A 55956-nucleotide genomic window follows, 5' to 3' on the forward strand; every position below is an offset into this window, starting at 1 on the left:
TGTGACTACGTCAACTAAAAGTGTACTATTTTGATAATAAATCAAGAGACACTTTTGACATGGAAAAGACAAGAGAAATTGAGCAATACTTAAGATGGAAGTTCAAACTAAGAGTACTTGAATTTGCAAAAGATTATGGAAAGGTCAAGGAGACCTGTGAAATGTTCAATGTTAGCAGGAGCAGCTATTTTAATTGGAAAAGAAAGTTTGACAAACATGGAGCAAAGGGTCTTTTAAGGAAAAAGAGGGAAGCTGATACCTACCCCAATAGAATCAATCAGAAAACGGTTGATCTGATATTGGACCTTAGAAAGGAATACAAACTTGGCACATGGCGCATCAAATGGTATTTGGAAAGATATCACAGTATCAATGTCTCTGAATCAAGTGTCTACAGAACCCTGAAAAGGAATGGTATCAAGCCGCTCGAACGAGCCGTTACCAGAAAAGCGATGGGACCTAAACGCTATGCCAAGAAAACCCCGGGCCACCATGTTCAAGTAGACGTCAAGTTCTTGGTTTTCCACACCAAAGAAGGAAAAAAGATAAAAAGGTATCAGTACACGGCGATTGATGATTGCACACGTATCAGAGCGTTGAAAGTATATGAAAGGCACAACCAATCAAGTTCCATTGACTTTATGGATTATGTGGTCGGTATGTTCCCGTTCCGAATCCATACCGTCCAAACCGACAATGGGCATGAATTCCAATCCAAGTTCAATTGGCATGTGAAGGACCTTGGCATGGAGCACCGTTATATAAAGCCCGGAAGACCCCAGCTCAATGGAAAGGTGGAACGGTCGCACCTCACGGACAAAAAGGAGTTCTATCAACTATTGGACTACTCCGACGACGTGGATTTGAACAAAAAAATAAAGCAATGGGAAGACTTTTATAACTTTGATAGACCACATGGTGCATTTAAGGGAAAGACACCCTATGAAATTTTAATGTATCACTTGAAAAAATAAGAATTCAGTGCCATTTTAGCTGAAGTAGCACACAAATAACCAAAGGGAATGATTTCGTAACGCAGCTATGGCTCGCAGGAAAATCGCACTGGTTCGCGCCGTCGCTCACCAGCCGCCAGCCACAACGAAATCATAGCCGAGACCGTTATAGGTCATCCTGATACATCAACTCCCCCTGAATAAGCTATAAAACAAGATGTCCATTCTACAAGGGACTATTAATTTCTTTCACTAGTGATAAAATTTCAAGATACTGATAAATAGAGCTTTATGGTTTTGTACTTTTACTGTAAGTCAGAATTTCTAACCAAAAACATGCAGTTATGAAGAACATTATCACATTTACTTTCCTAGTGATCTTGGCAATTTCAGGATTGGCTCAAACAAAATCAATCAAATCATCCCCTTTACTCTCCGAAGCATCTCCGCAAAGTGTAGGAATGTCTGATGAAAGATTGGCACGAATTGATGAAATGTTAATCAACTCCATTGAAAACAATCAAATCCCTGGAGCAGTAGCACTAATTGCCAGAAACGGAAAAATTGTTTATCACAAAAGTTTTGGATTAGCTGAGAACAAAACCAAAAGAAGTTTCAAACCCGATGATATTTTTCGAATAGCGTCACAAACCAAGGCGATCACATCTACGGCCGTGATGATGCTGTGGGAAGAGGGCAGATTTAGTTTGGATGATTCAATTTCAAAATATATTCCCCAGTTTCAGAATGCCCAGGTTCTTGAATCGTTCAATGACAGCGACACTACTTATACCACAAGACCTGCAAACAAGCCTATAACCATTCGTCATTTATTGACCCATACATCAGGAATAGGATACGGCGTTATTGATGATGATCAGTTCAGAAAAATTTATCAGAAAGCAGGAATTGTAGATGCGTTTACGGCAAATCCTGTAACAATTGAAGGAAATATTAAAAAGCTGGCAAAACTCCCTCTTCATCATGATCCTGGAGAAAAATTCACATACAGTGAGGGTCTTGATGTTTTGGGCTACCTCATAGAGATTTTGTCAGGTAAACCATTGGATGAGTTTTTTAGGGAAAGAATTTTTAGTCCTCTTGGCATGGATGATACATATTTTTATTTACCAGACTCAAAAATTGATCGATTGGTACCTGTTCAAACCAAAAATGATGATAAATGGGTCAGATATACAGATACAACTTACTATGATCCAGATTACCCGATAAAAGGTGCTAAAAAATTCTTTTCAGGAGGAGGAGGACTTTCAAGTACAGCGAAAGATTATGCCACTTTCTTACAAATGTATTTGAATAATGGTGAGCTCAATGGAGTGCGTCTTCTAAGTAGAACTACCGTACAGTTCATCATGGCAAATCAAATTGGAGATTTATGGGGGGATTCCGGGGCATACTACGGTTTGGCCTTTGGCGTACTTGATCAAAAAGGCCAAAATATGGGCGGAAGAGGCAGTATTGGTACATTTGATTGGGGAGGTTATTTTAATACCCAATATTTTGCTGATCCCAAGGAAAACATTATTGGAATTCTAATGAAACAAACAGTAGATATTAATATGGATGAAACTGGTTGGAAATTCCGTCAACTAGTGGGACAGGCAATAGATGATTAAGAATTTAAAAGACCTACAACAACGGCTATAATTCATTGTGGCTTTTTGCTTTACCAAAATAAAAAATGCCCCTCATTTAGGGGCATTTTTACGTTTTTTGATTGGTGCTAAACTCCTGATCAGCCTTTGGATATATCTCCTGAACCAGAGGATTTGGTATTGATTTTCTTTGGATTTCCACGATAATGGATGTCGCCCGAACCGGATACCCTGGCATCGATGGATTCGTTTGCGGTAACCCTGATATCCGCAGAACCGGAAATGTTCGCCTTTACGTAATCGGCTTCCAGTTCATAGGCCTTGATGTCTCCCGAACCTGAAACGGATACTTCAAAATCCCTGGCATGACCCGCCAGATTGATGTCTCCCGAACCGGCAAGTGATGCATCCACACTCTCCGCTTCCACGGTTAGGCTAACATCACCGGACCCCGCAACACTGGTACTGAAGTCGCTGGATTTAATAGTGGTCTTGCCCACAATGTCTCCCGATCCAGAAAGGCTTACAGAACTGATGGATTCCACAGGAACGGTGATCTTAATACCCTTGTTCCAAGAGGAGGGTCTTAGGTTGACATTGTTTTCGGTCTTGATCACCAGTTTGCCGTTTTTCACTTCGGTTTCGATGTAGTCCAACAGATTGGACTCACCTTCCAAGGTAATTTCACCTTCCTTGCCGGCCACCAGGTCCACATCGAACCAACCAGCTAGGGAAACACCATCGTAATCCCCAACGGAACGTTCTATAGTGACATAATTTCCGTCTCCTTTGACTTTTTTCCACCATTGTGCATGGGAGATGGTAACCGCGCTCATGGCAAGTGCCAGTGTGATGAATTTTTTCATGATCTTGTGTTTAAATTGTTTTTTGATTTGATATTAATTTTGATAAAATGTGATGCCTCCATAGTCACTGGTAATGCTTACCCTTTTTCCTGAGTTTTCACTACCATAGAAGCCTTTGTAATATTTTTCAGTTGATTTTTCCTTGCTGATGTTGATTTCGAAATCATCTTTGCCACTGACACCGGCATACTCCGTTGAAATTTCAAAGTTGAAGTGATAATCAGGGTGATACCCTATTTTGATCCCGGTGTAATCGGTTCGTATCTCAACATTCCCGGCATCAGGTGCCAATCGGTCAATTTTCAAGGAACCGTAATCGCTTACGATGGACACATTACCGTGTACCGTACCCAATTTGACCCCGATATAGTCCCCGTTGCCTTCCACATTTTTCACTTCTTTCGCCTCCAAGGAACCATAGTCACTGGAGTAGGACAGATTGCCCATTTCCTCGATTACGGCGTTGGTATAATCAGCCTTTATGGTCAGGTCGCCCGCTTTTTCAATGGTGAATCCTGAGTAATCGGCCACAATTTCGGCACTGTTGATATAATCAAAAGTAGATCGGGAAGTATAATCGAACCGAAGTTCGTTGTTGCGGCCACGTAGTTCGCCAATTTCCATCTTACCATAATCGCAGCTGATCTTGGCATGGCCATCGATTCGGTCCAAGAAAATGCTGCCATAATCGTTGTTGAGGTTCACGCTGTTCTTCACAGGAAGTTTAATGGTATAATTGACCTGTACACTCACACTGTTGCGTCTACCCCAGTTCCATCCCCAGCCGTTGTTACGGTCACCAAAGAGGGTCCTTGCGGAAACCATGCTGTTGCTGTTCTCAAAATCCACATCGATTTCGTTGAGGCGATCCTGTACACGTTCTTCGTTGTTGCCATTGGTCTTGATATGCACCTCGATCTCTACACGGTTTTCGTTCCAAGAGGTAATGTTAAGGTTGCCATAACTGTTGGTCACTTTAAAAAGTGCATCGGCATTAACGTTGAATTCCCTTTTAATGGTCTTTTCCTTAGTGTATTTGCCGTCCATGTTGCCATGGTCAACATTTGCTTGTAGGGCAATGGGGAACAAAGCCAAAGCGAAAAGGATATTTTTAAATAGTAAAGCTTTCATCATTTTGTGATTTTAAATTCTTGATATTTTCTATTTGGCTCAAAACTTCTTTCAATAAATCAATGCGGGTCTGAAAATTGATGATCATGGCATTCATGATGATCTTGCTGTCCCCACCGTTGACCAAATCCTGTTCAAGAGACTTGTAATCTTTCTGTAATCTTTGGAGTTGTGCCAAGGTGTCGTCTACCAACTGTGCCGTTTCCGGGGATTTCTCATCCTTTAATTGCTGAACTTGTTGCTCAATCACGTTCGCAAAATAGAATTCGGTCTTGGACACTTCCGGTGCAATTTCCACAACTTGCTCCCTAAGGGAAGGCTGTGGACCGAACGCTTGGTATCCCAACAGGGCCACCAACGCAATCGATGCGGCTATGGAAAGTGGTTTCCACCAGGTTGGTTTCGGTTTTTGGATGGAAACGACACCAGTGGCCTGGTTCAATTTTTCCAAAAAACGATCCTGGTGCCCGCTTTGTGGCTCCTCCACATCAAACTCCCCTCGGAGTCTTCCAAACAGATGATCTATATTATCCTTGTTCATAACTAAACATTTAAGGTCAACTTTTTTCTCAGGCTTTCCTTGGCCCTCGAAATTGTGGTTCTACAATTAGCATAGCTAATGTTCATGATTTCACCGATCTCTTCGTAATCGTACCCTTCAATTAAATGTAAGGTCAAAGAAACTCTGTAATTGTCTTTCAAACTTTTCATGGCTTCCATCACTTTTTGAGCCTTCAGTTCTGTATAACCATTTTGATCCGAAGCAACTCCATCATTATCTTCGACCTTGTACATTACATCATCCAAATCAACAGCCCTGTTTTTTTGCTGTTTTTTGTAATGATAGATGCTGTTGTTGATTACGATCCGCTTTAACCATGCCCCGAAGGTGACGTCCCCTTTGAAGGTTTCCAATTTGGTGAATGCGCTCAGGAACGATTCCTGCATCACATCCTCGGCCTCGGCAGAATCTTTTACAATCCTATAGGCAGTATTGTACATGGCCCTATAGTAGCGATTGTAAATCTCCAATTGTGCACTTTGCTTTCCCTGCATGCACAACTTGAGCAGTGCATCAATATGTTCATTTTGGTGGCTCAAAAAATGAATGGTTTGTCTTATAGATTAGGGAATTTACCAATTGTTACACTTTTTTCTAAAAAATTGCTTTTTAATGGCACAGGAATTGCCTTTTAAGAGGGGACCAAAAGCCTTTAATCCACTATATTTATTGATAATGAGGATGTTGTAAGGGTTTTTATGTAGAATAAAAATGATGTTTTTTTGTCGATTATGACAAAATGACCGAAAAGAAGATACAGGAGAGATGAAAATATCAAAATTTGACAATATTGACTTTCAGGGACTGGACGAGGATGCGGAATTGATCCCATTGCTCACCCCTGAAGACGAGGAACAGATGAATAATGAGGAATTGCCGGATACCTTACCGGTGCTTCCCCTCCGAAATACGGTCTTGTTTCCAGGTGTTGTGATTCCTATTACCGCCGGAAGGGACAAATCCATCAACTTGATCAAGGATGCCAATAATGGCAGCAAGACCATCGGGGTGGTTTCCCAAAAGGATGAACTAACCGAAAATCCAGGGGTGGAGGATATCAATACCTTGGGGACAGTGGCCCGTATCCTTAGGGTATTACAGATGCCCGATGGCAATACCACGGTCATCATTCAAGGTAAAAAGAGGTTCCAGATTGAGAGCATCATATCCGAGAAGCCATACCTCACCGCCAAGATCAAGGAAGCGAAGGAAGAAAGACCGCTTAAGGATAGCAAGGAGTTTGAGGCCATCATCGATTCCATCAAGGATTTGGCCTTTAAGATCATTAAAGACAACCCGAATATTCCCAGTGAGGCCACGTTTGCCATCAAGAACATCCAAAGCAATTCGTTCTTGATTAATTTTGTGTCCTCTAACCTCAATTTGTCCGTTGCCGAAAAACAGCAACTATTGGAGATTCCAAATCTTCAAGAAAGGGCCTTGGCCACTTTGAGGTATATGAACATGGAACTCCAAAAACTGGAATTGCGTAACGATATCCAGAGCAAGGTCCGAAGTGATATGGATCAGCAGCAACGCGAGTATTTCCTTCACCAACAGATGAAGACCATCCAAGAAGAGTTGGGGGGTATCTCTTATGAAGAAGAGGTGGACGAAATGCGCGAAAAGGCCAAAGGCAAGAAATGGAGCAAGAAGGTGCAGGAACATTTCGAAAAAGAACTGGGCAAAATGCAGCGTATGAATCCCCAGGTTGCCGAATATTCCATCCAACGCAATTATTTGGACCTCATTTTGGATTTGCCTTGGGATAACTATTCCAAGGACAAGTTCGACCTAAAAAGGGCACAGCAGATCTTGGATCGTGACCATTATGGTTTGGAAGATGTAAAACGAAGGATCATTGAATATTTAGCTGTCCTTAAATTGAGGAACGATATGAAATCGCCCATTCTTTGTCTGTACGGACCTCCCGGGGTGGGTAAGACCTCTTTGGGGAAATCTGTTGCGGAAGCCTTGGGAAGGGAATATGTACGGATGTCCTTGGGTGGCTTACGTGATGAAGCAGAGATCAGAGGGCACAGGAAAACCTATATCGGTGCCATGCCCGGTAGGATTATCCAAAGCTTGAAAAAGGCGGGAACCTCCAACCCTGTCTTTATTTTGGATGAGATCGATAAGCTTTCCAACAGCCATCAGGGCGATCCCTCTTCGGCTATGTTGGAGGTGTTAGATCCTGAGCAGAACAGTGAGTTCCATGACAATTTCTTGGAAATGGGCTATGATCTTTCCAAGGTCATGTTCATTGCTACGGCCAACAGTTTGTCCACCATTCAGCCTGCGTTGTTGGACCGTATGGAAATCATCAACGTGACGGGGTATACCATTGAAGAGAAAGTAGAGATTGCCAAACGTCATTTGTTGCCCAAACAATTAAAGGAGCACGGACTTTCTACCAATGATTTGAAGATAGGCAAACCACAATTGGAGAAAATTGTGGAAGGCTATACCAGGGAATCCGGTGTTCGGAACTTGGAAAAGCAGTTGGCCAAAATGGTGCGGTATGCCGCAAAATCCATCGCCATAGAAGAGGAGTACAACATAAAAGTCTCCAATGAAGATGTGGAAAAAATATTGGGTCCAGCCCGATTGGAACGCGACAAGTACGAGAACAATGAAGTGGCCGGTGTGGTCACTGGGTTAGCTTGGACCAGCGTTGGGGGCGATATCCTTTTTATCGAGTCCATTCTTTCCAAAGGAAAGGGACAGCTCAACATTACTGGTAATTTGGGCCAGGTGATGAAGGAATCCGCTACCATTGCCATGGAGTATATCAAATCCAATGCGGATACCTTTGGAATTGACCCCGACGTGTTTGACAAATACAATGTGCACATCCACGTGCCCGAAGGAGCCACTCCAAAAGACGGCCCCAGTGCAGGTATCACCATGCTTACCTCATTGGTCTCCCTGTTTACCCAACGCAAGGTAAAAAAGAGCTTGGCCATGACGGGCGAGATTACCCTTAGGGGTAAGGTGTTGCCGGTGGGAGGTATCAAGGAAAAGATCTTGGCCGCAAAAAGGGCTAGGATCAAAGAGATTATCCTGTGCGAGGAAAACAAGAAGGACATTGAGGAAATCAAAGCTGATTATCTTAAGGGACTTACTTTCCATTATGTGACCGACATGAGTGAGGTAATCGATATTGCCGTGACCGATAAAAAGGTGAAAAACGCCAAAACACTGTAATGGGATGATAGGTGTCATAAAATTATAATGACATTTCTGCCTATTTTTGGCGCATGGGAAAAATTACAATAGCAATAGACGGGTATTCATCAACGGGAAAAAGCACGATTGCCAAACGTTTGGCCAAATCCCTCCATTATATTTATGTGGACACAGGGGCTATGTACAGGGCGGTGACGCTTTATGCTTTGGACCACGATTTGATCAATGACAAAGGGGAGATCAATGCACCCAAATTGGTCGAGGCTTTGCCTGATATTGCCCTAAAATTTGTCCCCAATCCCGAAACGGGTCGTTCCGATATGCACATGAACGGTCAAAATGTGGAGGAAGAGATTCGCTCCATGAGGGTATCGGGAAAGGTAAGCAAGGTTTCCGCCATAAAGGAAGTTCGGGAAAAGCTGGTGAAAATGCAGCAGCAAATGGGCAAGGACAAGGGTATTGTGATGGACGGAAGGGATATTGGTACCGTTGTTTTTCCAGATGCGGAACTCAAATTGTTCATGACGGCCTCGCCTGAAACCCGTGCCGCTCGAAGGTACAAGGAGCTGCTGGAAAATGGGGAAGAGGTAAGCTATGCCGAAGTCCTTAAAAATGTACAGGAAAGGGATTTGATCGATTCTACCCGAAGCATTTCACCACTTAAAAAAGCCAAGGACGCCATTGAATTTGATAACAGTGATATGGGCCTGGAAGAACAATTTGAACGCGTACACGACTTTGCGCAACGGGTGATTGCGAAGAAGGGGTAAATTGCATAGAATTTTAGATTGCACTTATCGGCCCCGTATAACCGCCAGTTACGGGTTAATATGCGTTAATTTTCGATTTAGCACAGATGTTAGCAATTCCGAGTGGATTCGGACGTAGTCGAATCCGCCGTAATTGCGGTTATACATTGTTGTACACCGTTTTTATTGTTTTATATATTCTTTTGTTTTAAAGAAAGTTCTTGTGTCATTAAATTCTTTGTCGGTTTTAAAATCAGTCAGCCACATATTGACTTTAAGTTCATTTAGTAATTCGTATTCCAATCTTACAAATCCGTATTTTTCTGAAAAATAGCTTGTCAGTTTTGTTGTTCCAATTTCTGATTTAGCAGAACTTTCGATAACAAAACAGTCAATTTCCCCAATTTCAGTTTTGATAGTTTTCTTTTCGGTTATTTTGTAGTTGTAGGCTAAAAGTAATTGTCCTTCCCATTTTCCCCACAATTCATTTCCCCAGCCTTGTCCGATTTGCATTTGGTCAGTCCATTCCGAACCAATTTTCAGTGGTTTTTTTATAAATGGAAAAGGTGCTGTCTCTAAAGAGTTGAAAAATCCTTTTCGAATTGGGTGAATCCATACATTTTTATCGTTTTCAACCGCTCCTGTTGATGATAATGAAGCAAATATAGGTTCTTGTAAGTATGAAATTTGAGTTTGGTTCTCATTTGTTCTATCGGAATCTGAAACGGGCTGTACTATTAGATGAATTTTTTGAACTCCAATACTGTCAGATTCAGTTGGTACAAGTTCAAATTCAGAACGAGCAAACATTCCATTGTTTGTTTTGAGCTTGCATTTTTGTCCGTCTTTAATTATTTCGTAATCATAAACAAAAACACTTCCTATTTTGTAAATCTCATTATTTGAGTCAATATTTTCACTCTCGATTATTACAGAATTGTATTGTTGAGAAAATCCGATTTGAGCTAAAATCAGAAAGAAAATGGTCAATTTTAAGTTCATAAATTTCTTTTTTTTCAAATGGTGTACAACGTTATTAGATATGAATCGTTTTAATGATTTATATCGACCGATAAGTGAAGTTAGTTTTTTTCTGGTTTTAATTCAAGTGTAAATGTACTGGTGAGTTTTTTGAATTGACCCAACCACGCTTTTGATTGCTTTGAATTCATAATGAAACAAAAAAGACGCTCATAGGCGTCTTATGTTTTTAGAATTGTCACATCGAGCGCAGTCGAGATGTAAACAAGTTCTTGACTGCACATGAATAAACAAAATTTACTACAAATTCGGGATTACCAACACCTGATCAGGATGAATCAAATCTGGGTTCTTCAAAATGTTGGTGTTGGCTTCAAAGATTTGCTTGTACTTCATGGCATCGCCATAATAGTGCTTGGCAATCTTGCTCAATGATTCGCCGCTTTTTACAGTATGTCGTGCATAAACGGAATCATCCTCTACCGTAATATTGGCTTTGATATCGCTGGGATGCTCACCGCCAATTTCCTTGATCTTGTCCCACAACAGGTTTTTTTCATAGGGGGTAGACGTCATTCCTTTTATCTTCAAAACGCCGTTTTCTTCAGAAACATCACCGTCCTTAACGTTCAACTTTAGACCTAGGTCCAATACGGGTTGATATTTTGCTTTTACACTCATAATGGTAAATTTTACAGTTAACAATTAGAGGTTTCAATATAACCAATATGTCTCATTTTTACTATTAAAAAATGAATTTACTTTTTTTGTCTTTTTGAGTGCAATTAAGCTTTGTGAATCAAGAATTTAATTGTATTTTTGCACTCCTTTTTAACAAAGCAGCAAGAGGAAAAAGGAATTTGAAAATCTATGTAAAAACCACTTCCACGGTAATTGTTCAACTCTTGTAAAACGTGGAATACAAATTTAAATCAGCACATGGCTGAAGAAAAAGCAACCGTTGAGGCAACCGAAACTGCCGCAACAACAGAAGTAAAAGTAGAAACTCAGGCCCAGCAAGATCCAAAGGAATTTCTTGACAATTTTGATTGGGAGAAGTATGAAGAAGGAATTGAGCGTGTAGACGATAGCAAACTTAAGGAATTCGAAAATCTTGTTGAGGAAAATTTTGTGGACACTGCCGATGAGGAAGTAGTGGAAGGAACAGTGGTTCACATGACAGACCGTGAGGCCATCATCGATATCAACGCCAAGTCCGAAGGGGTTATCTCCTTGAACGAGTTCCGTTACAACCCAGACCTTAAAGTAGGGGACAAAGTAGAGGTACTTATAGACATTCGCGAAGATAAGACCGGTCAATTGGTACTTTCACACAGAAAAGCCAGGACCATCAAGGCTTGGGATCGTGTGAACAATGCCCACGACAAGGAAGAAATTGTACAAGGTTACGTTAAATGTCGTACCAAAGGTGGTATGATCGTGGATGTATTCGGAATCGAGGCGTTCTTGCCAGGTTCCCAAATCGACGTGAAGCCTATCCGTGATTACGATCAGTATGTAGGTAAAACCATGGAGTTCAAAGTAGTGAAGATCAACCACGAGTTCAAAAACGTAGTGGTATCACACAAAGCTTTGATCGAAGCGGATATCGAAGAACAGAAAAAAGAGATCATCGGTCAATTGGAAAAAGGCCAAGTATTGGAAGGTGTTGTGAAGAACATCACTTCTTACGGAGTCTTTATCGACCTTGGAGGTGTGGATGGTTTGATCCACATTACCGACCTTTCTTGGAGCCGTATCAACCACCCCAACGAGGTTGTTGAATTGGATCAGAAATTGAACGTGGTAATCCTTGATTTCGATGATAACAAATCTAGGATCCAATTGGGTCTTAAGCAGTTGGAGAAACACCCATGGGATGCCCTTGGGGATGAGATCAAAGTAGGAGACAAGGTAAAAGGTAAAGTAGTGGTTATTGCCGATTACGGTGCCTTTATCGAAGTAGCTGACGGTGTTGAAGGTTTGATCCACGTTTCTGAAATGTCTTGGTCTACCCACTTGAGATCCGCTCAGGATTTCGTGAACGTAGGTGACGAGGTTGAGGCTGTTGTTTTGACTTTGGATAGGGAAGAGCGCAAAATGTCTTTGGGCATCAAGCAATTGACTCCAGATCCATGGACCGACATCACTTCCAAATACCCTGTAGGTTCCAAGCACAAAGGAATCGTAAGGAACTTCACCAACTTTGGTGTATTTGTAGAGTTGGAAGAAGGTATCGACGGTTTGATCTACATCTCTGACCTTTCTTGGACCAAGAAAATCAAGCACCCATCCGAATTTGTTGCCGTAGGCGATACTTTGGAGGTAGAGGTGTTGGAATTGGACGTTGAAGGACGTAAGTTGAGCTTGGGTCACAAACAGACCACGGCCAACCCATGGGATAAATATTCCGAAGATTTCGGTGAAGGTACCGTTCACACCGCTTCTATCGCTGAGGTGGTTGATAAAGGTGCTACCATCAACTTTAATGAGGATATCGTTGGATTCGTTCCATCAAGACACATGGAAAAAGAAGACGGTAAGAAGCTTGTAAAAGGTGAAACGGCCGAGTTCAAGATCATCGAGTTCAACAAAGATTTCAAACGAGTTGTGGCCAGCCACACCGCTATCTTTAGAGAGCAAGAAGAGAAGAACGTGAAAGCTGCAAAAAGCAGGTCTACAAGTTCTGATGAAGCTGCACCAACATTAGGTGATGCCAATGCCCAATTGCAGGCGTTGAAAGACAAAATGGAGGCAGCTGCCAAAAAGAAATAATCACATTTCTTATATAAAGGAAGCCCCGCTGGAAACAGTCGGGGCTTTTTTATGCCTTCAACATTTTAAAGAATTGTTTACTTTTGCATTCAACTGAGTCGGTTGCAATTCCTATGAGTCAAAAAGTACTGCTTACTTCCAAAGAGATCAACATCATACTGCACCGGCTGGCCTGTCAGCTCTTGGAAAACCATCTCGATTTTAAGGATACCGCACTGGTGGGCATTCAGCCACGGGGCGTTTTTTTGGCCGAAAGATTGGCCAAGATCCTGAAAACGGAGTACAAGGTGAAGGACATTGCCCTAGGTTTTCTGGACATTACCTTTTTTAGGGATGATTTTGGACGTGGAGAAATCCTCAAGGCAAATACCACCAAAATGGATTTTCTGGTTGAGGACAAAAAAGTGGTCTTCATTGATGATGTACTCTACACGGGAAGAAGTATTCGGGCGGCCCTTACGGCCATCCAATCCTTCGGAAGGCCCAAGAGCATTGAATTGTTGACCTTGATCGATAGAAGATTTAGCAGACACTTGCCCATTCAGCCCAATTATCGCGGCAGACAGGTAGATGCCATCAATAAGGAGAAAGTTAAGGTGATGTGGGAAGAAAATGATGGGGAGGATATTGTTTATTTAGTTAGCAAATAGAAGAAAATGAGCGAATTGAGCGTAAACCACTTGTTGGGAATCAAGTATCTGAACAAAAAGGATATACAGCTCATTTTTGAAACCGCCGACCATTTTAAGGAGGTCATCAATAGATCTATTAAAAAGGTTCCAACCCTTCGGGACATTACCATAGCCAACATCTTTTTTGAGAACAGTACCCGTACAAGGCTTTCGTTCGAGCTGGCCGAAAAACGCTTGTCGGCCGATGTGGTGAACTTTTCCGCAGCACAATCTTCCGTGAAAAAGGGCGAAACCTTGATCGATACCGTGAACAATATCCTTTCCATGAAGGTGGATATGGTGGTGATGCGGCATCCCAATCCGGGAGCGGGTATTTTCTTATCCAAACACGTAAAGGCTTCCATCGTGAATGCCGGTGATGGGGCACATGAACATCCTACCCAAGCTTTACTGGATTCTTTTTCCATCCGGGAAAAGTTAGGTGATGTAGGGGGGAAGAACATCGTGATCGTTGGGGACATTTTACACTCAAGGGTGGCACTTTCCAATATCTTTGCCCTAAAATTGCAAGGGGCAAATGTTAAAGTTTGTGGACCCAAAACGCTCATTCCAAAGCATATAACATCTTTGGGGGTGGAAGTGGAAACTGACTTGCGCAAAGCATTGGAATGGTGTGATGTGGCGAACATGCTTCGCGTTCAGAACGAGCGTATGGACATTAGTTATTTTCCTTCAACAAGGGAATATACCCAACAATTTGGGGTAAATAAGCAGCTGTTGGACAGCTTGGACAAACAGATTGTGATTATGCACCCAGGACCCATTAACCGTGGCGTGGAAATCACAAGTGATGTGGCGGATTCCGATCAATCCATAATTCTGCACCAAGTGGAAAATGGGGTGGCGATCCGTATGGCAGTACTCTATTTATTGGCATCCAAAATTAAGTAAGATGATTTTCGACAAAGATGGAACCACGACCATTGTTTTCCAGGAGAAGACTTCGCTCTCGACCTTTATGGAAAACTTGAACAATACTTACCCTAAATTGAAGCACGACAATATTGTCATTAACCTGTTTTCTTTCAGCAAGCTCGCGGCAAATGATGTTTTGGAATTCCTCGATATTTCAAATACCCATAAGAGCACTGGAAAATCGTTTGTTTTGGTTACCGACAAGGTTTCCTATGATGAGATTCCGGATGAGATAAGTCTGGTCCCTACTTTGCAAGAAGCCATGGACCTTATCGAAATGGAAGAAATAGAACGCGATTTGGACATATGAGGTTAACTATTCTTGGCTGCTATTCGGCAACACCCAGAACGTTTACCAACCCTACATCCCAGGTACTCGAAATCCAGAACCATCTTTTTTTGATCGATTGTGGAGAAGGCACGCAGGTGCAGTTGAGAAAGTACAAAGTGAAATTTTCACGCATCAACCACATTTTCATTTCACATTTACACGGAGATCATTTCTTCGGATTGCCCGGTCTCATTTCTACGTTTAGATTGCTGGGAAGGGAAAAGGAACTGCATATCTATGGCCCAAAAGGCATTAAGGAAGCCATTACCTTGTTTTTGAAATTAGGGGATTCCTGGACCAATTATCCCCTTATCTTCCATGAACTGGAGTCGAAGGAATCCGAACTGATATTGGAAGATAGTAAGGTTTCTGTCCGGACTATACCTCTGGAACATAGGGTCTACACCAACGGATTCTTGTTCAACGAAAAGGAAGCGCCCCGAACGCTTGATGCGGAGGCGGCCCACCGATATGGAGTGGATAGGAGCCAATTCAATAATATTAAAAAAGGGTTCGATGCAATGGATAAAAATGGCAAGTTGATTCCTAACAAAAAACTCACCCATGACCCGCCTAAACCCAAAAGCTATGCTTTTTGTAGTGATACCGTTTATAACGAAACCGTTGTTCCTTTGGTGCAAGAAGTAGACGCCCTTTACCATGAATCTACTTTTTTGGAATCGGAAGCCCATCTTTGCGACCGGACTAAGCATTCCACGGCCAAGCAGTCAGCACAGATTGCCAAGTTGGCCCATGTCAAGAAATTGATTTTGGGACATTATTCCACGCGGTACAAATCCATAGATTTTTTTAAAGAAGAAGCACAAGGTGTCTTTTCAAACGTGGAACTCGCCGATGACGGCAAAGTTTTTGACCTGTAATCCTATCATTTATTTATTGAACTTTTAGGTCTTGCATGCTTTGAAGAGATTCGAATTTTAACGAACTTCACATCATGCAAAAAGACCTGAGCAACTACCGAAAATCCTACGAGAAAAGTGAATTGACCGAGGATTCCATCAAGGAGAATCCTTTGGAGCAATTCCAAAAATGGTTCTATGAAGTAGAAGGTTCCGACGGGGTGGATGAAGCCAATGCCATGACCGTATCCACCATAGGATTGGATGGTTTTCCCAAGAACAGGGTAGTATTGATGAAAAAGTACACCCATGAGGGTTTTATCTTTTACACCAACTATAACAGCGAAAAAGGAAGGGCCATTGCTAAGAATCCTTCGGTGTGCTTATCCTTTTTCTGGCCCAATATGGAACGTCAGGTCATCATAAAGGGTACAGCGGAAAAGATTGCGGAAAACCTGTCGGATGGTTATTTTGAATCAAGGCCCGTGGGGAGTCAGTTGGGGGCCGTGGTCTCCAATCAGAGTGAGGTGGTACCTTCCAGGGAGGTGCTGGAAAAAGCATTGAAAGATTTGGAAAAGGCTTATGAAGGGAAGGAAGTAGAACGTCCAGCGCATTGGGGGGGGTATTTGGTTCGCCCCATTTCCATGGAATTTTGGCAAGGACGCCCCAACAGGCTCCATGATAGGATCAGGTATACCCTTCAAGAGGATTATGACTGGAAAATAGAACGATTGGCACCATAATCAAAACGTATGAAACAGATCATATTGATGCGGCACGGGAAATCTTCATGGGACTACGATGTTTCAGATAAGGATAGACCGCTACAGGAAAAGGGTGTCAAAGATGCCCATTTGGTGTCAAATACCTTTAAATTACATGCCCCCAATTTGGATTTTGCTTTTTCAAGCCCGGCCAATAGGGCTTTGCACACCAGCATGATTTTTGTGAGGAACCTGGGTTTGGATTTTTCCAAGTTTAGGGTAGAAAAATCCCTTTATGATTTCTCAGGGGATGGTGTTCAGCATTTTGTATCCAATCTGGACAACAATTTGCACACCGTGGCCCTTTTTGGGCACAATTATGCCTTTACATCACTTGCAAATACTTGGGGAGATCAGTATATTGAAAACGTTCCCACGGCAGGGCTGGTCCACATTACATTTGGTGTGGATGATTGGTCCCGTATTTCAAAGGGCACCACGAAACAAATGGTCTTTCCAAAACACTTGAAAAAATAAATGGTCAAAACAAAGAATGAATATATAAATAGGGAAATCAGTTGGTTACAATTCAATGCCCGGGTACTTCAAGAAAGTAACGACAAAAGGGTTCCACTGATTGACCGCCTTCGATTTTTAGGGATTTTCAGTAACAATCTGGACGAGTTTTTCAAGGTGCGCTATGCTACGGTGAAACGCATCGTGGAAGCGGGAAAAACCGGGAAGAGTGTATTGGGGGGTGAAAGGGCGAAGGACCTGTTGGAGGAAATTACCAAGATTGTGATAGCACAACAGGCACGAAGCTTGGAAATTTTTAAGGCCATAGAGAAGGAATTGCGCCAGGAAAATATCTTCATCATCAATGAAACGGAGGTGACCGAAAGTCAGGCAGAGTTCATCAGGGACTACTTTTTCAAAAAAGTGAACCAGGAGTTGATGACCATCATTCTGAACGACCTTAATGAGTTTCCACTTTTGAAAGATACTGCCGCTTATTTGGCCGTGAAAATTGTGATGAAGAATGGTTCGGGAGTTGGTAAACACAACCGCTATGCCCTTATTGAAATTCCCAAGGGGATCGACCGATTCATTGTGCTTCCAAAGAAGGGAGACAAGGACTATATCATCATGCTCGATGATTTGATTCGTTTTTGTTTGGACAGTGTCTTTACCATGTTCGAGTTCGAATCTATTTCGGCCCATATGATTAAGATTACCCGGGATGCGGAACTGGACATCGATAACGACTTGAGCAAGAGCTTTATCGAGAAGATTTCCACCAGTGTAGAACATCGAAAGATCAGTGACCCGGTCCGTTTTGTGTACGATAAGAAAATAGATAAGGATACCCTACAGTTCCTAAAGGAAAAGATGGATATTATGGGTACTGATAGTGTCATTCCTGGAGGTCGATACCATAACAGAAGGGATTACATGGGATTCCCGAGCTTGGGAAGACATGATCTCATGTATGAAAAAATTGATCCGCTACCCGTGAAGGGATTGAGCATGAAGGGAAGCCTTTTGGATATGATCGCCCATAAGGATTACATGATCTATGCGCCGTACCATACGTTTAGTTATGTGACCAAATTTTTGAGGGAAGTGGCCCTAGATCCACAGGTCCGTTCCATTAAAATCACCATATACCGATTGGCAAGCGATAGCCAGATTGCCTCTGCCCTTATCAATGCAGTAAAGAACGGCAAACAGGTAACGGTTCAGATTGAACTTCAGGCAAGGTTCGACGAGCAGAACAATATCGAATACGCCAACTATCTGCAGGCGGAAGGTGTCAATTTAATTTTTGGCGTTCCCGGATTAAAGGTCCACAGTAAAATCTGTATGGTGGAACGGGAGGAAGCTGGCGAACTAAAAAGATATGGTTTTATCAGTACGGGTAATTTTAACGAGTCCACTGCCAAAATTTATACGGATTATACGCTCTTTACGGCCCATGAAGGTATTTTGAAGGATATGAGCAAGGTCTTTGAGTTCTTTGAAACCAACTACAAGATCAACAAGTACAAACATTTGATTGTGTCTCCACACTACACTAAATCTACCTTCATTAAGTTGATAGATAGGGAAATAGTCAATGCCAAGCATGGTAAAGAGGCCTATATCAAAATAAAGATGAACAGCCTTACTTCCTATCAAATGGTGGATAAGCTTTATGAGGCCAGTAGGGCAGGAGTGAAGATCCAAATGATTGTTCGTGGTATCTGCTGTCTTATCCCAGGGGTTGAAGGGATGAGTGAAAATATTGAGGCCATCAGCATTGTGGATAAGTTCTTGGAGCATCCCCGATTGTTCGTTTTTGGAAACGGCGGCGACCCGAAAATCTATATTTCCTCTGCGGATTGGATGACCCGTAACCTTGATTTCAGGGTAGAAGTAGGATGCCCAATCTATGACCCGGATATCCGTCAAGAACTCTTGGATACCTTCGATATTTCTTGGAGGGACAATCTCAAGGCACGTGTCTTTTCGGCCAAACAAGACAATGCCTATAGAAAACGTGCTGTAGGAGAACCAGAATTAAGGTCTCAGTTTGAGATGTATTATTATTATCAAAGGAAATTGGAATCCTAATACCGTACTATTTGGTAATACGCAAATTTGCCGCCATTGATATTGGTTCGAACGCCATCAGGCTGCTCATCAACAACGTAATTGAACAAAAGGGTAAACCTACCATCTTCAAAAAGAGCGAGTTGGTACGGGTACCCGTACGTTTGGGGGAAGATGCCTTTATCCGTGGTGAAATTTCCCCGAAAAGTGAGTCGCGGTTGGCCAAGACCATGAAATCATTCGACTATTTGATGCAGGTGTATGGCATTGAAAAGTTTATGATCTGTGCCACATCTGCCTTACGTGAGGCCAAAAATGGGGACGAAGTGGTACAAAGGGTCATTAAGGAAACCGGAATGCCCATCGAGGTCATCGATGGGAAAAAAGAGGCCATGATCATTGCCTCGACCGATCTTAAGGACATTATCAAAATAGATGGGCATTATCTCTATGTAGATGTGGGAGGCGGTAGTACCGAGTTCACCATTTTTGAAAAAGGCATGCCAAAGATTTCCCGTTCCTTTAAAATTGGTACGGTCAGATTGTTGAATAACTTGGTGGAAGATTCGGTTTGGGAAGAGGTTAAAACTTGGGTTAAGTCAAATATCCCATTGGATGGAACAGTAGAGATCATCGGTTCAGGGGGAAACATCAACAAATTGCATAAAATGTCCGGTCGAAAATTGGGTCAACCCCTTTCATACATATGGTTGCACGGGCAATACCAATTTTTGAACAATATGGCCTATGAGGATAGGGTGGCGGTGTTAGGTTTGAATCAAGATAGGGCGGATGTGATTATCCCGGCCATCAAAATATTCTTGAACGCGGCCAAATGGAGCAAGGCCAAGAAGATTCATGTTCCCAAAATCGGGTTGGTAGACGGTATGATCAAAATGTTATACTACCAGAAGGATTAACCGTGCATGGTTTCCCTTTTGCCCAAGTCTTTCATTAAGCTCGCCTCATAATCCAACAAATCTTGCCATTTTTGGTCTACTTCGTCTTTATTTCCATATTTGCGGGCAAATTTTAGGAACATGGTGTAATGGTTCGCTTCGCTCACCATTAGGTTTCGGTAGAATTCAGATAACTCTTCGTCCTGGATTTCTTCGGACAGTAATCGGAAGCGTTCACAACTTCTGGCCTCAATCAAAGCAGCATATAGTAGTTTGTGTACCAAGTGGGTTTCCCTACTTCCACCTTTGGGGAAGAATTTCATCAATTCGATAACGTATTCGTCCTTACGTTCCCGGCCCAAAACCCACCCACGTTTGAGTAGCTTGTCATGCACCATGTTAAAATGGCCCATTTCTTCGCGGGCCAAAGCAGTCATTTCTTTTACCAATTCTGATTTTTCAGGAAAACCAATGATGAGGGAAATGGCCGTACTAGCTGCTTTTTGCTCGCAATAGGCATGATCGGTGAGGATTTCCTCGATATTTTTCTCCACTATGTTCACCCATCTTGGGTCTGTTGGTAACTTAAGGCCTAACATGTATTGTCTTTTGAAATGTCAAGGTACAAAGATACGGGTATTGGGTATGAAGCTAAAAATCAAGGTCAAACTCTTTACGCAATAAATCGATGGCTGGGTTTTTCTCCTTTAATTTTTCGTATTTCTCTGCGGGAGTGAAGGCGAACTTTTTGGCAACTTCCTCGTTCACCGTAATCTGAAGGGTGATGGAGTAGTTGTTGAGCTTTTGCTTAAGGTAATCCAACATCAGGTTTTGCTCCCGCTCTATTTCCTTTTTCATGGTCCCGTTCGGTAACTCGATCCAAATAGTATCATCACTTTTGAGTTTGGGAACATCGGTCTGAAGGTTACTGGCCAAAATTTTCCTTCCTTGACTTTCCAGTTGATGTACAAAATCGTCCCAATGCTTTTGCATATCCTCTTCGGAAAAAGAGTCTTTGGGAAGATCTTCATGGGCTATTTCAGGAGATTTGGTGTTCTCGTGCTCCTTTTTGATTTTGATACTGGAGAGGGAGAGCCCGGAAACCCGTTTTTCCAAGTTGCCGATCTGTATTTTGGGAGGTTGGTATTCCTCCTTCGGTTCATTTATGACTGCTTCGGGTTCACTAACCGTTTCCACAGGTTCGCTGACCAATTCTTCCTCTAAAACTTCTACATTGGATTGATTTTGAGTAGGTTTCGGTGACTCCTTTTGTGTTGAGCCATTGGTCTGGACCGTTTTGGCGCCATTGGTGACTGGTTCTCTTTTTGCGAAAAAAGAGGCGGGAATTATGAAATTAGAGTTTTTTTTTTCTCCATCAAAAGTGATGGACGCCAATTTCATGAGAGTAAGTTCTACCAGTAACCGCTGATTTTTACTCGACTTGTATTGCAGATCGCAGTCATTGGCCATATCAATGGCCTTTAAAAGGAATTCTTTGGGAGCCTTTTTGGCCTGCTCCTGATATTGGGATTTTACATCATCGCCGACTTCCAATAGGTTTAGGGTATCAGGGTGTTGGCACACCATTAAATCCCTGAAATGAGACGCCAATCCCGATATAAAATGATGTCCGTCAAAACCTAGCGATAAGGTTTTGTTGAAGAGTACCAAAAGTTCGGGTATGTTGTTTTCCAAGATCAGATCCGTGGCGGAAAAATAAATGTCATAATCCAGAACATTTAGGTTTTCCGTTACGGCCTTTCGGGTCAATTGTTTCCCTGAAAAACTGACCACACGGTCAAAAATCGATAGGGCATCGCGCATGGCACCATCCGCTTTTTGAGCAATGATGTGCAGGGCACTTTCCTCTGCTTCAACCCCTTGTTGCTCGGCGATGTATTTGAGGTATTCTGAAGCATCCTTCACCGTGATCCGTTTAAAATCAAAGATTTGACAACGGGACAATATAGTGGGGATGATCTTGTGTTTTTCCGTGGTGGCCAATATAAAGATGGCATGCTTGGGCGGTTCCTCCAAAGTCTTCAAAAACGCATTGAAAGCGGATTGCGACAACATGTGTACCTCATCGATGATGTACACCTTATACTTTCCTACTTGGGGAGGTATCCTAACTTGGTCGATCAAGTTTCGAATATCGTCCACGGAGTTGTTGGAAGCCGCATCCAATTCAAAAATATTGAAAGCGAAATCCTCATCTTCACGTTCCGTGCCATCCTGGTTGATTTTCTTGGCCAAGATACGGGCACAAGTAGTCTTTCCCACACCTCTGGGGCCACAGAATAAAAGGGCCTGCGCCAGGTGATTGTTGTCAATGGCGTTCAGCAAGGTATTGGTAATGGCCTCTTGGCCCACCACATCCTTAAACGTCTGGGGACGGTATTTTCGAGCTGATACGACAAATGGTTCCAATGCAGGGATAATAGAGTTTTTACAAATATAAAAATAGCAACCGTCAAAGCCACTTCTCTGTAACTTGGATAGCCTTTTTTTATTAACAATTGGATTACCTTTGCATCCAAGCAGGCCACCTTATCGCTGCAATTTTGGCGACAAGATTGAAGAGGAAAGTCCGGACACCGTAGTGCGGCATAGCGGGTAACGCCCGTCCGCCGAAAGGCGAGGACCAGTGCAACAGAAAGCAAGTACAGTTCGGCTGTAGTGAAATCAGGTAAACTCTATGCGGTGAAACGCCATGTAAACCAGTGTTTGAGGGTTGCACGCCCGAGCTGGAGGGTAGGCGGTTAGAGCCTTTGGGCAACCACTGGCCTAGATAAATGGTAAGGGTATACAGAATCCGGCTTACGGCCTGCTTTTTTATTCCATTTCTTCCTCTTGAAAGAAACTAAAAATGCTTCCCCCATATTTTCTTTGTTCGGTATGGCGCGGATGTTGGGAAAGGTCGGTTTGATCGGAATGTTCGACAACCAAAAGACCATCTTCCTCTAGCAATCCTCTTTCAAAAACCAGATTGGCAATTTTTAGGAATTGGCTCTGGTCAAAACTATAGGGTGGGTCGGCAAAGATGATATCGAATTTTTCAGTCGTTTTCTCTAAGTATTTGAAGACATCGGCCTTAACCGTACTGATTGAAAAATCCAACTCGGTTGCAGTTTTGGCAATGTACTGGGTGCATCCTGGAAAGCTGTCCACGGCCGTGATATCGTCAATGCCTCTCGAGGCGAATTCAAAACTAATGTTGCCTGTTCCGGAAAAAAGGTCCAGAACTTTAAGTCCATCAAAATAAAAACGGTTGTTCAAGATATTGAAGAGCCCTTCCTTGGCCATATCGGTGGTGGGCCGAACGGGTAATTTTTTAGGGGCAATTAATCTTTTGCCCTTATATTTTCCAGAGATGATCCGCATTTAAAGGGAGCTTAATATGGAAAAATCTATGCTCTCGTTTTCCAACTCTTCCAAGGGAAAGGCAGGATTGCTGGGAACAAAAACTGATACGTTTTTAATGTATTGATAGCAAAGGTCAAAAATGGGATCACCCTCTTCAATAGAACCAAAAAGTTTTAACTGGATTTTTTCAAGATCCATTTGCAACTGTTCCAGACTGAAAAGCAAAAAATATAAAAAGTCCTCTTTGGTCTTGTATTCAAACTGGTTGTAGAAAAGGAGTTTTTTATCCGAGGCCACCATCATTTCCATGTCCTTTCCGGATACCTGTACATAACAGGTAGGCTCGGAAGCGGTCCTGCTTTGTGAAAGTAATGTGGATATGAGGACGGTTCCACTATGTTTGAATTCAAACTCACCGAAAAGTTCAAAAATATAATTGTTGACGTTGGTGTATGGAATGTAAACATTAATGATTTCCTGGTTTGGTAGCTCATCATAGGCAACAAGGTCATTGGCCATGATCTTGGCATTGAACTTTAAGTAATTGGGTAGCTCATCCTTATTGAACAGGGGTTTGGGTACCAATCCGAACATATTGTTCTTGTGGATAACGACCACCTCGGAAAAGTTTCTACCGATATCACCGTGTTGACTCAGTTTGGCCTTCAGTTCCTTGAGCATGAGGTAAGGAGTGGAAGGAGTGTTGAAAACAACCTTCTCAAAAGCCAGTATCTTATTGGTAATGGTATCCAGAACACAAAAAGAAAGTCCATTCAGGCTAACCTGAATGGACAGTTTTCTATAAGTGCTATGTTCTTTTGGCTGCGCTATATCAGTTATTTTTTCTGTCATAGATTGGAGGCCAGTTTCCGTTGGTGCTCACATCGGTCAACGAACCAACTTTTATTTCATCGCCGTTTACTTCCTCAACACTTTGGTGGGCTTTTTCCCTATCGACCAAATCTTTGGGTTGATCATAAAGAACAACATCCTTTTTCACTTTGGCTTCGAAAACGGGAGCCTTATAACCGCTCTTGTCCATGATGTCAGCTTTAAGTTCGAATTTTTCTCCATTTTGGGCGTAAGGTACATCCATCATGGATTTGTATCGATCACTTCCTTTAAATAGGGAATCTTTGATTTTTACCATTCCCAAAGTATCGATGATTACGGTATCTTGTTGAAGTTCAATGCCATAGGCCTTGTCAAATCTCATATAAGAAGAGTCCCTTTGGGTGGTAATGGTATAGTTCCCTGTATCGATGAATTTGATCAAGCTCTCAAAATTGCCAGCGTATTTACCATTAACGGTTTTATAGGCTTCTTCGGCATCGCGGATATCCTTTAATTTTGCAATTACATGGGAAAATCTCTCTTTTCTTACTTTATTGAACTCGATAGGGGCGTTGATGGATTGATATATTTTATAACCTAGAAAAATGCTTAAAAGTCCAAACGCAATGACCAAAACGGGCTTTACTTTTTGAGGTAAAAATCTGTCAATCACGAATACAAGCCCAAAGGTTACAAGGCATATTAATACAACAATAAGAATTAAGTTTAACATATCTGATACTGTCTTTCAAAGTTAATTTAGTGGTTACTGACAAATCTACAATTTTTTTTTAATCACGAAACTTTTTGCTTTAAAAAACCATGCTATCTTTAGAAGCCCATGAACGATTTTACCGCACCCGGATTTTTGAAGATTTTAAAGGAAAAATTCCCCCACATACCTACGGAGAAGCAAGGTTTGGCCATGGAAAAATTGGCTAGGTTTGTCCTCGAAGGAAAAAAGGAAGAGGTGTTCCTATTGAAGGGCTTTGCCGGAACGGGAAAGACTACTTTGGTGGCTACATTGGTAAGTAGTCTATGGAAAGTGAAAATGAGTTCGGTGCTCATGGCACCTACGGGGCGCGCGGCCAAGGTGATGTCCGTTTATTCAGGGGACAAGGCCTTTACCATCCACAAGAAGATCTATTTTCCTAAAAAGCAGTCAGGGGGCAACATCCAGTTTGTACTGGCCCCGAACAAGCATCGCAATACCGTATTTATTGTTGACGAGGCTTCCATGATACCCGATACCCCAGCCGACTCAAAGCTTTTTGAAAACGGTTCTTTGTTGGACGACCTTATGTTCTTTGTACATTCCGGTCATAATTGCAAATTGGTGTTGATTGGTGATACGGCACAGTTACCCCCGGTAAAATTGGAACTCAGTCCAGCTTTGGACCAAGATCGTTTGGCCCTTAATTATGATAAAGAGGTGGAATGTTTGGAACTGGACCAAGTCATGAGGCAAACCGATGATTCGGGTATCCTATATAATGCCACCAATTTAAGGGAGCAATTGCAATCTCAGTTTTATGATGGTTTCCAATTTGAATTGGATCATTATAAGGATATCGTTCGGTTGATTGACGGGGCTGAGATCCAGGAGGCCATCGATTCGTCCTACAGCGAAAATGGAAAAGAGGAGACCGCCATTATTGTGCGTTCCAATAAAAGGGCAAATCTATACAATCAGAATATCAGGGAGCGTATCCTTTTTTTGGAAAATCAAATTTCGGTTGGGGATTATATGATGGTGGTGAAGAACAATTACTTTTGGTTGAAACCCAATTCTGAAGCTGGCTTCATTGCTAACGGAGATATTATAGAAATTCTGGAGTTGTTTGCCATTAAAGAACTGTATGGCTTTACCTTTGCGGAAGTGAAGGTGAAAATGGTGGATTATCCCGGACAGAAACCATTTGAGACTGTTTTGTTGCTCGACACCATAAACGCGGAATCCCCATCCCTTTCCTATGAAGACGGGAACCGATTGTACCAAGAGGTGATGAAGGATTATGCCCATGAAAAATCGAATTACAGAAAGTTCTTGGGTGTCAAGAACAACAGGTTCTTCAATGCTTTGCAAGTGAAATTTTCCTATGCCATTACGTGCCATAAGTCGCAAGGAGGGCAATGGAATACTGTTTTTGTAGAGCAGCCCTATTTGCCCAACGGGGTGGACAAAGAATACCTGAGGTGGTTATATACTGCCGTTACACGGGCAAAGAAACAACTGTACCTGATCGGATTTAAAGATGATTTTTTTCTTGATTAGGAATACCCTAAATTAGACCTACCATGAACATTGAACCAAGTACCATAATTAGTATTTTTCTCGGAATAGGGCTGGCAGCTTCTGCCGGTTTCAGGATATTTTTGCCCTTGTTCGCCCTGAGTTTGGCGTCCCATTTTGGAGTTTGGGAATTGAACGACAACTGGCATTGGCTGGGTAGTTTGGCTGCAGTAATCACCTTTGGTGTGGCCACAATAGCAGAAATATTCGCATATTTCATCCCTTGGGTAGACAATGCTTTGGACACTTTGGCTTTGCCCTTGGCAGGAATCGCAGGGACTGCCGTTATGGTTTCGACCATTACCGATTTGGATCCCGTAGTAACCTGGTCCTTGGCCATCATAGCTGGAGGAGGTACAGCAACTGCCATAAAAGGGGCCAATGCTGCTGGAAGATTGACCTCGACCGCTACTACAGGAGGACTTGCCAATCCGTTGGTGTCCACAGTGGAAACAGGGGCTGCGGTAGCAGTGAGTACGGCATCTATTTTGGTGCCGCCCATAGCAGCCATTTTGGTCATCATTATATTATTGTTCATTTTTACGATCTATAGAAAGCTTCGGCCCAAAAAATAATATCCAACCAATCCACAGTTAAGTGAAAATAATTTCCATGATTCCCGCCCGTTATCAAGCCTCACGGTTTCCAGCCAAGTTGATGCAGGACCTTGCGGGCAAGCCGGTCATTGTAAGGACTTATGAGGCTGCCGTGAACACCCAACTTTTTGATGAGGTCTACGTGGTTACCGACAGTCCCATCATTGCCGAGGTCATCCATGGGATAAATGGTAACGTGATCATGAGCAAGAACCAGCACGAAAGTGGCAGTGATCGTATAGCCGAGGCTGTGGAAGATATGGAGGTGGATATTGTGATCAATGTGCAGGGAGATGAACCCTTTATCGATTCGGTAAGTCTGGAAAAGGTCATTGATGTATTTCAAAAAGATGTGGATAAAGAAATAGATCTGGCTTCTCTCATGACACCCATCACCGATTGGGAAGAAATTTCCAATCCCAATACTGTCAAGGTGATTGTGGACAACCAAAACTTTGCCCTCTATTTCTCACGTTCCCCGATACCCTATCCCAGGGATAAGGAAGTGGAGGCCACCTATTATAAGCATAAGGGAATCTATGCCTTCAGGAAAAGGGCTCTGATGGATTTTCAAAAATTGCCCATGCTCACTTTGGAGGCCAAGGAAAAAATAGAGGCCATCCGGTTTTTGGAGTATGGTAAAAAAATAAAAATGGTAGAGACACACGTTACCGGTATCGAAATAGACACCCCGGAAGATTTGGAACGCGCTAGAACGGTATGGAAGTAGATTTTTCGAACATAAAAGTCATCGGGTTTGATGCCGACGATACCCTTTGGGTAAACGAAACGTATTTTCGGGATACGGAGGAAAGGTTTGCTGAACTGTTGGAGGATTACGAGACCAAAAACAAGGTGGACCAGGAACTATTTAAAATGGAAATGGTAAATCTTGATATCTATGGTTACGGTATAAAAGGATTCATGCTTTCCATGATCGAATCGGCATTGGATCTTTCGAACAATCAAATTTCACAAACCACCATTGCCCAGATTTTGGACCTGGGAAAAAAGATGATAGCCCATCCCGTGGAGTTGTTGGATGGAGTAGAGGAAGTACTTTCCAAACTGGTGAATAGATACCGGTTGATCGTGCTCACCAAAGGAGATCTTTTAGATCAGGAACGTAAGCTGGAAAAATCCGGATTGTCCAAGTATTTCCATCATGTGGAAGTATTGAGTGATAAAAAGGAAACCAACTATAGCAACCTTTTGGAGCATCTGAACATTGATGTAAAGGAATTTTTGATGATAGGGAACTCCCTTAAGTCGGATGTATTGCCTATCTTGAATATTGGGGCCAAGGCCGTGCATGTGCCGTTCCATACCACATGGGCCCATGAAATGGTGTCGGAGGAAGATGAATTGGTGAACAACCATCTGAAACTGAACAGCCTAAAGGATATTTTGAAGTATTTGGATAACTGATGAAGATAGAGAACAACTTGAGTAGAGAAAATATTACCCCAAGTATAAAGACCCAATACCGTAATTTTCCGATGGTACCAAGGGTCATTTTTGGATCGGGATGTTTTTCGCAATTGGGTGATATTCTGTTGCCCATGCGCAAAAGTTCCGAGGCACCCTTCATTTTTTTGGTGGACGACTTCTTTGAGAACGAAGCATTTGTCTCCAGGGTGCCGTTGATGTTCAACGACGAGATCATCTTCATTTCGGCGGATGAAGAACCCAAAACAGCCCAAGTGGACGCCTTGGTGAACCAGATTAGGGAAAATTATTCGGAGCTTCCTTCGGGAATAATAGGAATAGGTGGAGGTACTTTGCTTGATTTGGCCAAGGCCGTGGCAATCCTTCTCAACAATAAAGGTTTGGCCGAAGAATATCAGGGTTGGGATTTGGTGAACAAACCGGCCTTGTATCATGTCGGTGTTCCGACCATAAGCGGGACCGGAGCTGAAGTTTCCCGAACCACAGTGTTGTTGGGTCCCGATAAAAAATTAGGCATTAATTCGGATTACACTACATATGACCAAGTGCTCTTGGACCCTGATTTTACGAGGACAGTTCCGAAGGAACAGTGGTTCTATACGGGTATGGACTGTTTTATTCATTGTGTTGAATCCCTTACCGGAACCTATTTGAATGCTTTTAGCCAGAGCTATGGAGAAAAAGCCATGGAACTCTGTGTGGAAGTCTTTCTGGAAGATATCCCTGAAGAAGAGTCCCGGGATAAGTTGATGATGGCATCCTGGCACGGGGGTATGAGTATTGCTTATTCACAAGTGGGTATCGCCCATGCCATGAGTTATGGACTTTCCTATCTTTTAGGGGTGAAACACGGAATCGGCAACTGTTTAGTCTTCCTGCATTTGGAGGAATTCTATCCAGAAGGGGTGTCACTTTTCAAGAAAATGCTCCAAAAGCACCATATTCAATTGCCAAAGGGTATTTGTGCCAATCTTACCCAAAACGATTTTGATGTGATGGTCAACGTGGCCCTTGGACTGGAAGCCCTTTGGGAGAACGCCTTGGGGAGTGGTTGGAAGAAAATAATAACCCCGGAACGGCTTCAATCCATGTATGAGAAGATATAAAGCCATAACAATAGGTTTCTTTTATTCATAATTTCCAAAGAATGCATCAACTGGCCAAGTTCATATATTTCAAGGTTTTGGGATGGAAACTGGTCGGTACCTTTCCCAATGTGGATAAGTGTGTCATTATTGTGATACCGCATACCCATTGGCTTGACTTTTTCTTGGGATTATTGGTGCGAAAGTTGGTGAACCAAGAAATCAATTATATTGGCAAGAAAAGTCTGTTCAAACCGCCTTTTGGATGGTTTTTTAGATGGACAGGCGGGGCTCCGGTAGACCGTTCCAAAAATTCCAATACGGTGGATAGCATTGTTCAAATATTCAATGAAAGACAAGTTTTTAGATTTGCCTTGGCACCTGAAGGCACCCGAAAAAAGGTCCAGGAATTACGCACTGGTTTTTATCATATCGCCAAAAAGGCACAGGTACCCATAGTGATGGTAGCCTTTGATTTTGGTAAAAAGGCAGTGAAAATTGCGAAGCCTTTCCTCCCCTCGGACCATCAAGAAAATGATTTTAAAAGAATCCGTGAATTCTACAAAGGAGTAAAGGGCAAGGTTCCGGAATATAGTTTTTAAGGATTACTCCTGCATGGTGTGGTACACGTTCTGCACGTCATCATCCTCTTCAATTTTTTCCAAAAGTTTTTCCACATCCGCCATTTCTTCTTCGGAGAGCTTCTTGGTCACTTGGGGAATACGTTCAAACCCAGAAGAAATGATTTCAATCTCCCTGGATTCCAACTCTTTTTGCAAAGAGCCAAAATTTTCAAACGGGGCATAAATGTGGATGCCGTCCTCGTCAACAAAAACTTCCTCGGCACCAAAATCGATCAATTCCAATTCCAGTTCCTCGGGATCCAAACCTTCTCCCTTTACGGTAAAATTACAGGTGTGGTCGAACATGAATTCCACAGATCCTGAAGTGCCCAAGCTTCCGTTACATTTGTTGAAATAACTTCTAATATTGGCAACAGTTCGGGTATTGTTGTCCGTAGCGGTTTCGATCAAAATAGCAATTCCATGGGGAGCATAACCTTCAAAAAGCACCTCTTTATAATCCCCTTGGCTTTTATCGGATGCACGTTTTATAGCCCTTTCAATATTTTCTTTGGGCATGTTCACCGCTTTGGCATTTTGGATCACGGCACGCAGTTTGGAGTTGGCATCGGGGTCCGGTCCCCCTTCTTTAACGGCGATTACGATATCCTTACCAATACGGGTGAATGCTTTGGACATGGCGGCCCAACGCTTCATTTTCCGTGCTTTCCTAAATTCAAATGCTCTTCCCATGTAAAATTGATGTTATGGATGGCAAATTTAGCAAAAAAAGCACCCTTGTCAAGCTAAATCATCAGACAGGAATATGGTGGTCTATCACCTCTTGGCAACTGATCAATAAATTTTTGGGCAGCTTATTGTATTTGGGCAAGGCGGCAAGATAACGATCTTCGTTTGTGGTATAGACCCTTTTGAAAACGGGATGGTAATTTCCCATTCGTTTAATCACTTCCTTGATGAATTCCTCATGTTGTATCAGGTCGCTACTCCCCAAATGATAGATGCCGGTCTTGTTCCGATTGATCAGATAGTGGATCTGTTGTGTAAGTTTGTCATCGTTGGTCACATTGATGATCAGGTTTGGGAATACCTCAATAGGTTCATGTTGCTCCAAACTTGTTTTGATTTCCCTGATTCGGGGCGATGCGTTTCCGAAGACCATTGGAATACGGAGGATTCCCGTCTTTTCCGAAGGCATCCGCATCATCATGTTCTCGATCTTGATCTTCAAGCGGCCATATACACTTTCGGACAAGGTCTTGTCGTACTCGTAAGATGGAAATTTACTGTAGGCATCAAATACGTTGGCCGAAGAAATAAAATACAGCTTAGCCTTGGATCGCATCAAATATTCCATGATATGCTGATGGGCCTGTATTTGAGCTGAAAAATCTCCCCGGAGGGATGAAATGATCACATCAGGATGTACTTTTTCCAAAATCTGGAAAACATCATCCTCCTGAAGGTCATACCTAAAAAACTGTTGGTTGGAAGAAAAGGAACGATTGGTAAAATAAGTGCCGTACGTGTCGAAATAGGAGCAGAGTTCTTTGTAGATGGCATTACCCACAAATCCACTCGCACCCAATATCAATATCTTCTTTTTGTTCAAACGCGATCAGCTATTTTTATAAAAGGGCAATTTTACCAAAGTTGCAGGTACTTTGTTGATCCTAATCTTGATATAAATGGTAGTGCCCAAATCGGCATGTTCAGCAGGCACATAACCCAATCCGATCCCTTGGGATAGGGAAGGGGACATGGTTCCTGAGGTGACCACCCCTATTTCATTTCCGTCTTTGTCCAAAATGGGATATCCGTGTCTTGGGATTCCTCTTTCCTCCATTTGGAAGGCCACCAATTTTCTTTTGGGACCTGTTTCCTTTTCCTTGGCCAAAGCTTCGCTGTTCACAAAATCCTTGGTGAATTTGGTAATCCAGCCCAAACCGGCTTCAAAGGGGGAAGTAGTGTCATCAATATCATTTCCGTAAAGGCAATAACCCATTTCCAAACGCAGCGTATCCCTGGCCGCCAACCCAATGGGTTTAATACCAAAGGCAGCTCCAGCTTCCATCACCTTGTCCCAAACTTGTTGTACTTCGGAATTCTTGCAATAAATTTCAAATCCGCCCGATCCTGTATACCCCGTGGCCGATATGATAACATAATCGATGCCTGCAAAATCGCCCACCACAAAATTGTAGAAGTTGATAGCCGACAAATCCACAGAAGATAAGGATTGCATAGCTTCTACAGCCTTTGGACCTTGGATGGCCAATAAGGAATAATCATCGGAAAGGTTCCTCATATCGGCTCCGATACTTTCGTTGTATTTGGAAATATGGTTCCAATCCTTGTCAATATTGGAAGCATTCACCACCAAAAGATAGGTTTCTTCCTTAACTCGATATACAATAAGATCATCCACAATTCCGCCGGTTTCATTCGGCAAACAACTGTATTGTGCCTTTCCTATGGTAAGTTTGGAAGCATCGTTGGTGGTCACTTTTTGAATCAACTCCAAGGCCTTGGGTCCCTCGATCAAAAACTCTCCCATGTGCGACACATCGAACACTCCTACGCCATTACGGACGGTTTCGTGTTCAGCATTCACACCCTCATAGGAAACAGGCATGTTGTAACCTGCAAAAGGAACCATTTTGGCGCCAAGAGCCTTATGGGTTTCAAAAAGTGCTGTGTTTTTCATTTCTTAGATTTTTAAGCATGGCAAATTTATAGAATTAATTAAGGAATCAAACCTTCAAAGTTCTTATGATTTCCATAAAAATAGGAAGCCATTTTTAACAAGTGCTTCGCCGTAAAATTTGTATTTTGATCCAAATATAGTTTTTGATGAAAAATATCCTATTTAGCACACTACTGATGCTATCCATTGTGTCCATGGGTTTTTCCCAAGGTACTCCAACCGATTATCTATCTGCCGATTTTCATAAACAAAGAAGGGATGAGGTCCGTAAATTATTGCCACCCAATACGGCCGTGGTGTTATTTGCCAATGCCGAACGAAACCGGGCCAATGATGTGGATTTCGTATATCACCAAGATCCTAACTTTTATTATTTGACAGGTTACAAAGAACCGAACGCAGTGCTGGTACTGTTTTCGGAAACCCAAACGGATGCTTCGGGCAAAAAGTTTGATGAGATCATTTATGTTCAGGAAAGAAATGCTAGGGCGGAGCAATGGACCGGAAAGCGATTGGGCGTTGAAGGTGTAAAGGAAAAACTGGGCTTTGATATGGTCTTCAATGGGAAGGAATTTGAGAATTTTCCTATTGATTTTGCTTCTTTTGATGTGGTTTCCTTTGTGGATTTTAAAAATGATTACCGTGATCAATCCGGCAATGCTGATCTTTTTGACCTGATCAAAACTTTTAAGAAAAAAGCAAATTATCCTTCGGATTACAATCCCGTCAAAAATGATCTATACCGCATGATTTCGGCCGATGATGGTTCTAAAACCGATGAGTTGGTAGAAACCGTGGAGAAATATATGAACCGTTATCCCAATTTGCAGGAAGATGAATTTTTAAATGATTTTGTGAATGCGGCCAATGAAGATTTGAGAAAGGAAATCAAAAACAAAGTGTTGGTCATTCAGCAATCTTCCAATCTCGATTCCAAGGTGTTGCCAATGGCCATGGCCAAATTGAGGGAAACCAAAACTCCTGAAGAAATCAAGCTGTTAAAGAAAGCTGTGGAAATTTCCGCCGTTGGCCAAATGGAAGTGATGAAGGCCATGCACCCCAATATGTCGGAATCGGAAATACAAGGCGTTCACGAATATGTCTATAAAAAATATGGGGCCGAATATGAAGGGTATCCTTCTATTGTAGGCGGCGGTAACAATGGTTGCATCCTGCATTATATTGAGAACAGTAAAACTACGGTTGGCAATGATTTGGTGTTGATGGACCTCGGGGCCGAATATCACGGTTATACTGCCGATGTGACCCGAACCATTCCTGCCAATGGAAAATTTACCCCAGAGCAGAAAGCTATTTACGACATCGTGTACAATGCCCAGGAAGCTGGAATAAAGGCCAGCACGGTGGGAGCACCCTTTCAGTCGCCCGGTAAGGCAGCGTATCAGGTCGTTGCCGATGGTCTGTTAAAATTGGGCATCATCAAGGAAGAAAAGGAAACCCGAATTTATTTTCCCCACGGCACTTCCCATTATTTGGGATTGGATGTGCATGATGATGGTACTTATGGTCCTTTCAAACCCAATACCATTATTACAGTGGAACCGGGAATCTACATCCCGGAAGGGAGTGACTGCGATAAAAAATGGTGGGGCATTGCTGTCCGTATCGAAGATGATGTGCTGATCACCAATGATGGTCCTGTTGTACTATCCGCCATGGCACCCAGGACTACCGAGGCCATTGAGGCCATGATGAAACAACCTAGCCCGCTGGATAATTTCAAATTGCCCAAATTGGATTAAGCAGTCTTCAATAAAGAGGCTTTCAGGTCTTCGTATGATTTGATCAGATGTGATTTCTTTTCTCTGTCCATCACTTTTTGGATTTGGGGTGGAATTTCGGGAGTCAATCCCAAAGTATCTTCCACAACATCCAAAAACTTGACGGGATGGGCCGTTTCCAAGAAAATCCCATAGGTATCGGGATGTGTTTTTTGATATTCCTTCAAACCTAGATAACCCACAGCTCCATGGGGATCCATCACATAACCGGATTTGGAGTGGATATGCTTCATGGCTTTCCTTGTTTCTTCATCCGAAATGGAATAGGAAGAAAGGTTGGCACGAAGACTTTCCAAATTTCCTTGGTACAAATGCTGGATGCGTACAAAGTTGCTTGGGTCGCCAACATCCATGGCGTTGGAAATGGTGGCTTTGGACGGAACAGGTTCGTAAATCCCATTTTCCATGAACTTGGGTACCACATCGTTCACATTGGTGGCAGCCACAAAGTGTTTTACTGGCATACCCAATTTTTGGGCAACCATGCCTGCACAAATGTTTCCAAAGTTGCCCGATGGTACCGAAAACACAATTTCTTTTCCTTTGGATTTGGCTTGTTTGTAGGCAAACAAAAAGTAGAACAATTGAGGTAGCCATCTAGCTACATTGATGCTGTTGGCCGAGGTAAGCTTTTTATGGTCCGTAATCTCTGCATCCAAAAAGGCGGTCTTCACCATGCGCTGGCAGTCGTCGAAAGTGCCGTCCACTTCCATGGCCTCAATATTCTGGCCCAAAGTGGTCAACTGTTTTTCTTGGATATCACTGACTTTCCCACTAGGGTATAGGATAACCACTTTTACGCCATCCACACCCAAAAATCCATTCGCAACGGCTCCGCCCGTATCTCCAGATGTGGCAACGAGTACGGTTACGTCCTGTTTTTCACCTTGGGAAAAGTAACCCAGGCAATTGGCCATAAACCGTGCACCTACATCCTTAAAGGCCATCGTAGGGCCGTGGAACAATTCCAAAGTGGCCACATTTTCTTCAACTGGGACGACTGGAAAATCAAAATCCAAGGTATTGGCGATGATTTCTTTCAAAACTGTGTCGGGAATATCCGCATTCACAAATTGATGTATGGCCTTGAAGGCGATTTCATGATTGGATAACTGGTCTATATTTTCAAAGAAATCCTCAGCTAGTGGGGTAATGCTCTCAGGGAAATATAATCCTTTGTCGGGAGCGATTCCTGCAATTACGGCCTCCTTGAAAGACGCTTGTAAATTAGGATTGTTCAGGCTGTAAAATTTCATGGGACTAGGCAATTTTTTTAACCCCTTGGGTATTGATTTTGGAAATATGGATGTCAAATGGAATCCCAAATTTCGAATAGGTTTCTTTCATGGATTGGGCCACCGATTTTGCGGTTTCCAAACCTTTACTTAAGGCAAAAATGGAGGGTCCGGAACCTGAAATTCCGCATCCCAATGCGCCGGAAACCAACGCATTGGACTTGATTTCATCAAATCCGGGAATCAAAATGGAACGGATGGGCTCCACAATATGGTCTTGTAGCGATCGTCCGATCAGGTCGTAATCCTTTTGGAAAAGTCCAGCGATAAGTCCGCCCACATTGCCCCATTGTTTGATCCCTTTTTCCAAGGATATGGTGGTCTTCAAAATTTTTCGGGAATCGGAAGTCTTAACCTCGATTTGTGGATGAATCACCGTGGCCACCAATTCCGAAGGTGTTGGAATGGGAATGATGTCCAATGGGTCATAGCTTCTCACCAAAGTGAAACCCCCATAAATGGCTGGGGCCACGTTATCGGCATGGGCCACATCACTGGCCAATTTTTCGCCCTGCATGGCAAATTTCACCAATTGCAAAGGGGAGAAGGGTTTACCCAGCAATTCGTTCATGGCCCAAACGGCACCTGCGGAACTTGCCGCACTACTGCCAATACCACTTCCCGGTTTAATGCGTTTATCGATTTCGATTTCAAAACCGCCATCATAATCACTTTTCTGTAAAAGGGCCAAACCGGCCACTCCGGACACATTTTTCTCGGTTTCCAAAGGAAGGTCCTGACCTAAAATCTTTAAGATGCAGATGCCTTTTTCAGCGGTCTTTCTAACGATCATTTCATCCCCAACGGAATCCAAGGCAAGTCCGAGCACATCAAACCCGCAGGAGACGTTGGCAATGGTGGCGGGGCAAAATACTTTGATTTCTTCCATGGTCAAAAGTTTCCGATTCGGATGATATCGGCAAAGATACCTGATGCGGTTACATCTGCGCCGGCTCCTGCTCCTTTTATAATCAACGGTTGGTTGGGATAGCGCTCTGTAAAGAACAGCACAATGTTATCACTACCTTCCAGATTGTAAAAGTCGTGTCCTTTTGGGATTTTTTGCAATCCTACTTTCGCCTTACCATCTTCAAATTGCGCCACATATTTCAATTTACTGTCCACATCTGCTGCATCTTTGTACAGCTTCTGAAAATCACTTTCGTACTTTTTCAGGGATTCAAAAAAGGTGTTGTTCGAACTGGTCTCCAAACTTTCCTTGGGCAAAAAGGATATATTTTCAATATCCTCGATGTTCAATTGGTGCCCGCTCTCACGGGCCAAGATCAATATCTTTCGCATAACGTCCACACCACTTAGATCGATGGTCGGGTCCGGTTCGGTATACCCTTGTTCCTGGGCCTGTTTTACCACATCGTGAAAGGTAACAGTGTCGTTAAAAGTGTTGAACACAAAGTTGAGACTTCCGGATAGTACCGCTTGAATTTTCCTGACTTTGTCACCCGATGCAATGAGGTGTTTCAAGGTGTCGATGATGGGCAGACCGGCTCCCACGTTGGTTTCGAATAGGAATGGAGCATTGTATTGTTTGGCCAACTGTTTCAATTCCTTGTAAAAATCATAATCCGATGAGCAGGCAATTTTATTGCAGGTCACTACAGAAATACTATTGCGGAGATAATCGGCATACGTTTTGGCAACGTCGGCACTCGCGGTATTGTCCACAAAAACACTGTTTCTATAGTTGAGGGACTTGACCTGATCAAAAAATGCATTTCTGTCCGCGGGTTGTCCTTCGGCCAGAACACTTTCCCAATCTTTTAAGGTAATACCGTTCTCGTCAAAGGCCATGGTCCTGGAATTACTGATTCCAACAACCCTCACATTGAGTTTCAATTCATCCTTCAGGTATTTTTTCTGTTGACGAATTTGATCTAAGAATTTGGCCCCAACATTACCAACTCCCATTACGAAGAGGTTCAACTGTTTGATGTTTTCTTCGAAGAAGGTTTCATGCAACGAGTTGAGTGCCTTTTTAACGTCGTCTTTTTTAATGACAGCGGAAATGTTCCGTTCTGAAGCCCCTTGGGCAATGGCCCTAATGTTCACGTTGTTCTTGCCCAGAGTGCTGAACATTTTTCCACTCAACCCTTGGTGGCTCTTCATGTTATCACCTACAAGAGCAATAATGGTCAGGTCTTTTTCTACCAAAACCGGTTTGATCTTTCTGCTCGAAATCTCGTAGGCAAAAGTTTCGTTTACCGCTTCTGATGCAGCATCGGCATCGTCATCTGCGATTCCCACACAAATGGAATGCTCCGATGAGGCTTGGGTGATGAGCACGATGCTGATATTTTTTAAGGAAAGGGTTTCAAAGAAGCGTTTTGAGATTCCTGGAATGCCCACCATTCCCGGTCCTTCCAAAGAAAGCAAACTAATGTTCCCCACATGACTGATACCTCGCACCGTTTTACCATTGCCATTGTGGTTTTTGGCAATCAGGGTACCTGGGTTTTCAGGGTCGAAGGTGTTTTTGATGGCAATCGGGATTTCCTTGCTCAACACGGGTTGAATGGTAGGAGGATACAAAACCTTCGCACCAAAGTGCGACAGTTCCATGGCCTCTTCGTAACTGATGTGCGATACGCATTTAGCCTGTTTCACCAATCGTGGGTTGGCAGTGTACATCCCGCTGACATCGGTCCATATTTCCAATATATCGGCTTGTTCGGCCGCGGCAAGAATGGCGGCAGTATAATCCGACCCACCTCTACCTAAAGTAGTGGAATTGCCCATCCTGCTAGAGGAAACAAAACCTGGTAGCACGGTAATCCGATGATTGATGGATGAAAAATAGGCTTGACATTTGGCGTTGGTCTTATCAAAATCAACGTTTGCCTTGCCGTATTGTTCATCAGTGATGATCAGTTCCCGGCTATCCTTGAATTGGGCATCCAAACCTTGGGATCTAAAGAACTCACTGATGATGAACGAGGAGAGCAATTCTCCATAGCTGACAATTTTGTCGGAAAGTTTTGGGGTCAATTCGCCTATCAGGTAACAACCTTCCAAAAGGGTTTCCAAGACATTCAGGTCGCTTTTTACTTGGCTCAATACGCCACTTTGGGATTGTACAGGAAGCAATTCCTTGATGGCGGATAAATGTCTTGTCTCAATCTCTTCCAATCCTTTTTTATAGGATTGATCTTGTTTGGAAGCCAATTGTGAAGTTTGCAATAGTAGGTCGGTTACCCCGCCAAAAGCGGATACGACAACGGCTGCTCTTGGGTCGTTGAGATTTGCTACAATGGACTTGACCTTGTTTATGTTTTCTGGATTGGCAACAGAAGTGCCGCCAAATTTTAAGACTTTCATGATGAAATATTATTGAAAAAAATTGTAAAAGGAACAAAAAAACGGACGGATGATATATAGCAGACTTACCCCAAAGGGGTTGTGGTGGTAATAGTGAAGATAGATGAAGAAGAATTCATCCAGCTTAGTTCGATATCCGTTTGTTTTACTTGCATTATTCAATAATGAGGTGATAAAAGTAGTACATTTGAATACTTCATCAAATCAATGATGAGATTTTTTGCGAAATCTTTACGAATATTGCATATTTTTTATTGAATGAAAATTTTTTCTGCTTCCCAAATCCAAGATGCTGATAAATCTACAATACAAAAACAACAAATTTCCAGTGAGGAGCTCATGGAAAGGGCTGCTACAAAGCTCTTTGATTGGATTCATGCCCGTTTACGAGGCACCCATGTAACCCTTAAACTATTTTGTGGTATCGGTAATAATGGTGGTGACGGTTTGGTATTGGCCCGGCTTTTACATGAACATGGATACACCATTCAAGTATATGTGGTCAACTTCAGTGAAAAGCGTTCCAAGGATTTTTTATTGAACCTTGAAAGATTGAAGAGTGCCAAACTATGGCCTGATTTTTTGAGCAGCGAAAGTGAACTCCCGGCCATTTCGACAGATGATATTGTAATTGATGCCATTTTTGGCATTGGATTGAACCGTGCCCCAAACACTTGGGTGGGCAATTTGATCATGCACATCAACAACTCCAGGGCTTTTGTGCTTTCTGTGGATATTCCATCCGGTTTGCCCACGGATAAGTGCCCATGGAACCCGGATTATGCCATTAGGGCCAGTTATGTGCTTACTTTTCAAGCACCTAAATTGGTCTTCTTTTTACCTGAAACCGGGGTTTTTGTGAATCAATGGGAGGTATTGGATATTGGTCTGGCCCCAGAATATCTACAAACAACCGAAACCGATTTTGAACTCATAGGGAGGCCAGAAGTACTTCCTTTATATCGCCCACGGCTTAAATTTTCGCACAAGGGGAATTATGGCCATGCCATTATGGTTGGGGGAAGTTACGGGAAAATTGGTGCCGTTCAATTGGCGAGCGATGCCTGTTTGACTTCAGGTAGTGGATTAGTTTCTTCTTATGTGCCGAGATGTGGGTACCAAGCCATCCAAACGGCATTGCCTGAGGTTATGGTTTTGACCGATGATGGGGAAAAGATGATTTCGGAGATTTCCTTTCCCTTTGATCCTACCGTGGTTGGAATTGGAATGGGGATTGGTTTGGATAAAATTACGGCAAATGCTTTTGCGGCCTTATTGAAGACAATGGATAAACCTATGGTCATCGACGCGGATGGATTGAACATCTTGGCCCAAAATCCGAAAATGATGAAGGATGTACCCGAGTTATCAGTGTTAACGCCTCATCCGAAAGAATTGGAGCGGTTGGTTGGAAAATGGACGGACGACTTTGAAAAACTTGCCAAGGTGAAGGCTTTTTCAACCCATTATAATGTGGTCGTCGTAATCAAAGGCGCCCATACTATTACGGTTTACAAGGATAAGGGCTTTGTAAATACCACAGGTAATCCAGGGATGGCGACTGCTGGTAGTGGCGATGTGCTAACGGGCATGATCACTGGATTGATGGCGCAGGGGTATCCTTCCTTGCACGCTGCCATTTTTGGCGTATATCTACATGGATTGGCTGGAGACCTAGGGGTTTCCGAAAATGGATACGAAGCACTAAAAGCCTCGACCATTGTTGCAAATATTGGGAACGCGTTTATGGAATTGCTCAGGCAACCCGAAGTTGAGCAGCAGGAAGAAGCTTAATCCTTGTTTTTTCCTTTGCTGTTCTTCAACCTTTTTTTAACCCAGGCCAATGCATTGTCAAACTCAATGAAAAATTCCATGTTCTTTTTATAGAACAATTTTTCAATCTTGAAGTTGTGCATATCGATTTCCTTCTTGGAAACAATGGCGAAAGCCTTGAGATTGTTCAATCCCCTGACATAATTATAGATGGTGGGGTCAACAGCATAAGAATTTTTACGAAGGCTTATATAGCCAAAATCCTTGTCCCTAAAATGTATTTCCGATATGCCGATGATTTGATAAGCTCTTTCCAGCGTAATGGTGGTACCTTCATCAAAAGAGGAGACCATGTAGTCATCATAGACCTGCACCGTACCAATGTCCAAGCGGTACTCACGCACAACAACGGTCTTCTTTGTAGAAGTAAATTTCATTCCCAAGTGTAATTATAGTGTCTCGTTAACGAAAGTAGATGTAATGCTGAGCGAAGGGAAAAAATCTAGATTAAAAGCGCAAATATCGTTTGTATGGTAAATTTGGTCATAAAAAAAGCTGGCCGATGGGCCAGCTTGGTTATGTTGAGGTGTTTTAATTCTCCGTTTCAGGTGACTTTTCAGCCTTTTTGATTTTAATGGTGAGTTCGTCTTTTTTCTCATCCAGATCCATAAAAATGCTGTCACCTTCCTCTAATTTGGAGTTCACGATTTCCTCTGCCAAGGTATCCTCAATATACTTTTGGATAGCTCTTTTTAAAGGACGGGCCCCATATTGTTTGTCAAAGCCTTTTTCGGCGATATAATCCTTGGCCTTGTCAGAAAGTCTAAGGTCATATCCGATTTCTTTGATCCTTCCATAGAGTTTGTTCAACTCGATGTCTATAATCTTGTGGATGTCTTCCCTTTCCAAAGGATTGAACACGACCACATCGTCTATCCTGTTCAAGAATTCTGGTGCAAAAGCCTTTTTCAAGGCACTTTCGATTACACTTTTCTGATGGGTATCGGCCTGTGCCTGCTTGGCAGCGGTACCGAAACCAACCCCTTGACCAAAATCCTTTAATTGGCGGGCACCGATGTTGGAGGTCATGATGATGATGGTGTTCCTAAAATCGATCTTGCGACCAAGACTGTCGGTAAGGAAACCGTCGTCAAGCACTTGCAACAGCATGTTGAACACATCTGGGTGTGCTTTTTCAACTTCGTCCAACAATACTACGGAATAAGGTTTGCGACGTACTTTCTCTGTCAATTGGCCGCCTTCTTCATATCCCACGTATCCTGGAGGTGCTCCCACTAATCTTGAGATGGCGAATTTTTCCATGTATTCGCTCATATCGATTCGGATAAGGGCATCTTCTGAATCAAAAAGTTCCTTTGCCAAAATCTTGGCCAACTGGGTCTTACCAACCCCGGTCTGACCTAAAAAGATGAACGATCCAATGGGTTTGTTCGGGTCTTTGAGACCTGCCCTGTTCCGTTGAATGGCTTTGGCCACTTTGGCCACTGCTTCGTCCTGACCTATCACAAAACCTTTGATCAAATCGGGTAATTTGGCCAATTTATTGCTTTCGGTCTGAGCTATTCTGTTTACGGGTATGCCGCTCATCATAGAAACCACATCGGCCACGTTGTCCTCTGTAACGGTTTCCCTGTGTAGTTTGCTTTCTTCTTCCCAACGTTCTTGGGCGGTAGCCAAATCTTTTTCCAGACGTTTTTCATCGTCACGCAATTTGGCGGCTTCCTCGTATTTCTGTTTTTTGACCACGCTGTTCTTCAACTCGCGAACATCTTCCAACTGGCTTTCCAACTCCAAGATTTGCTTGGGCACATCCATGTTTACGATATGCACGCGGGAACCGGCCTCATCCAAGGCATCGATGGCCTTGTCCGGCAAGAATCTGTCGGTCATGTACCTGTTGGTCAATTTTACGCAGGCCATGATGGCTTCATCGGTGTAATTGACATTGTGGTGATCTTCGTACTTGCCTTTGATGTTCATCAAAATTTCGATGGTTTCCTCAACGGAAGTTGGCTCCACCATGACCTTTTGAAAACGACGTTCCAAAGCACCATCTTTTTCAATATATTGTCTGTATTCATCAAGCGTCGTGGCTCCAATACATTGGATCTCTCCCCTTGCCAAGGCAGGTTTGAACATGTTCGATGCATCTAAACTTCCCGTAGCGCCTCCAGCACCCACAATGGTATGGATCTCGTCAATGAACAGAATGATGTCGTCGTTCTTCTCCAACTCGTTCATCACGGCCTTCATGCGTTCTTCGAACTGACCACGATATTTGGTTCCTGCTACCAAGGATGCAAGGTCCAACGTGACCACACGTTTGTTGTAAAGGATTCGCGATACTTTTTTGTTGATGATGCGCAGGGCCAATCCCTCGGCAATGGCACTTTTACCAACACCTGGTTCCCCGATCAACAAAGGGTTGTTCTTTTTTCTTCGACTTAAAATCTGGGACACCCGCTCGATTTCCTTTTCCCTTCCCACAACGGGATCCAACTTGTTCTCTTCAGCCAAACGGGTCAGGTCACGGCCAAAATTGTCCAGAACTGGAGTCTTGGATTTTTTGCTTCCTTTTTGGGCGGAACCAGAACCAAAGGTACTTTCCTTACCATCTCCCATATCGTCAGCATCTCCCGAAAAGGATTCTGCCTGTGGGGAATCTATATAATCGTCGTCGCTGGTGATCATCGATTTGAATTGTTCTTTTACATTATCATAGTCCACTTTCAGCTTATGCAGCAATTTTGTAGTGGGGTCGTTCTCGTTTCTAAGAATACAGAGTAAGAGGTGTGCGGTATTGATTGATGAGCTTTGGAAAAGCTTCGCTTCCAAAAAGGTTGTTTTAAGGGCGCGCTCTGCCTGGCGGGTAAGGTGCAGATTCTTTTTGTCTTTCTGCATGGTGCCCGTGTTCGGATTCGCGGGACTTAGGATTTCCACCTTGCGGCGAAGGTGTTCCAAGTCCACATCGAGTGCATCCAATATACTAATGGCTTTGCCATTTCCATCTCTTAAAAGACCAAGCATCAGGTGTTCCGTACCAATAAAATCATGCCCCAATCTTAGGGCTTCCTCCTTGCTGTATGCTATAACGTCTTTTACTCTGGGGGAAAAATTGTCGTCCATACGTTTCTTTTTCAGCAATTAAAATTAATAAAAGTATTGTTACAGTGGGCAAATACCGTACCCATAATCGATAAAGTAGTGGTAAATGTCGGAATAAAGGCGATTTTTTTACTTGTTTAACAAAGCTTTATCACCATGTTGGGAACCTATTTTAAATGTTGATAATTTTTTTAATAAACTAAGCGCAAAGCGGTGTAAAAGCTGCTATTTTCTGTATATTGCCATGATATTTTAACCACAAAAAACAATAAGATTTTAGCATGGCGGAAGGAGAAAAGTTAATTCCTATCAACATTGAGGATGAGATGAAATCTGCCTACATCGATTATTCGATGTCGGTCATTGTGTCACGTGCCCTGCCAGATGTTCGTGATGGCCTAAAACCGGTTCACCGAAGGGTCCTCTTCGGAATGCACGAACTAGGGGTAAGGTCAACAAGTGCCCATAAGAAATCTGCCCGTATCGTTGGGGAGGTTTTGGGTAAATACCACCCACACGGTGATACCTCTGTTTATGATACCATGGTGCGTATGGCCCAAGAATGGAGCCTTAGGTACATGTTGGTGGACGGTCAGGGTAACTTTGGCTCCGTGGATGGGGACAGTCCCGCGGCCATGCGTTATACCGAGGCCAGGATGCGGAAGATCGCCGACGAGATGTTGGCCGATATCGATAAGGAAACGGTAGACCACCAATTCAATTTTGATGATACGTTACAGGAGCCTACCGTGCTTCCTACCCGTATCCCTAATCTTTTGGTGAACGGTGCTTCCGGTATTGCCGTGGGTATGGCCACCAATATGCCGCCACATAACCTTTCGGAGGTTGTGGATGGCACCATCGCCTATATCGACAATCCCGAAGTAGAGATCGATGAGCTGATCCAACACATCAAGGCTCCCGATTTTCCTACGGGAGGAATCATTTATGGCTATGATGGTGTAAAGGAAGCGTTCCATACCGGTAGAGGAAGGGTGGTGATGCGCGCCAAGGCTTCTTTTGAAGAGGTTCAGGGCAGGGAATGTATCATTGTGACCGAAATCCCTTATCAAGTGAACAAGGCGGACATGATCAAAAAGACGGCCGACCTTGTCAACGAAAAGAAAATTGAAGGTATTGCGTCCATTCGTGACGAATCGGATAGAAAAGGGATGCGTATCGTTTATATCCTTAAGCGCGATGCCATTCCAAATATCGTACTGAACACACTATACAAGTACACGGCACTTCAATCCTCGTTCAGTGTCAACAATATTGCGTTGGTCAATGGTAGGCCACAGTTGTTGAACCTGAAGGAGATCATCCACCATTTTGTGGAGCACAGGCATGAGGTTGTAGTCAGAAGAACCACGTACGAACTCAAAAAAGCAGAGGACCGTGCCCATATTTTGGAAGGTCTCATCATTGCTTCCGATAATATTGATGAAGTGATCGCCATCATCAGGGCATCTTCCAATGTGGACGAAGCACGCACGAATCTGATGGAGCGCTTCAAACTGACCGAGATACAGGCCAAAGCCATTGTGGAGATGCGCCTGCGTCAACTTACAGGTCTTGAACAGGACAAGCTTCGTGAGGAGTACGATGAATTGTTGAAGACCATTGAAGATTTGAAAGACATCCTTGACAAGAAAGAGCGTAGGATGCAGATCATCAAAGATGAGTTGTTGGAGGTGAAGGATAAATACGGCGATGAAAGAAGGTCCGAAATCAATTATGCAGGGGGTGACCTGAGCATTGAAGACATGATTCCGGATGAGCAGGTGGTGATTACCATTTCCCACGCAGGATATATCAAAAGAACCCCATTGACTGAATATAAGACCCAAAACAGGGGTGGTGTGGGCCAAAAAGCTTCCTCTACGAGAAATGAGGATTTCTTGGAGCATTTGTTTGTTGGGACTAACCACCAATACATGTTGTTCTTTACCCAAAAAGGAAAATGTTTCTGGATGAGGGTTTATGAAATACCCGAAGGAAGTAGAACTTCCAAAGGAAGGGCCATCCAAAACCTGATCAATATGGAAACGGATGACAAGGTGAAAGCCTTTATCTGTACCCAGGATTTGAAAGATGAGGATTATGTGAACAGCCATTATGTGATCATGGCGACCAAAAAAGGGGTGGTGAAAAAAACTTCCTTGGAACAATATTCCAGGCCGCGCCAAAATGGTATCAATGCCATTACGGTGCGAGATGGAGACGAGTTGCTGGAGGCTAAACTGACCACAGGTGCCAGCCAAATTTTCCTTGGATTGAAATCCGGTAAGGCCATACGTTTTGAAGAGAGCAAGACCCGACCCATGGGTAGAAATGCTTCTGGTGTACGGGGGATAACCTTGGCTGATGACAACGATGAAGTAATCGGCATGGTGTCCGTACATAACTTGGAGGACGATATCTTGGTAGTTTCCGAGAATGGTTATGGTAAACGCTCCAATATGGACGATTACAGGATTACCAACAGAGGTGGAAAAGGGGTGAAGACCATTTCGATCACCGATAAGACAGGAGGTCTTGTGGCCATTAAAAATGTCACCGACACCGATGATTTGATGATCATCAATAAATCGGGGATTGCCATCAGGATGAGTGTCGAAGACTTGAGGGTCATGGGACGTGCCACACAAGGGGTGCGACTCATCAACCTAAAAGGAGGGGATTCCATTGCCGCGGTAGCCAAAGTCATGAAAGAAGATGATCCCATGGACGATGCCAATATCTTGGATATTGAGGTGAAAGGAGAAGATGGCACGGCTATTGAAGGGGACAACGAAAACAATTAATAATAGATAAACACTAAATAATTATTTTTTTGACATGAAGACTAAAGTTTTAATATTACTTGCCATAGGGGTTTCTACGATGGGATTTGCCCAGAAGGACGAAATCAAGGCAGCCGAAAAGGCAATGAAGGGAGGAGATTCGGCAGCTGCACTGGCGGCACTTCAAGGAGCGGCCTCCACTATTGATGCCGCTGACGAAAAGACCCAGGCACAGTACTATGCCGATTTGGGTAATGCCAACTATGATTTGGCCCAGAAAGGAGATGCTTCCAAATTTAAAGATGCACTTGATGCATACAACAAGGTGATTTCTGTTGAGGAAGCCAGTGGAAAAGCCAAATATACATCTGTGGCCAAGGAGAAAATGGGCCAAATGACAGCTGATTTGGTAAACGCTGCGGTTGAGGACAATAACAATCAAAAATTTGCCGAAGCTGCCGATAAACTATACATGAGCTATAAACTAAGTCCAAAGGACACCGTCTATTTGTATTATGCCGCAAGTAGCGCTGTTAACGGACAGGAATACGAAAAGGCTCTGGATTATTATAATGAGCTTAAGGACATTAACTATGATGGGAGTGATGTTACCTATACTGCAGTAAACATTGAGACTGGGGAAACCGAAACCATGGACAAAAGTACCCGTGATCTTTATGTGAAGGCAGGAACGCACAAAGATCCAAAAGAAGAGAAAAGCCCTTCTAAAAAGCCCGAGATTGTTAAAAATATCGCATTGATCTACCAACAATTGGGACACAATGACAAAGCTTTGGAGGCATATACCCACGCTAGAAAAGAAAATCCTGATGATGTAAATCTAGTTCTTGGCCAAGCTAACCTTTATTATACTTTGGGAGACAAGGACAAGTTTAAGGAATTGATGTCTGAAGCCTCGAACATGGCCCCGGACAACCCAGACTTGTTGTACAATATTGGTGTGATTAATATGGAGCAAGGTAATTTAGAAGCTGCAAGGGATGCCTACAAAAAAGCACTATCCGTAGATCCAGGTTATATCAATGCACTTTTGAACCTATCCACTACCTATATCAATGAAGGTAATGGATTGATAGATGAAATGAACGCTTTGGGAACCTCTAAAGCCGATATTGCCAAATATGACGAACTAAAGGACAAGAAGGACAGTCTCTTCAAAGAAGGGGCAAAGGTGTTGGAAGATGCCCTAAAATCAAATCCGGATAACCAAAGTGTTCTTACCCAGTTGAAGAACATTTATGGTGCTTTGGGTGATACAGAAAACTTTATGCGAATCAAAAAGTTGTTGGGAGAGTAAGAATTCTTTCCTCACAAAAAAGGGTCCAATTTATTGGACCCTTTTTTTATATGATCTTTTTGATGACCCTCAATTTGTGTGTGTACAACTTTTCTTCGGTATTGAAGATTCCCGTGTGGTCCAGACGATCGATTCTTACATGTCCGTTCACATGAATGATGTAGTTGTCTTTCAAAATGATTCCTACATGGTCTATTATCCCTTCGTTATTATCAAAAAAAGCCAAATCCCCAGGTTCACTTTCCTCAATGAAACTTAGTGCCTCTCCTTGTTTTGACTGTCCTCCTGCCGTGCGTTCCAAGGCATATCCATTGATTTTATAGACCATCTGTGCCAATCCGGAGCCATCTATTCCGAAAGGTGATTTGCCACCTGCCAGATAGGGAGCCTTCAAGTAAAGGAACGCCGTGTCCACCAAACTTTCCTTGTTTTTCTTGCCTTCAAAAATATGTCCTTCGAATGTATGGTGTAGCAGCGAAACAGGTTCTGCCATTGATCCCAACAATATAGGCAGCAGCATACCATCTGGTGTGCAAACATGTGAAATGATATCCGCAGAAATCTGGGAAGCTGTTTTATCGAACCCCTCAAATTCTTCCTCGGAAATCAGCGTAATCTGGTTGTTGGTGACCCAACCTTCAAAGTTGTCATAAGCCACCCGAATCCTGCTCCATTTTTTCCGGCTTTCCAGAACCTTGAAATGTTCCCCATATAAGAGCTGGGATGACATTTCGGCACAATCGTCCGGATTTGTTCTAATGGGAACAATGCTCAGAGGGCAAATTCCATATTGCATTTACTATCAATTGAATCTCTAATTTCTTTTCAGGACAATCGCCGAAGCTCCACCGCCACCGTTACAAATGGCCGCTGCTCCCAATGTTGCATTGTTCTGTTCCAATATGTTCAATAACGTTATGGTGATCCTGGCTCCTGAACAACCCAGAGGATGTCCTAAAGAAACAGCCCCGCCGTTCACATTGACTTTGGAGTCATCCAACCCAAGTAGTTTCATATTTGCCAATCCAACAACCGAAAAGGCCTCGTTGAATTCAAAATAATCGATTTCATCCAAGGAAACACCAGCACGGTCCAATGCCTTTGGTAAAGCTTTGGCGGGTGCGGTGGTGAACCATTCGGGTTCCTGTGCAGCATCGGCATACCCTATGATGGTTGCCAAGGGTTTCAATCCCAATTCCGAAGCTTTTTCCTCGCTCATCAATACCACTGCGGCAGCGCCGTCATTAATGGTGGATGCGTTGGCCGCGGTTACCGTACCTTCTTTGGTAAAGGCCGGGCGAAGGGAAGGAATCTTATCCAGTTTCACATTTTTGTATTCTTCATCTTCGCTCACCAAAATGGGTTCGCCTCTTCTTTGGGGTATTTCAACGGAAACCACTTCATTGTCAAATTTTCCATTCTTCCATGCCTCTGCCGATCTTTGATAGGACTGGATGGCATAGGCATCCTGATCTTCCCTGCTGAATCCGTATTTCGCTGCACAGGCATCTCCACATACGCCCATGGCATTTTGGTCATAGGCATCCACAAGTCCGTCCTTTTGCATCCCGTCCAGCAAAGTGGTCGGACCAAACTTGGTCCCACTACGCATATAAGCGTAATGGGGTATCAAGCTCATATTTTCCATACCTCCGGCAACAACAATGGAGTTTTCACCCAAGGCAATGGATTGGGCCCCTTGCATAATCGATTTCATGCCTGAGGCACATACTTTATTGACCGTTGTGCAGGGAACGGTATTCGGTATACCTGCATAAATGGCTGCCTGTCTGGCGGGAGCTTGGCCTGTACCAGCCTGTACCACATTTCCCATAAGGACTTCCTCTACCAGTTCAGGCTTTAGATTGATCTTTTCCATTGCGCCTTTAATGGCCACTGCGCCCAATTTTGGGGCAGGAACGGTAGAAAGGGCGCCCATAAAACTCCCAATTGGGGTCCTGGAAGCCGATACGATCACAACTTTTCTCATATGTGCATTTTTACTCCTGCGAAAATACTAAATTTAAATGCAAAGCTCTAAGATGTAAGGCAAGGGCACTTCTTATTAATATTTTCTATTTTTGGTATCAACAGCAAAACGGGATGGGAAAAACTTTGGATAATGTATACAAGCACCAATCATTGGCCTACAAGTATTTTCTCTATGTGGTCTCCGTCGCCCTGATCGTTTTCTTTTTCCCGAAGGGAGGCAAGTTTAAGTACGAGTTTCAAAAAGGAAAGCCCTGGCAGTATGAGAACCTATATGCTCCCATTGATTTCTCCATCAAAAAGTCCCAAGAAGAAATAGCGGAGGAGCAACAGTCCATCCGAAACGGTAAGACAGATTATTACACTTTTGATACAGCTGTTGTGGCTGAGGTTGGTGAAGAAATTGACAAAGGTTTAACAACACTTTTTCAGTCGGATTCCTATTCTTCACAACAAAGGAGGACCTTGTCCCGATTGGCCCAAGATCTCTTGGAAGAATCGTATGAAACGGGTATCTTCCTAGATATACCGGAATCCAAATCTGTGGTAGTGGTCAAGAACAATGAGGCCCTGCCCATGGTGCCCAGCAATTATTTGGATGTTGATGGAGCCAGACAAATGATAGCAGAACGTTTTTCCCGTTTAGGTATATCGGGAGCGTTGAATGCATCTAGATTGGTGCAGAATAGCATTAAGCCCAACCTTTTGTATGACGAAGCGTTGACCCAGAGCGCTTTGAACGACGAGCTTTCCAAAATTTCGTATACAAGGGGAGAGGTGGCCCAAGGAAAATTGATCATTGCAAAAGGAGAAATCGTAGAAGCAGAGGATTTTAAGGTTTTGAATTCCCTAAAAGATGAGTATGAGTCAGAGCTTTGGCTAGGGAATAATTATTATTTCATCTTATTGGGATATACCATCTTGGTAGCGCTGGTATTGATCATGTTGTTCTTGTTTCTGAAGCGATACAGGAACGAAATCTATAGGAACAACAACAAGGTTACCTTCATCTTTTTCAATATCCTGTTGATGGTCTTGGCCACAACGTTGATGGTAAAACATTATGAGGATTATATTTATGTGGTACCCTTGTGCATTCTCCCTCTTATTTTAAAGAATTTTTTTGATGCCAGATTGGGACTGTTCGCCCATGTGCTTACCGTATTGATTCTGGGGTTTGTGGTTCCCAATAGCTTTGAATACATCTTTTTGCAGATCATTGCGGGTATCGTGACCATTTTAACGGCTTCTGAGCTCTACAAAAGGGCCAATTTGTTCATTTCGGTCGGGCAAATCACCTTGATTTATATTATTGGGTATTTTGCCTTCCATGCCATTCATGAAGGGAACCTGGAAAATATTGAATGGATACTTTTTGGTGTTTTTGTTTTGAATGGGCTGTTGACCCTTTTTGCACAGCCGTTGATCTATATGTTTGAAAAAATATTCGGGCTTGTTTCTGATGTTTCCCTATTGGAACTGTCCGACACCAATTCCAAACTATTGAAAGAGCTGTCTGATAAAGCACCGGGAACGTTTCACCATTCCTTGCAAGTGGCCAACTTGGCGGAGGCTGCCGCCAATGAGATAGGGGCAAATGCCATGTTGGTCAGGGTAGGGGCACTTTACCATGATGTGGGGAAAATGGAACACCCGACCTATTTTACAGAAAACCAGATCACTAATGTTAACCCTCATGATGATCTACCTCCAAAGGAAAGTGCGAAGATTATCATCGAGCATGTAATCCACGGTATAGAAATAGCACGAAAGAACAATATTCCCGACCGGGTCATTGATTTTATCAGGACCCATCATGGAACCACTTTAGTGTATTACTTTTTTAAAAAGCAACAGGAATTGGAACAAGAGGCAAACGAGGAGGATTTCCGATATCCTGGCCCTATCCCATTTTCTAGGGAAACGGCCATTTTAATGATGTCCGATGCGGTAGAGGCTGCCTCCAAAAGTTTGAAGAACCCAACATTTACAATCATTGATGATTTTGTGGAGAAGATTGTAAAAGGGCAGATGCAGGCCAACCAATTTTTGAATGCGAACATAACCCTTAAAGAGATAGAAATGGTAAAGAAGGTATTGAAGCAAAAGCTGACGAATATTTATCATTTGCGAGTGGAATATCCTGAATGACGGGAACTTGACAATTATTGTTCCAAAAAAATGAAAAAATAGTTGCGATCTTTCTTTTGAAAAGGTACATTTGCATCCGCATTTTTAGAATGCACGTTCATAACAAGAATTAGGAGAGGTGCCGGAGTGGTAACGGAGCAGATTGCTAATCTGTCATCGGGTAACCGATGCCTGGGTTCGAGTCCCAGTCTCTCCGCTTTTTCCTTATACAGTTCGGGGTGTAGCGTAGCCCGGTTATCGCGCCTGCTTTGGGAGCAGGAGGTCGCAGGTTCGAATCCTGCCACCCCGACGAACCACTAAATAGGTGGTATTAAAGCACTGTTAATCGACTGATTGACAGTGCTTTTTGTTTTTTATGCATTCATCTGATATCAAATAAAACCATATAAAAGGTGTAGAGTTCGGTGAATGGTTCGGTACGTTTCTTGTGCATAATTTAGCTTCAGTTTGACGCTGTTTATGGGTGTTTTACAAACCAGTTTTGTCAAACCCAAAAATTATGTATTATGCGCAATTCCAACACTTTAAAGGTTCTAATCTTCACTAGGGACATTTCCAACAACCCTGAAAAATTGACCATTTATGCCCGTATCACCGTCAATGGAAAACGTGCCGAGATAAGTTTGAAACGTTATGTTTCGGTGAATGAATGGGATGAAAATAAGGGAAGACTCCATGGACTTACCCACAAGGCCCGTTTATTGAACAGCTATCTTGATGAGGTGTATGGAGAGATCATGGATACCCATAAACAGTTGTTGCGTGAGGACAAGATTATAACCTCACAGGCCATCAAGGCCCGTTATCTGGGACAGGATGAAGAGCACAAGACCCTTATGGAGCTTATCAAGTATCATTACGAATCACAAAAGAGTAAACTTCGCCCGGGAACCATGAAGAACTATTATGGTACAGAAAAATATCTCAAAAGGTTTTTGGAGCATACCCGTAGACTTCAAGACATCAACTTAAAGCGATTGAACTATAAGTTCATTACTGATTTTGAGAACTATTTGATAAATGGGCCTGATCTGCAAAAGGGAAAGAAGTGTACCAATAATGGGGCCATGAAACATTTGGAGCGGTTAAGGAAAATGGTAAACCTTGCCGTGAGGTTGGAATGGTTGGACAAAGACCCGTTTGTAAACTATAAAAAACATTATAAGAAGAGTGAACGCTCTTTTTTGACCGAAAGGGAACTCAGGCTCATTGAGGAAACAACATTTTCAGGAAGTGGGTATGAGAGGGTCAAGGACACTTTTCTTTTTTCATGTTATACAGGATTGGCCTATGGAGATGTAAAAGCACTGGATATTGATCATATGCGGTTCGGTATAGATGGGAACCTTTGGATCCATACGAAAAGGGAAAAAACTGATGAAGCGGTCAAGGTTCCCTTGCTTCCCAAAGCAAAACAAATCTTGGATAAATATAAAAACTGCAATGAAAGATTGGTGCACGGAAAGTTGTTACCTGTATTAAGCAATCAAAAGACCAACAGTTATTTAAAGGAGATTACAAAGGCTTGTGGAATCTATAAGAATATTTCTTTCCATACTGCCAGGCACACTTTTGCCACAACGGTAACACTCTCCAATGGTGTTCCAATTGAAACCGTTTCCAAAATGCTAGGTCATACCAAATTGACCACTACCCAAATTTATGCAAGGGTTTTGGAAAGAAAAGTTGGTGATGATATGCGAATGTTAATGGAAAGGATGGAAGGTAAATAAAGCATCTTTTTTTTGAACTTTATTCTGTTTCGTGTTGCTCAATGTTTCTCATTGAGATTAGGCCTTTAATTCCGAATGCCATAACAATATGTCCTAAAAGTATAACATATCTACTATCCAACACAAACGACCCTATTCCTATCATGATTACTCCTAAAATTGTTATTATAGACCATATTGTCCGTTCTCTAATGAACTTTCCAGCATGCATTGCCAATCCAAGGTAAAACAAAGCTGGTCCTATGGTCATAAATGGAATACTGATCGAAGGATTACTCATTATTTGATTTGTCAAATTTTTCATCCCTTCATAGTCAGTCCCGTAACTCCACCAAAGAAAATCTATAACTGCCTGCCCCATAAGGGCTATGATTCCTAATGTAGTAATCACTGCGGCTGTACTGTTGAAAATGCCTTTTGAAAAAATATAGTTTAGGGATAGACTTAAGAGGATACCCAGAAGCAATAACCAATGTGCATAGTCAATCGGTTTTTGGGTTTGGATAAATTGATTTCCCTGAAGAACCATTATTTGGTTTAGGATTAAAAATACTAATCCGGTTATGGCATAAATCTTCAGTTTCATTGAGTTTTACTTTGGAAGTTAAACCTATTTATTGGCTTATTGGAAATCGTTTATTTGAACTTATTCAATTATCATTCGTTAGTTGTTGATTCTTGCACATATCCATGTAGTGTAGATACCCCAAAAACTAGGGCAGTAAGTTTAATCATTAAATTTACTGAATATGACACGAAGAAAGTTTACCCCGAAGTTCAAGACCAAAGTGGTCCTGGAAGCCTTGAAGGAACGGCATAGCCTTGCCGAACTTGCCCAGAAGTACGAGATACACCCTACCCAGATCAGCGCTTGGAAGCGCGATTTCCTTGATGGGGCCGAGCAGGTGTTCGAATCGGGCAAGAAGGATGCCCGCAGCGAGACCGAAAGGGAGAAGGACAAACTTCTAAAGGCCATAGGCCAGTTGAAGGTCGAGAACGATTTTTTAAAGGACGCCTTGCGCTGAGACCACTCTCCGAACGCAGAAAAATGATACGCAAGGGTCATTCCAAGATGAGCATTGCAAGGCAGTGCAGAACATTGTCGGTCCATCGCTCGGGGCTCTATTACAGGCCAAGGGGCGAGAGCGAACTGAACCTGAGGCTCATGCGCGAGATGGACGAGCATTACCTCCACCATCCCTTCAAAGGGGCCAAGCGGATGCACATCTGGCTGACCAGGGACAGAGGGTACAAGGTGAGCAGGAACCGTATCGAACGGCTCTATTACAAGGTAATGGGCCTCAGGGCCGTCCTTCCGGGAAAACATACCTCCCGAAGGTGCAAGGACCACAGAACGTATCCGTACCTGCTGAGGAACCTGACCGTTGACAGGCCCAATCAGGTCTGGGCCACAGATATTACCTATATCCCCATGCAACAGGGATATCTCTATCTGGTGGCCATCATCGACCTGCACAGCCGCTATGTCCTGAACTGGAGCGTGTCCAATTCCATGGATGCCCAATGGTGCAGGGAAACATTGGAAGAGACCATAGGTGAGCACGGGACACCGGAGATCCTCAATACGGACCAGGGGAGCCAGTTCACTGCCGAGGAGTTTGCCAACTATGTTTTGGGTCAGGGAATACGCCTGAGCATGGACGGCAAGGGAAGGGCCACCGACAATGCCTTTATCGAAAGGCTTTGGAGGAATGTAAAGTATGAGAAAATCTATCTGAACCCTCCAAAGGATGGTATGGAACTCTATCTGTTATTGGCAGAGTACTTTGATTATTACAACCATGAAAGAAGACATCAGTCCATCGACTATGAAAGACCCATCGATCTATTCAAGAGAGCAGCTTGATAATTATATTGGTTTTGTAGAAAAACTGTCCTAAAGATCGGGGTATCTACA

The 55956-nt window shown here is 42.9% G+C and carries 49 protein-coding genes, 2 tRNA genes and 1 other RNA gene; 30 read left to right on the forward strand and 22 right to left on the reverse strand.

The genetic code is table 11. The annotated features are described in order from the left end of the window. Positions 1 to 59: 59 nt before the first annotated feature. On the forward strand, positions 60 to 974 hold the full coding sequence (locus tag D2V05_RS07925) for an IS481 family transposase (RefSeq protein WP_119646114.1): 915 nt from the start codon (positions 60 to 62) through the stop codon (positions 972 to 974). 323 nt (positions 975 to 1297) lie between these two features. Next, a complete protein-coding gene (locus D2V05_RS07930) occupies positions 1298 to 2590 on the forward strand; it encodes a serine hydrolase domain-containing protein (protein ID WP_119647141.1) in 1293 nt (430 codons plus the stop codon). Between the two features lie 119 nt (positions 2591 to 2709). Here the strand turns inward: D2V05_RS07930 and D2V05_RS07935 are convergent, their stop codons facing one another. Genes D2V05_RS07935 through D2V05_RS07950 form a run of 4 tightly spaced genes read right to left on the reverse strand, consistent with a single transcriptional unit; the run spans position 2710 to position 5667 of the window. Beyond that, complete coding sequence (locus tag D2V05_RS07935) at positions 2710 to 3435, reverse strand: head GIN domain-containing protein (RefSeq protein ID WP_119647142.1); 726 nt, start codon at positions 3433 to 3435, stop codon at positions 2710 to 2712. Positions 3436 to 3468: 33 nt separating this feature from the next. Further along, positions 3469 to 4566 carry a DUF4097 family beta strand repeat-containing protein gene (locus tag D2V05_RS07940; RefSeq protein WP_119647143.1) on the reverse strand — a complete coding sequence of 366 codons (1098 nt, stop codon included), beginning with the start codon at positions 4564 to 4566 and terminating at the stop codon, positions 3469 to 3471. After that, positions 4547 to 5107 (reverse strand): hypothetical protein, encoded by a 561-nt coding sequence (locus D2V05_RS07945; RefSeq protein WP_119647144.1) that lies wholly within the window; start codon positions 5105 to 5107, stop codon positions 4547 to 4549. The genes D2V05_RS07940 and D2V05_RS07945 overlap by 20 nt, the downstream gene beginning before the upstream one ends. A gap of 2 nt (positions 5108 to 5109) precedes the next feature. Continuing rightward, a complete protein-coding gene (locus D2V05_RS07950; protein ID WP_119641010.1) occupies positions 5110 to 5667 on the reverse strand; it encodes an RNA polymerase sigma factor in 558 nt (185 codons plus the stop codon). A 226-nt stretch (positions 5668 to 5893) separates the two neighbouring features. Between D2V05_RS07950 and lon the strand changes: the two genes are divergently transcribed. Both lon and cmk read left to right on the forward strand, forming a co-directional pair. Continuing rightward, entirely contained in the window at positions 5894 to 8335 is a 2442-nt protein-coding gene (gene lon, locus D2V05_RS07955; protein WP_119647145.1) for an endopeptidase La, read from the forward strand. Between the two features lie 53 nt (positions 8336 to 8388). Then, positions 8389 to 9087 carry a (d)CMP kinase gene (cmk, locus tag D2V05_RS07960; RefSeq protein ID WP_119647146.1) on the forward strand — a complete coding sequence of 233 codons (699 nt, stop codon included), beginning with the start codon at positions 8389 to 8391 and terminating at the stop codon, positions 9085 to 9087. Positions 9088 to 9249: 162 nt separating this feature from the next. Here the strand turns inward: cmk and D2V05_RS07965 are convergent, their stop codons facing one another. Beyond that, positions 9250 to 10086, reverse strand: a complete 837-nt coding sequence (locus D2V05_RS07965; RefSeq protein ID WP_220473542.1) for a hypothetical protein — start codon at positions 10084 to 10086, stop codon at positions 9250 to 9252. Positions 10087 to 10347: 261 nt separating this feature from the next. After that, on the reverse strand, positions 10348 to 10728 hold the full coding sequence (locus D2V05_RS07970; protein WP_119647148.1) for a LysM peptidoglycan-binding domain-containing protein: 381 nt from the start codon (positions 10726 to 10728) through the stop codon (positions 10348 to 10350). A gap of 258 nt (positions 10729 to 10986) precedes the next feature. On the opposite strand from D2V05_RS07970, the gene rpsA reads away from it, so the two are divergent. From rpsA to D2V05_RS08015, 9 genes are all read left to right on the forward strand, one after another. Continuing rightward, entirely contained in the window at positions 10987 to 12822 is a 1836-nt protein-coding gene (gene rpsA / locus D2V05_RS07975; protein ID WP_119647149.1) for a 30S ribosomal protein S1, read from the forward strand. A 113-nt stretch (positions 12823 to 12935) separates the two neighbouring features. Then, a complete protein-coding gene (pyrR, locus tag D2V05_RS07980) occupies positions 12936 to 13472 on the forward strand; it encodes a bifunctional pyr operon transcriptional regulator/uracil phosphoribosyltransferase PyrR (RefSeq protein WP_119641016.1) in 537 nt (178 codons plus the stop codon). Between the two features lie 6 nt (positions 13473 to 13478). Continuing rightward, complete coding sequence (locus tag D2V05_RS07985) at positions 13479 to 14405, forward strand: aspartate carbamoyltransferase catalytic subunit (protein ID WP_119641017.1); 927 nt, start codon at positions 13479 to 13481, stop codon at positions 14403 to 14405. Position 14406: 1 nt separating this feature from the next. Continuing rightward, positions 14407 to 14739 (forward strand): ribonuclease Z, encoded by a 333-nt coding sequence (locus D2V05_RS07990; RefSeq protein ID WP_119647150.1) that lies wholly within the window; start codon positions 14407 to 14409, stop codon positions 14737 to 14739. Continuing rightward, the gene (locus D2V05_RS07995; RefSeq protein ID WP_119647151.1) at positions 14736 to 15641 is read left to right on the forward strand and encodes a ribonuclease Z; all 906 of its coding nucleotides are present in this window, start codon (positions 14736 to 14738) and stop codon (positions 15639 to 15641) included. Before D2V05_RS07990 ends, D2V05_RS07995 begins: the two co-directional genes overlap by 4 nt. A 74-nt stretch (positions 15642 to 15715) precedes the next feature. Beyond that, positions 15716 to 16363 carry a pyridoxamine 5'-phosphate oxidase gene (gene pdxH, locus D2V05_RS08000; protein ID WP_119647152.1) on the forward strand — a complete coding sequence of 216 codons (648 nt, stop codon included), beginning with the start codon at positions 15716 to 15718 and terminating at the stop codon, positions 16361 to 16363. A 9-nt stretch (positions 16364 to 16372) separates the two neighbouring features. Beyond that, positions 16373 to 16861 carry a SixA phosphatase family protein gene (locus tag D2V05_RS08005; protein WP_119647153.1) on the forward strand — a complete coding sequence of 163 codons (489 nt, stop codon included), beginning with the start codon at positions 16373 to 16375 and terminating at the stop codon, positions 16859 to 16861. Further along, positions 16862 to 18937, forward strand: coding sequence for a polyphosphate kinase 1 (ppk1, locus tag D2V05_RS08010; RefSeq protein ID WP_119647154.1), 2076 nt, complete (start codon positions 16862 to 16864; stop codon positions 18935 to 18937). Between the two features lie 11 nt (positions 18938 to 18948). Then, positions 18949 to 19836 (forward strand): Ppx/GppA phosphatase family protein, encoded by an 888-nt coding sequence (locus tag D2V05_RS08015; protein WP_119647155.1) that lies wholly within the window; start codon positions 18949 to 18951, stop codon positions 19834 to 19836. Here D2V05_RS08015 and D2V05_RS08020 read toward each other — a convergent pair. Further along, positions 19833 to 20414 carry a MiaE family protein gene (locus D2V05_RS08020; protein ID WP_119647156.1) on the reverse strand — a complete coding sequence of 194 codons (582 nt, stop codon included), beginning with the start codon at positions 20412 to 20414 and terminating at the stop codon, positions 19833 to 19835. The genes D2V05_RS08015 and D2V05_RS08020 overlap by 4 nt on opposite strands. A gap of 52 nt (positions 20415 to 20466) precedes the next feature. Then, the gene (locus tag D2V05_RS08025) at positions 20467 to 22245 is read right to left on the reverse strand and encodes a DNA polymerase III subunit gamma/tau (RefSeq protein WP_119647181.1); all 1779 of its coding nucleotides are present in this window, start codon (positions 22243 to 22245) and stop codon (positions 20467 to 20469) included. Positions 22246 to 22352: 107 nt separating this feature from the next. Here D2V05_RS08025 and rnpB point away from each other — a divergent pair. Then, positions 22353 to 22653, forward strand: an RNA gene (gene rnpB / locus D2V05_RS08030) — RNase P RNA component class A. Here the strand turns inward: rnpB and rsmD are convergent. From rsmD to D2V05_RS08045, 3 genes are read right to left on the reverse strand one after another with little or no spacing between them, the layout of a single operon-like run. Further along, positions 22651 to 23199 carry a 16S rRNA (guanine(966)-N(2))-methyltransferase RsmD gene (gene rsmD, locus D2V05_RS08035; protein WP_119647157.1) on the reverse strand — a complete coding sequence of 183 codons (549 nt, stop codon included), beginning with the start codon at positions 23197 to 23199 and terminating at the stop codon, positions 22651 to 22653. The two genes, rnpB and rsmD, sit on opposite strands and share 3 nt — an antisense overlap. Then, the gene (locus D2V05_RS08040) at positions 23200 to 24033 is read right to left on the reverse strand and encodes a DUF3822 family protein (RefSeq protein WP_119647158.1); all 834 of its coding nucleotides are present in this window, start codon (positions 24031 to 24033) and stop codon (positions 23200 to 23202) included. It abuts the gene before it with no gap. Next, positions 24014 to 24748, reverse strand: coding sequence for a hypothetical protein (locus D2V05_RS08045; protein ID WP_119647159.1), 735 nt, complete (start codon positions 24746 to 24748; stop codon positions 24014 to 24016). Before D2V05_RS08045 ends, D2V05_RS08040 begins: the two co-directional genes overlap by 20 nt. 108 nt (positions 24749 to 24856) lie before the next feature. Between D2V05_RS08045 and D2V05_RS08050 the strand changes: the two genes are divergently transcribed. The 6 genes from D2V05_RS08050 to D2V05_RS08075 are packed head-to-tail and all read left to right on the forward strand — an operon-like array spanning position 24857 to position 30040. Further along, positions 24857 to 26290: an ATP-dependent DNA helicase gene (locus D2V05_RS08050; RefSeq protein ID WP_119647160.1), complete on the forward strand. Its 1434-nt coding sequence runs from the start codon at positions 24857 to 24859 to the stop codon at positions 26288 to 26290. 29 nt (positions 26291 to 26319) lie between these two features. Continuing rightward, positions 26320 to 26883 (forward strand): DUF4126 domain-containing protein, encoded by a 564-nt coding sequence (locus D2V05_RS08055; protein WP_183114805.1) that lies wholly within the window; start codon positions 26320 to 26322, stop codon positions 26881 to 26883. Positions 26884 to 26920: 37 nt separating this feature from the next. Next, entirely contained in the window at positions 26921 to 27634 is a 714-nt protein-coding gene (kdsB, locus tag D2V05_RS08060; RefSeq protein WP_183114806.1) for a 3-deoxy-manno-octulosonate cytidylyltransferase, read from the forward strand. Further along, positions 27625 to 28332, forward strand: coding sequence for an HAD family hydrolase (locus D2V05_RS08065; RefSeq protein ID WP_119647163.1), 708 nt, complete (start codon positions 27625 to 27627; stop codon positions 28330 to 28332). Before kdsB ends, D2V05_RS08065 begins: the two co-directional genes overlap by 10 nt. Next, positions 28332 to 29459, forward strand: coding sequence for an iron-containing alcohol dehydrogenase family protein (locus tag D2V05_RS08070; protein WP_119647164.1), 1128 nt, complete (start codon positions 28332 to 28334; stop codon positions 29457 to 29459). The genes D2V05_RS08065 and D2V05_RS08070 overlap by 1 nt, the downstream gene beginning before the upstream one ends. A gap of 41 nt (positions 29460 to 29500) precedes the next feature. Continuing rightward, positions 29501 to 30040: a 1-acyl-sn-glycerol-3-phosphate acyltransferase gene (locus tag D2V05_RS08075; RefSeq protein ID WP_119647165.1), complete on the forward strand. Its 540-nt coding sequence runs from the start codon at positions 29501 to 29503 to the stop codon at positions 30038 to 30040. Positions 30041 to 30043: 3 nt separating this feature from the next. Here D2V05_RS08075 and D2V05_RS08080 read toward each other — a convergent pair whose 3' ends face one another. From D2V05_RS08080 to gcvT, 3 genes are all read right to left on the reverse strand, one after another. Then, entirely contained in the window at positions 30044 to 30754 is a 711-nt protein-coding gene (locus tag D2V05_RS08080) for a YebC/PmpR family DNA-binding transcriptional regulator (protein WP_119647166.1), read from the reverse strand. Positions 30755 to 30815: 61 nt separating this feature from the next. Then, entirely contained in the window at positions 30816 to 31634 is an 819-nt protein-coding gene (locus tag D2V05_RS08085; RefSeq protein ID WP_119647167.1) for a sugar nucleotide-binding protein, read from the reverse strand. A 6-nt stretch (positions 31635 to 31640) separates the two neighbouring features. Next, positions 31641 to 32729, reverse strand: coding sequence for a glycine cleavage system aminomethyltransferase GcvT (gene gcvT, locus D2V05_RS08090; RefSeq protein WP_119647168.1), 1089 nt, complete (start codon positions 32727 to 32729; stop codon positions 31641 to 31643). A gap of 146 nt (positions 32730 to 32875) precedes the next feature. Here gcvT and D2V05_RS08095 point away from each other — a divergent pair, with 146 nt between their 5' ends. Further along, positions 32876 to 34492, forward strand: a complete 1617-nt coding sequence (locus tag D2V05_RS08095; protein WP_119647169.1) for an aminopeptidase P family protein — start codon at positions 32876 to 32878, stop codon at positions 34490 to 34492. On the opposite strand, the gene thrC is transcribed toward D2V05_RS08095, so the two are convergent. The 3 genes from thrC to thrA are packed head-to-tail and all read right to left on the reverse strand — an operon-like array spanning position 34489 to position 39162. Beyond that, a complete protein-coding gene (gene thrC, locus D2V05_RS08100; RefSeq protein ID WP_119647170.1) occupies positions 34489 to 35787 on the reverse strand; it encodes a threonine synthase in 1299 nt (432 codons plus the stop codon). The genes D2V05_RS08095 and thrC overlap by 4 nt on opposite strands. 4 nt (positions 35788 to 35791) lie before the next feature. Further along, positions 35792 to 36715, reverse strand: coding sequence for a homoserine kinase (locus D2V05_RS08105; RefSeq protein WP_119647171.1), 924 nt, complete (start codon positions 36713 to 36715; stop codon positions 35792 to 35794). Positions 36716 to 36717: 2 nt separating this feature from the next. Next, the gene (gene thrA, locus D2V05_RS08110) at positions 36718 to 39162 is read right to left on the reverse strand and encodes a bifunctional aspartate kinase/homoserine dehydrogenase I (RefSeq protein WP_119647172.1); all 2445 of its coding nucleotides are present in this window, start codon (positions 39160 to 39162) and stop codon (positions 36718 to 36720) included. 258 nt (positions 39163 to 39420) lie between these two features. Between thrA and D2V05_RS08115 the strand changes: the two genes are divergently transcribed. Further along, positions 39421 to 40956: an NAD(P)H-hydrate dehydratase gene (locus D2V05_RS08115; protein ID WP_119647173.1), complete on the forward strand. Its 1536-nt coding sequence runs from the start codon at positions 39421 to 39423 to the stop codon at positions 40954 to 40956. On the opposite strand, the gene D2V05_RS08120 is transcribed toward D2V05_RS08115, so the two are convergent. Both D2V05_RS08120 and D2V05_RS08125 read right to left on the reverse strand, forming a co-directional pair. Next, complete coding sequence (locus D2V05_RS08120) at positions 40953 to 41372, reverse strand: STAS/SEC14 domain-containing protein (protein WP_119641044.1); 420 nt, start codon at positions 41370 to 41372, stop codon at positions 40953 to 40955. The genes D2V05_RS08115 and D2V05_RS08120 overlap by 4 nt on opposite strands. Positions 41373 to 41526: 154 nt before the next feature. Continuing rightward, on the reverse strand, positions 41527 to 44082 hold the full coding sequence (locus D2V05_RS08125; RefSeq protein ID WP_119641076.1) for an ATP-dependent Clp protease ATP-binding subunit: 2556 nt from the start codon (positions 44080 to 44082) through the stop codon (positions 41527 to 41529). A gap of 260 nt (positions 44083 to 44342) precedes the next feature. Here D2V05_RS08125 and gyrA point away from each other — a divergent pair, with 260 nt between their 5' ends. Continuing rightward, entirely contained in the window at positions 44343 to 46868 is a 2526-nt protein-coding gene (gene gyrA / locus D2V05_RS08130; RefSeq protein WP_119647174.1) for a DNA gyrase subunit A, read from the forward strand. 34 nt (positions 46869 to 46902) lie between these two features. Continuing rightward, positions 46903 to 48165: a tetratricopeptide repeat protein gene (locus D2V05_RS08135; protein WP_119647175.1), complete on the forward strand. Its 1263-nt coding sequence runs from the start codon at positions 46903 to 46905 to the stop codon at positions 48163 to 48165. Positions 48166 to 48211: 46 nt separating this feature from the next. On the opposite strand, the gene D2V05_RS08140 is transcribed toward D2V05_RS08135, so the two are convergent. Continuing rightward, complete coding sequence (locus D2V05_RS08140) at positions 48212 to 48961, reverse strand: C40 family peptidase (RefSeq protein WP_119647176.1); 750 nt, start codon at positions 48959 to 48961, stop codon at positions 48212 to 48214. An 18-nt stretch (positions 48962 to 48979) separates the two neighbouring features. Further along, a complete protein-coding gene (locus D2V05_RS08145; protein WP_119647177.1) occupies positions 48980 to 50155 on the reverse strand; it encodes an acetyl-CoA C-acyltransferase in 1176 nt (391 codons plus the stop codon). 113 nt (positions 50156 to 50268) lie between these two features. On the opposite strand from D2V05_RS08145, the gene D2V05_RS08150 reads away from it, so the two are divergent. From D2V05_RS08150 to D2V05_RS08165, 4 genes are all read left to right on the forward strand, one after another. Then, positions 50269 to 52305 carry an HD family phosphohydrolase gene (locus D2V05_RS08150; RefSeq protein WP_119647178.1) on the forward strand — a complete coding sequence of 679 codons (2037 nt, stop codon included), beginning with the start codon at positions 50269 to 50271 and terminating at the stop codon, positions 52303 to 52305. Between the two features lie 112 nt (positions 52306 to 52417). Beyond that, a tRNA-Ser gene (locus D2V05_RS08155) sits at positions 52418 to 52501 on the forward strand. Between the two features lie 18 nt (positions 52502 to 52519). After that, positions 52520 to 52594 (forward strand) — tRNA-Pro (locus D2V05_RS08160). A 217-nt stretch (positions 52595 to 52811) separates the two neighbouring features. Beyond that, positions 52812 to 54038 (forward strand): site-specific integrase, encoded by a 1227-nt coding sequence (locus D2V05_RS08165; protein WP_119647179.1) that lies wholly within the window; start codon positions 52812 to 52814, stop codon positions 54036 to 54038. A 19-nt stretch (positions 54039 to 54057) separates the two neighbouring features. Here the strand turns inward: D2V05_RS08165 and D2V05_RS08170 are convergent, their stop codons facing one another. Further along, entirely contained in the window at positions 54058 to 54624 is a 567-nt protein-coding gene (locus D2V05_RS08170; protein WP_127137551.1) for a hypothetical protein, read from the reverse strand. A 163-nt stretch (positions 54625 to 54787) separates the two neighbouring features. Here D2V05_RS08170 and D2V05_RS08175 point away from each other — a divergent pair, with 163 nt between their 5' ends. Further along, entirely contained in the window at positions 54788 to 55063 is a 276-nt protein-coding gene (locus D2V05_RS08175; protein ID WP_072882405.1) for a transposase, read from the forward strand. Positions 55064 to 55086: 23 nt separating this feature from the next. Continuing rightward, positions 55087 to 55905, forward strand: coding sequence for an IS3 family transposase (locus D2V05_RS08180; RefSeq protein WP_119645567.1), 819 nt, complete (start codon positions 55087 to 55089; stop codon positions 55903 to 55905). Positions 55906 to 55956: the final 51 nt, after the last annotated feature.

Source organism: Flagellimonas pelagia (assembly GCF_003584135.1).
In the GTDB taxonomy this organism is placed as follows: Bacteria; Bacteroidota; Bacteroidia; order Flavobacteriales; family Flavobacteriaceae; genus Flagellimonas; species Flagellimonas pelagia.

Excerpts from the sequence above, each read along its gene's own strand:
- D2V05_RS07995 (WP_119647151.1), top strand. The coding sequence starts at position 14,736 with ATGAGGTTAACTATTCTTGGCTGCTATTCGGCAACACCCAGAACGTTT.
- D2V05_RS08175 (WP_072882405.1), top strand. The coding sequence starts at position 54,788 with ATGACACGAAGAAAGTTTACCCCGAAGTTCAAGACCAAAGTGGTCCTG.
- D2V05_RS07935 (WP_119647142.1), bottom strand. The coding sequence starts at position 3,435 with ATGAAAAAATTCATCACACTGGCACTTGCCATGAGCGCGGTTACCATC.
- D2V05_RS07970 (WP_119647148.1), bottom strand. The coding sequence starts at position 10,728 with ATGAGTGTAAAAGCAAAATATCAACCCGTATTGGACCTAGGTCTAAAG.
- D2V05_RS07930 (WP_119647141.1), top strand. The coding sequence starts at position 1,298 with ATGAAGAACATTATCACATTTACTTTCCTAGTGATCTTGGCAATTTCA.
- cmk (WP_119647146.1), top strand. The coding sequence starts at position 8,389 with ATGGGAAAAATTACAATAGCAATAGACGGGTATTCATCAACGGGAAAA.
- D2V05_RS07945 (WP_119647144.1), bottom strand. The coding sequence starts at position 5,107 with ATGAACAAGGATAATATAGATCATCTGTTTGGAAGACTCCGAGGGGAG.
- rsmD (WP_119647157.1), bottom strand. The coding sequence starts at position 23,199 with ATGCGGATCATCTCTGGAAAATATAAGGGCAAAAGATTAATTGCCCCT.
- D2V05_RS08020 (WP_119647156.1), bottom strand. The coding sequence starts at position 20,414 with ATGTTAGGCCTTAAGTTACCAACAGACCCAAGATGGGTGAACATAGTG.
- D2V05_RS08125 (WP_119641076.1), bottom strand. The coding sequence starts at position 44,082 with ATGGACGACAATTTTTCCCCCAGAGTAAAAGACGTTATAGCATACAGC.
- D2V05_RS08040 (WP_119647158.1), bottom strand. The coding sequence starts at position 24,033 with ATGACAGAAAAAATAACTGATATAGCGCAGCCAAAAGAACATAGCACT.
- D2V05_RS08065 (WP_119647163.1), top strand. The coding sequence starts at position 27,625 with ATGGAAGTAGATTTTTCGAACATAAAAGTCATCGGGTTTGATGCCGAC.
- D2V05_RS07985 (WP_119641017.1), top strand. The coding sequence starts at position 13,479 with ATGAGCGAATTGAGCGTAAACCACTTGTTGGGAATCAAGTATCTGAAC.
- D2V05_RS07940 (WP_119647143.1), bottom strand. The coding sequence starts at position 4,566 with ATGAAAGCTTTACTATTTAAAAATATCCTTTTCGCTTTGGCTTTGTTC.
- rpsA (WP_119647149.1), top strand. The coding sequence starts at position 10,987 with ATGGCTGAAGAAAAAGCAACCGTTGAGGCAACCGAAACTGCCGCAACA.
- thrC (WP_119647170.1), bottom strand. The coding sequence starts at position 35,787 with ATGAAATTTTACAGCCTGAACAATCCTAATTTACAAGCGTCTTTCAAG.
- gyrA (WP_119647174.1), top strand. The coding sequence starts at position 44,343 with ATGGCGGAAGGAGAAAAGTTAATTCCTATCAACATTGAGGATGAGATG.
- D2V05_RS08180 (WP_119645567.1), top strand. The coding sequence starts at position 55,087 with ATGATACGCAAGGGTCATTCCAAGATGAGCATTGCAAGGCAGTGCAGA.
- D2V05_RS08150 (WP_119647178.1), top strand. The coding sequence starts at position 50,269 with ATGGGAAAAACTTTGGATAATGTATACAAGCACCAATCATTGGCCTAC.
- D2V05_RS08135 (WP_119647175.1), top strand. The coding sequence starts at position 46,903 with ATGAAGACTAAAGTTTTAATATTACTTGCCATAGGGGTTTCTACGATG.
- D2V05_RS07925 (WP_119646114.1), top strand. The coding sequence starts at position 60 with ATGGAAAAGACAAGAGAAATTGAGCAATACTTAAGATGGAAGTTCAAA.
- D2V05_RS08095 (WP_119647169.1), top strand. The coding sequence starts at position 32,876 with ATGAAAAATATCCTATTTAGCACACTACTGATGCTATCCATTGTGTCC.
- D2V05_RS08115 (WP_119647173.1), top strand. The coding sequence starts at position 39,421 with ATGAAAATTTTTTCTGCTTCCCAAATCCAAGATGCTGATAAATCTACA.
- D2V05_RS08170 (WP_127137551.1), bottom strand. The coding sequence starts at position 54,624 with ATGAAACTGAAGATTTATGCCATAACCGGATTAGTATTTTTAATCCTA.
- gcvT (WP_119647168.1), bottom strand. The coding sequence starts at position 32,729 with ATGAAAAACACAGCACTTTTTGAAACCCATAAGGCTCTTGGCGCCAAA.
- ppk1 (WP_119647154.1), top strand. The coding sequence starts at position 16,862 with ATGGTCAAAACAAAGAATGAATATATAAATAGGGAAATCAGTTGGTTA.
- D2V05_RS07990 (WP_119647150.1), top strand. The coding sequence starts at position 14,407 with ATGATTTTCGACAAAGATGGAACCACGACCATTGTTTTCCAGGAGAAG.
- pdxH (WP_119647152.1), top strand. The coding sequence starts at position 15,716 with ATGCAAAAAGACCTGAGCAACTACCGAAAATCCTACGAGAAAAGTGAA.
- D2V05_RS08045 (WP_119647159.1), bottom strand. The coding sequence starts at position 24,748 with ATGTTAAACTTAATTCTTATTGTTGTATTAATATGCCTTGTAACCTTT.
- D2V05_RS08120 (WP_119641044.1), bottom strand. The coding sequence starts at position 41,372 with ATGAAATTTACTTCTACAAAGAAGACCGTTGTTGTGCGTGAGTACCGC.
- D2V05_RS08050 (WP_119647160.1), top strand. The coding sequence starts at position 24,857 with ATGAACGATTTTACCGCACCCGGATTTTTGAAGATTTTAAAGGAAAAA.
- D2V05_RS08140 (WP_119647176.1), bottom strand. The coding sequence starts at position 48,961 with ATGCAATATGGAATTTGCCCTCTGAGCATTGTTCCCATTAGAACAAAT.
- D2V05_RS08070 (WP_119647164.1), top strand. The coding sequence starts at position 28,332 with ATGAAGATAGAGAACAACTTGAGTAGAGAAAATATTACCCCAAGTATA.
- D2V05_RS08165 (WP_119647179.1), top strand. The coding sequence starts at position 52,812 with ATGCGCAATTCCAACACTTTAAAGGTTCTAATCTTCACTAGGGACATT.
- thrA (WP_119647172.1), bottom strand. The coding sequence starts at position 39,162 with ATGAAAGTCTTAAAATTTGGCGGCACTTCTGTTGCCAATCCAGAAAAC.
- lon (WP_119647145.1), top strand. The coding sequence starts at position 5,894 with ATGAAAATATCAAAATTTGACAATATTGACTTTCAGGGACTGGACGAG.
- pyrR (WP_119641016.1), top strand. The coding sequence starts at position 12,936 with ATGAGTCAAAAAGTACTGCTTACTTCCAAAGAGATCAACATCATACTG.
- D2V05_RS08145 (WP_119647177.1), bottom strand. The coding sequence starts at position 50,155 with ATGAGAAAAGTTGTGATCGTATCGGCTTCCAGGACCCCAATTGGGAGT.
- D2V05_RS08080 (WP_119647166.1), bottom strand. The coding sequence starts at position 30,754 with ATGGGAAGAGCATTTGAATTTAGGAAAGCACGGAAAATGAAGCGTTGG.
- D2V05_RS08005 (WP_119647153.1), top strand. The coding sequence starts at position 16,373 with ATGAAACAGATCATATTGATGCGGCACGGGAAATCTTCATGGGACTAC.
- kdsB (WP_183114806.1), top strand. The coding sequence starts at position 26,921 with ATGATTCCCGCCCGTTATCAAGCCTCACGGTTTCCAGCCAAGTTGATG.
- D2V05_RS08105 (WP_119647171.1), bottom strand. The coding sequence starts at position 36,715 with ATGGAAGAAATCAAAGTATTTTGCCCCGCCACCATTGCCAACGTCTCC.
- D2V05_RS08075 (WP_119647165.1), top strand. The coding sequence starts at position 29,501 with ATGCATCAACTGGCCAAGTTCATATATTTCAAGGTTTTGGGATGGAAA.